This is a genomic window from Sulfitobacter marinus (assembly GCF_900116285.1).
In the GTDB taxonomy this organism is placed as follows: Bacteria; Pseudomonadota; Alphaproteobacteria; order Rhodobacterales; family Rhodobacteraceae; genus Sulfitobacter; species Sulfitobacter marinus.
The window spans coordinates 56223-111499 of sequence record NZ_FPAJ01000005.1 but is presented as its reverse complement, the minus strand read 5'-3'; the positions used below and the strand labels follow the sequence as shown (position 1 = coordinate 111499).

The 55277-nt window shown below is 57.2% G+C and carries 62 protein-coding genes (2 of these 62 cut by a window edge); 40 read left to right on the top strand and 22 right to left on the bottom strand.

Annotated features, from left to right (window positions below):
• From BM347_RS14465 to BM347_RS14430, 8 genes are all read left to right on the top strand, one after another.
• Positions 1–158, top strand: the final stretch of a protein-coding gene (locus tag BM347_RS14465; protein ID WP_093917209.1) for a winged helix-turn-helix domain-containing protein. Its footprint begins 1063 nt before the window's first position; the window shows 158 of its 1221 coding nt (coding positions 1064–1221); its start codon lies off the left edge, out of view; the stop codon is at positions 156–158.
• Positions 159–311: 153 nt separating this feature from the next.
• The gene (locus BM347_RS14460; protein WP_093917208.1) at positions 312–1556 is read left to right on the top strand and encodes an NAD(P)/FAD-dependent oxidoreductase; all 1245 of its coding nucleotides are present in this window, start codon (positions 312–314) and stop codon (positions 1554–1556) included.
• Positions 1557–1586: 30 nt separating this feature from the next.
• Entirely contained in the window at positions 1587–2576 is a 990-nt protein-coding gene (locus BM347_RS14455) for a TRAP transporter substrate-binding protein (RefSeq protein WP_093917207.1), read from the top strand.
• 61 nt (positions 2577–2637) lie between these two features.
• Positions 2638–3162 carry a TRAP transporter small permease gene (locus BM347_RS14450; protein WP_093917206.1) on the top strand — a complete coding sequence of 175 codons (525 nt, stop codon included), beginning with the start codon at positions 2638–2640 and terminating at the stop codon, positions 3160–3162.
• A 4-nt stretch (positions 3163–3166) separates the two neighbouring features.
• Positions 3167–4477 carry a TRAP transporter large permease gene (locus BM347_RS14445; protein WP_093917205.1) on the top strand — a complete coding sequence of 437 codons (1311 nt, stop codon included), beginning with the start codon at positions 3167–3169 and terminating at the stop codon, positions 4475–4477.
• Positions 4474–5211 (top strand): 5-oxoprolinase subunit B family protein, encoded by a 738-nt coding sequence (locus BM347_RS14440; protein ID WP_093917204.1) that lies wholly within the window; start codon positions 4474–4476, stop codon positions 5209–5211. Before BM347_RS14445 ends, BM347_RS14440 begins: the two co-directional genes overlap by 4 nt.
• Entirely contained in the window at positions 5208–6236 is a 1029-nt protein-coding gene (locus BM347_RS14435) for a 5-oxoprolinase subunit C family protein (RefSeq protein WP_093917203.1), read from the top strand. The genes BM347_RS14440 and BM347_RS14435 overlap by 4 nt, the downstream gene beginning before the upstream one ends.
• Before the next feature lies 1 nt (position 6237).
• Positions 6238–7011, top strand: coding sequence for a LamB/YcsF family protein (locus tag BM347_RS14430; RefSeq protein ID WP_093917202.1), 774 nt, complete (start codon positions 6238–6240; stop codon positions 7009–7011).
• 25 nt (positions 7012–7036) lie between these two features.
• Here the strand turns inward: BM347_RS14430 and BM347_RS14425 are convergent, their stop codons facing one another.
• A complete protein-coding gene (locus tag BM347_RS14425) occupies positions 7037–7759 on the bottom strand; it encodes an FkbM family methyltransferase (RefSeq protein WP_093917330.1) in 723 nt (240 codons plus the stop codon).
• 171 nt (positions 7760–7930) lie between these two features.
• Here BM347_RS14425 and BM347_RS14420 point away from each other — a divergent pair, with 171 nt between their 5' ends.
• Entirely contained in the window at positions 7931–9127 is a 1197-nt protein-coding gene (locus BM347_RS14420) for a glycosyltransferase family 61 protein (protein WP_175498589.1), read from the top strand.
• Between the two features lie 6 nt (positions 9128–9133).
• Here BM347_RS14420 and BM347_RS14415 read toward each other — a convergent pair whose 3' ends face one another.
• The 10 genes from BM347_RS14415 to BM347_RS17780 form a co-directional block, all read right to left on the bottom strand.
• Entirely contained in the window at positions 9134–10225 is a 1092-nt protein-coding gene (locus BM347_RS14415) for a cupin domain-containing protein (RefSeq protein ID WP_093917200.1), read from the bottom strand.
• 36 nt (positions 10226–10261) lie between these two features.
• Complete coding sequence (locus BM347_RS14410) at positions 10262–11272, bottom strand: DMT family transporter (protein WP_093917199.1); 1011 nt, start codon at positions 11270–11272, stop codon at positions 10262–10264.
• Between the two features lie 64 nt (positions 11273–11336).
• Positions 11337–12443 carry a 3-isopropylmalate dehydrogenase gene (gene leuB, locus BM347_RS14405; protein WP_093917198.1) on the bottom strand — a complete coding sequence of 369 codons (1107 nt, stop codon included), beginning with the start codon at positions 12441–12443 and terminating at the stop codon, positions 11337–11339.
• A gap of 65 nt (positions 12444–12508) precedes the next feature.
• Entirely contained in the window at positions 12509–13474 is a 966-nt protein-coding gene (locus tag BM347_RS14400) for an endonuclease/exonuclease/phosphatase family protein (RefSeq protein ID WP_425442469.1), read from the bottom strand.
• Positions 13475–13485: 11 nt separating this feature from the next.
• Positions 13486–14346 carry a hypothetical protein gene (locus BM347_RS14395; protein WP_093917196.1) on the bottom strand — a complete coding sequence of 287 codons (861 nt, stop codon included), beginning with the start codon at positions 14344–14346 and terminating at the stop codon, positions 13486–13488.
• Between the two features lie 294 nt (positions 14347–14640).
• Positions 14641–15246 (bottom strand): 3-isopropylmalate dehydratase small subunit, encoded by a 606-nt coding sequence (leuD, locus tag BM347_RS14390; protein WP_093917195.1) that lies wholly within the window; start codon positions 15244–15246, stop codon positions 14641–14643.
• A complete protein-coding gene (locus tag BM347_RS14385; protein ID WP_139226493.1) occupies positions 15243–15653 on the bottom strand; it encodes a hypothetical protein in 411 nt (136 codons plus the stop codon). Before BM347_RS14385 ends, leuD begins: the two co-directional genes overlap by 4 nt.
• Positions 15654–15699: 46 nt before the next feature.
• Positions 15700–17106, bottom strand: coding sequence for a 3-isopropylmalate dehydratase large subunit (leuC, locus tag BM347_RS14380; protein WP_093917193.1), 1407 nt, complete (start codon positions 17104–17106; stop codon positions 15700–15702).
• A gap of 69 nt (positions 17107–17175) precedes the next feature.
• A complete protein-coding gene (locus BM347_RS14375; protein ID WP_093917192.1) occupies positions 17176–17274 on the bottom strand; it encodes an isopropylmalate isomerase in 99 nt (32 codons plus the stop codon).
• Between the two features lie 26 nt (positions 17275–17300).
• Positions 17301–17432, bottom strand: a complete 132-nt coding sequence (locus BM347_RS17780; RefSeq protein WP_281247862.1) for a hypothetical protein — start codon at positions 17430–17432, stop codon at positions 17301–17303.
• Positions 17433–17454: 22 nt separating this feature from the next.
• Between BM347_RS17780 and BM347_RS14370 the strand changes: the two genes are divergently transcribed.
• From BM347_RS14370 to rlmH, 4 genes are all read left to right on the top strand, one after another.
• Positions 17455–18780: a mechanosensitive ion channel family protein gene (locus BM347_RS14370; protein WP_093917191.1), complete on the top strand. Its 1326-nt coding sequence runs from the start codon at positions 17455–17457 to the stop codon at positions 18778–18780.
• A gap of 63 nt (positions 18781–18843) precedes the next feature.
• Positions 18844–19578 carry a hypothetical protein gene (locus BM347_RS14365; RefSeq protein ID WP_093917190.1) on the top strand — a complete coding sequence of 245 codons (735 nt, stop codon included), beginning with the start codon at positions 18844–18846 and terminating at the stop codon, positions 19576–19578.
• 486 nt (positions 19579–20064) lie between these two features.
• Entirely contained in the window at positions 20065–20442 is a 378-nt protein-coding gene (rsfS, locus tag BM347_RS14360) for a ribosome silencing factor (RefSeq protein WP_093917329.1), read from the top strand.
• 18 nt (positions 20443–20460) lie between these two features.
• Complete coding sequence (rlmH, locus tag BM347_RS14355) at positions 20461–20931, top strand: 23S rRNA (pseudouridine(1915)-N(3))-methyltransferase RlmH (RefSeq protein WP_093917189.1); 471 nt, start codon at positions 20461–20463, stop codon at positions 20929–20931.
• Between the two features lie 2 nt (positions 20932–20933).
• Here the strand turns inward: rlmH and BM347_RS14350 are convergent, their stop codons facing one another.
• Together BM347_RS14350 and BM347_RS14345 are read right to left on the bottom strand one after the other, a co-directional pair.
• Positions 20934–21290 (bottom strand): hypothetical protein, encoded by a 357-nt coding sequence (locus BM347_RS14350; RefSeq protein ID WP_093917188.1) that lies wholly within the window; start codon positions 21288–21290, stop codon positions 20934–20936.
• A 43-nt stretch (positions 21291–21333) separates the two neighbouring features.
• Complete coding sequence (locus BM347_RS14345; RefSeq protein ID WP_093917328.1) at positions 21334–22026, bottom strand: DUF599 domain-containing protein; 693 nt, start codon at positions 22024–22026, stop codon at positions 21334–21336.
• 82 nt (positions 22027–22108) lie between these two features.
• Between BM347_RS14345 and BM347_RS14340 the strand changes: the two genes are divergently transcribed.
• From BM347_RS14340 to BM347_RS14315, 7 genes are all read left to right on the top strand, one after another.
• Positions 22109–23557, top strand: coding sequence for an FAD-linked oxidase C-terminal domain-containing protein (locus BM347_RS14340; RefSeq protein ID WP_093917187.1), 1449 nt, complete (start codon positions 22109–22111; stop codon positions 23555–23557).
• 64 nt (positions 23558–23621) lie between these two features.
• Positions 23622–24740 (top strand): FAD-binding protein, encoded by a 1119-nt coding sequence (locus tag BM347_RS14335; RefSeq protein ID WP_093917186.1) that lies wholly within the window; start codon positions 23622–23624, stop codon positions 24738–24740.
• The gene (locus BM347_RS17620; RefSeq protein WP_175498588.1) at positions 24737–24874 is read left to right on the top strand and encodes a hypothetical protein; all 138 of its coding nucleotides are present in this window, start codon (positions 24737–24739) and stop codon (positions 24872–24874) included. The genes BM347_RS14335 and BM347_RS17620 overlap by 4 nt, the downstream gene beginning before the upstream one ends.
• Before the next feature lie 54 nt (positions 24875–24928).
• Positions 24929–26320: a glycolate oxidase subunit GlcF gene (gene glcF, locus BM347_RS14330; protein WP_093917185.1), complete on the top strand. Its 1392-nt coding sequence runs from the start codon at positions 24929–24931 to the stop codon at positions 26318–26320.
• Positions 26321–26401: 81 nt separating this feature from the next.
• A complete protein-coding gene (locus BM347_RS14325) occupies positions 26402–27217 on the top strand; it encodes a trypsin-like serine peptidase (RefSeq protein WP_093917184.1) in 816 nt (271 codons plus the stop codon).
• 167 nt (positions 27218–27384) lie between these two features.
• Entirely contained in the window at positions 27385–27858 is a 474-nt protein-coding gene (locus BM347_RS14320) for an Hsp20 family protein (RefSeq protein WP_093917183.1), read from the top strand.
• Between the two features lie 149 nt (positions 27859–28007).
• Positions 28008–29228 (top strand): aminotransferase-like domain-containing protein, encoded by a 1221-nt coding sequence (locus BM347_RS14315; RefSeq protein WP_093917182.1) that lies wholly within the window; start codon positions 28008–28010, stop codon positions 29226–29228.
• 52 nt (positions 29229–29280) lie between these two features.
• On the opposite strand, the gene BM347_RS14310 is transcribed toward BM347_RS14315, so the two are convergent.
• Entirely contained in the window at positions 29281–30753 is a 1473-nt protein-coding gene (locus tag BM347_RS14310) for an NAD-dependent succinate-semialdehyde dehydrogenase (protein WP_093917181.1), read from the bottom strand.
• 93 nt (positions 30754–30846) lie between these two features.
• Between BM347_RS14310 and BM347_RS14305 the strand changes: the two genes are divergently transcribed.
• The 4 genes from BM347_RS14305 to BM347_RS14290 all read left to right on the top strand — a co-directional run bounded on the left by BM347_RS14305 (position 30847) and on the right by BM347_RS14290 (position 33989).
• A complete protein-coding gene (locus BM347_RS14305) occupies positions 30847–31638 on the top strand; it encodes an alpha/beta hydrolase (RefSeq protein ID WP_093917180.1) in 792 nt (263 codons plus the stop codon).
• Positions 31639–31757: 119 nt separating this feature from the next.
• The gene (locus BM347_RS14300) at positions 31758–32981 is read left to right on the top strand and encodes an aminopeptidase P family protein (RefSeq protein ID WP_093917179.1); all 1224 of its coding nucleotides are present in this window, start codon (positions 31758–31760) and stop codon (positions 32979–32981) included.
• Positions 32982–33078: 97 nt separating this feature from the next.
• Positions 33079–33345, top strand: a complete 267-nt coding sequence (locus BM347_RS14295) for a hypothetical protein (RefSeq protein ID WP_093917178.1) — start codon at positions 33079–33081, stop codon at positions 33343–33345.
• 14 nt (positions 33346–33359) lie between these two features.
• Complete coding sequence (locus BM347_RS14290; protein ID WP_093917177.1) at positions 33360–33989, top strand: DUF1523 family protein; 630 nt, start codon at positions 33360–33362, stop codon at positions 33987–33989.
• Positions 33990–34070: 81 nt separating this feature from the next.
• On the opposite strand, the gene BM347_RS14285 is transcribed toward BM347_RS14290, so the two are convergent.
• Positions 34071–34451, bottom strand: a complete 381-nt coding sequence (locus BM347_RS14285; protein ID WP_093917176.1) for a histidine triad nucleotide-binding protein — start codon at positions 34449–34451, stop codon at positions 34071–34073.
• A gap of 9 nt (positions 34452–34460) precedes the next feature.
• Complete coding sequence (locus tag BM347_RS14280; RefSeq protein WP_093917175.1) at positions 34461–36038, bottom strand: DUF5928 domain-containing protein; 1578 nt, start codon at positions 36036–36038, stop codon at positions 34461–34463.
• Positions 36039–36193: 155 nt separating this feature from the next.
• Here BM347_RS14280 and BM347_RS14275 point away from each other — a divergent pair, with 155 nt between their 5' ends.
• Positions 36194–37012: a sulfotransferase family protein gene (locus BM347_RS14275; protein ID WP_093917327.1), complete on the top strand. Its 819-nt coding sequence runs from the start codon at positions 36194–36196 to the stop codon at positions 37010–37012.
• A 48-nt stretch (positions 37013–37060) separates the two neighbouring features.
• On the opposite strand, the gene BM347_RS14270 is transcribed toward BM347_RS14275, so the two are convergent.
• The gene (locus BM347_RS14270) at positions 37061–37744 is read right to left on the bottom strand and encodes an SGNH/GDSL hydrolase family protein (protein ID WP_093917174.1); all 684 of its coding nucleotides are present in this window, start codon (positions 37742–37744) and stop codon (positions 37061–37063) included.
• Between the two features lie 156 nt (positions 37745–37900).
• Here BM347_RS14270 and smpB point away from each other — a divergent pair, with 156 nt between their 5' ends.
• The 4 genes from smpB (at position 37901) to BM347_RS14250 (ending at position 41140) form a co-directional block, all read left to right on the top strand.
• Positions 37901–38389 carry an SsrA-binding protein SmpB gene (gene smpB, locus BM347_RS14265; protein ID WP_093917326.1) on the top strand — a complete coding sequence of 163 codons (489 nt, stop codon included), beginning with the start codon at positions 37901–37903 and terminating at the stop codon, positions 38387–38389.
• A complete protein-coding gene (locus BM347_RS14260; RefSeq protein WP_093917173.1) occupies positions 38382–39026 on the top strand; it encodes a glutathione S-transferase family protein in 645 nt (214 codons plus the stop codon). Before smpB ends, BM347_RS14260 begins: the two co-directional genes overlap by 8 nt.
• A 75-nt stretch (positions 39027–39101) precedes the next feature.
• Positions 39102–39956: a 3-mercaptopyruvate sulfurtransferase gene (sseA, locus tag BM347_RS14255; RefSeq protein WP_093917172.1), complete on the top strand. Its 855-nt coding sequence runs from the start codon at positions 39102–39104 to the stop codon at positions 39954–39956.
• Complete coding sequence (locus tag BM347_RS14250) at positions 39956–41140, top strand: amino acid aminotransferase (protein WP_093917171.1); 1185 nt, start codon at positions 39956–39958, stop codon at positions 41138–41140. The genes sseA and BM347_RS14250 overlap by 1 nt, the downstream gene beginning before the upstream one ends.
• A 150-nt stretch (positions 41141–41290) precedes the next feature.
• Here the strand turns inward: BM347_RS14250 and BM347_RS14245 are convergent, their stop codons facing one another.
• A complete protein-coding gene (locus tag BM347_RS14245; protein ID WP_093917170.1) occupies positions 41291–42592 on the bottom strand; it encodes an ammonium transporter in 1302 nt (433 codons plus the stop codon).
• Between the two features lie 26 nt (positions 42593–42618).
• Positions 42619–42957, bottom strand: coding sequence for a P-II family nitrogen regulator (locus BM347_RS14240; protein WP_093917169.1), 339 nt, complete (start codon positions 42955–42957; stop codon positions 42619–42621).
• A 254-nt stretch (positions 42958–43211) separates the two neighbouring features.
• Between BM347_RS14240 and BM347_RS14235 the strand changes: the two genes are divergently transcribed.
• The 5 genes from BM347_RS14235 to BM347_RS14215 all read left to right on the top strand — a co-directional run bounded on the left by BM347_RS14235 (position 43212) and on the right by BM347_RS14215 (position 48305).
• Positions 43212–45377, top strand: a complete 2166-nt coding sequence (locus BM347_RS14235; protein ID WP_175498587.1) for a transglycosylase domain-containing protein — start codon at positions 43212–43214, stop codon at positions 45375–45377.
• 174 nt (positions 45378–45551) lie between these two features.
• Positions 45552–46010 carry a RidA family protein gene (locus tag BM347_RS14230; RefSeq protein ID WP_093917167.1) on the top strand — a complete coding sequence of 153 codons (459 nt, stop codon included), beginning with the start codon at positions 45552–45554 and terminating at the stop codon, positions 46008–46010.
• Positions 46007–46768, top strand: a complete 762-nt coding sequence (locus tag BM347_RS14225) for a glycerophosphodiester phosphodiesterase family protein (RefSeq protein WP_093917166.1) — start codon at positions 46007–46009, stop codon at positions 46766–46768. The genes BM347_RS14230 and BM347_RS14225 overlap by 4 nt, the downstream gene beginning before the upstream one ends.
• Before the next feature lie 50 nt (positions 46769–46818).
• A complete protein-coding gene (locus BM347_RS14220) occupies positions 46819–48006 on the top strand; it encodes a GNAT family N-acetyltransferase (protein ID WP_093917325.1) in 1188 nt (395 codons plus the stop codon).
• On the top strand, positions 48003–48305 hold the full coding sequence (locus tag BM347_RS14215; protein ID WP_093917165.1) for a 4a-hydroxytetrahydrobiopterin dehydratase: 303 nt from the start codon (positions 48003–48005) through the stop codon (positions 48303–48305). Before BM347_RS14220 ends, BM347_RS14215 begins: the two co-directional genes overlap by 4 nt.
• A gap of 83 nt (positions 48306–48388) precedes the next feature.
• On the opposite strand, the gene BM347_RS14210 is transcribed toward BM347_RS14215, so the two are convergent.
• Entirely contained in the window at positions 48389–48877 is a 489-nt protein-coding gene (locus BM347_RS14210; RefSeq protein WP_093917164.1) for a peroxiredoxin, read from the bottom strand.
• A 93-nt stretch (positions 48878–48970) separates the two neighbouring features.
• Here BM347_RS14210 and BM347_RS14205 point away from each other — a divergent pair, with 93 nt between their 5' ends.
• The 4 genes from BM347_RS14205 to pssA all read left to right on the top strand — a co-directional run bounded on the left by BM347_RS14205 (position 48971) and on the right by pssA (position 52234).
• Positions 48971–50179, top strand: coding sequence for an NAD(P)/FAD-dependent oxidoreductase (locus BM347_RS14205; RefSeq protein ID WP_093917163.1), 1209 nt, complete (start codon positions 48971–48973; stop codon positions 50177–50179).
• Positions 50176–50727 (top strand): 16S rRNA (guanine(966)-N(2))-methyltransferase RsmD, encoded by a 552-nt coding sequence (gene rsmD / locus BM347_RS14200; protein ID WP_093917162.1) that lies wholly within the window; start codon positions 50176–50178, stop codon positions 50725–50727. The genes BM347_RS14205 and rsmD overlap by 4 nt, the downstream gene beginning before the upstream one ends.
• A 79-nt stretch (positions 50728–50806) precedes the next feature.
• Positions 50807–51472 (top strand): phosphatidylserine decarboxylase, encoded by a 666-nt coding sequence (locus BM347_RS14195; RefSeq protein WP_093917161.1) that lies wholly within the window; start codon positions 50807–50809, stop codon positions 51470–51472.
• Positions 51473–52234 (top strand): CDP-diacylglycerol--serine O-phosphatidyltransferase, encoded by a 762-nt coding sequence (pssA, locus tag BM347_RS14190; RefSeq protein WP_093917160.1) that lies wholly within the window; start codon positions 51473–51475, stop codon positions 52232–52234.
• Here pssA and map read toward each other — a convergent pair.
• Together map and sfsA are read right to left on the bottom strand one after the other, a co-directional pair.
• Complete coding sequence (gene map, locus BM347_RS14185) at positions 52231–53046, bottom strand: type I methionyl aminopeptidase (protein WP_093917159.1); 816 nt, start codon at positions 53044–53046, stop codon at positions 52231–52233. The two genes, pssA and map, sit on opposite strands and share 4 nt — an antisense overlap.
• A gap of 60 nt (positions 53047–53106) precedes the next feature.
• Positions 53107–53811: a DNA/RNA nuclease SfsA gene (gene sfsA / locus BM347_RS14180; protein ID WP_093917158.1), complete on the bottom strand. Its 705-nt coding sequence runs from the start codon at positions 53809–53811 to the stop codon at positions 53107–53109.
• Between the two features lie 48 nt (positions 53812–53859).
• On the opposite strand from sfsA, the gene BM347_RS14175 reads away from it, so the two are divergent.
• Together BM347_RS14175 and BM347_RS14170 are read left to right on the top strand one after the other, a co-directional pair.
• Entirely contained in the window at positions 53860–54576 is a 717-nt protein-coding gene (locus tag BM347_RS14175) for a competence/damage-inducible protein A (RefSeq protein WP_093917157.1), read from the top strand.
• Positions 54573–55277 carry the 5' portion of a GNAT family N-acetyltransferase gene (locus tag BM347_RS14170; RefSeq protein WP_175498586.1) on the top strand. It continues 12 nt past the right edge of the window, so the window shows 705 of its 717 coding nt (coding positions 1–705); the start codon lies at positions 54573–54575; its stop codon lies beyond the right edge, outside the window. The genes BM347_RS14175 and BM347_RS14170 overlap by 4 nt, the downstream gene beginning before the upstream one ends.

Here is a 55277-nt window from a genome sequence, read left to right as displayed (position 1 = left end):
CACTGGTGGTGCGGGCGCTTTGGCCGGAACCGGGAACGCGGTGGGGCAAGGGTAAACAAAGCGCGTTCGAGGCCGAACTGGCGCGGCTGACCAAGCTGGCGGGGGTGTCACAGATCAGCTTTGACGACGGTTGGCTCCGCGCGCCGAAATCGAAATAATCAGCACGGTTTATGGGCACTAGTTCTGTCCGTTTTGCACTACGATGGCATTTTATCAACATTTTGTTGACGTATTGCATTTCTCTGCCAGAGTACTTTCAAAGGAATCATGACCATGCGTAAGCTTAAACCCTCTCAGCGGGGACACTTTTGATGACCCGCCATGTGGCCGTCATTGGTGCGGGCATTGTGGGTGTTTCTGCGGCCATCTGGTTGCAGCGTTCCGGCGTGAATGTGACGATTATTGATCGCGCTGGGCCGGGTGCTGGGACGTCTCATGGCAATGCTGGCGTGCTGGCCGCAAGCGGTGTTGCACCGGTTACTGGGCCGGGATTGTTGCGCAAGGCACCGTTCATGCTGCTGGACCGCGACGTGCCGCTGTATTTGCGCCTATCCTATCTGCCGCGTTTGCTGCCGTGGTTGGTGAAATATATGGGCTATGCCAATGACGCTGATACGCGGCGCATTTCCGCAGCGCTTGCCCCGATTGTCAGCGATAGTGTCGAACAACACAAAAGCCTGACCGCCGATCTGGGTCTGTCCGATTGGGTGACTGACAGCGATTATGTCTTTGCCTATCGCAGTCGTGCCGACTTTGACGCCGAGGCCTATACTTGGGCATTACGTGCGCAGGCTGGTTTTACCCCTGAATTGATCGAAGGGGCGGCAGTGCTTGACTATGAGCCCGCGTTAGGGCCTGAAATCACCTGTTTGGCCACGCTCAAGGATCACGGGTTTATCCGCGATCCGGGGGGGTATGTCGCTGTTTTGGCGCGGGCATTTGAACAGGCTGGCGGCACGATCATGCAGGCCGAGGTCAAAGATGTCGATCTGACCAGCGGCACCGTAACTGCCGTGCAGACGACGCAGGGCACTGTGACCTGCGATGATATCCTGCTGGCGACGGGGGTTTGGTCAAAGCCTTTGATGGCCAAGCTGGGGCTGAACGTCCCATTGGAATCCGAACGCGGCTATCATGTGATCTTCGAAGGCGCGACAGGCGGGCCATCGCGCCCCGTTATGATCGCCAGTGGTAAATTCGTGGCCACCCCGATGACCCAAGGTGTGCGCTGCGCGGGTATCCTTGAGTTCGGCGGGCTTGAGGCTGGCCCGTCCAAGGCACCACTTGCTTTGCTGCGTCGTCAGGCCAGGGCCGCGTTTCCGAACCTGAAAGCCAGCAATGAAATCGAATGGCTGGGGCATAGGCCTGCCCCCAGCGACAGTCTGCCCCTGATCGGGCAGATTGGCACAAGCCGGGTCTACACCGCATTTGGCCACCATCATATCGGGCTGACTGGCGGGCCTAAAACCGGTCGTCTGATTGCGGGCATGATCCTGGATCAGCCGACCAATACCGATATGAAACCCTATCACCCACAACGGTTCAGCAACGTCTGAATTCCCAAAATCACCAACAAGGAGAGTACCATGAAACTGACCAATAAACTGATGACCTGCGTGGCGACTGCTGCGATCGCCATGACAAGCGCGCTGCCCGCACTGGCTGCTGAAAAGTGGGACATGCCGATGGCCTATTCCGCGTCCAACTTCCATTCTGAAAACGGGATGGCATTTGCGAAATGCGTGACCGATGGCACGTCTGGCGATATCGAGATCACCGTTCACCCCGGCGGGTCGCTGATTGCCGGCGCAGACATTAAACGCGCCATCCAGACCGGCCAAGTGCAACTGGGCGAACGCCTGTTGTCCGGCCACCAGAACGAAAACGCGATGTTTGGTTTCGATTCAATCCCGTTCCTTGCGCCGTCCTTTGACGATTCCGCAGCACTTTGGAAAGCGGCCAAACCCAAGATCGAAGAGTTGCTGGCCGAGCAGAACCTGACGCTGCTTTATAACGTGCCATGGCCGCCCCAAGGTCTGTACTTCAAGAAAGACGTGAACAGCGTCGAAGACATGAAAGGCGTCAAGTTCCGGTCGTATAACAACGCCACCAGCCGTCTGGCTGAACTAACCGGCATGTTGCCCGTCACCATCGAAGCGGCGGAGCTTAGCCAAGCCTTTGCCACTGGCGTTGCTGAATCGATGATCTCAAGCGGTGCGACAGGCTATGACCAGAAAGTATGGGAAAGCCTGACGAACTTCTACGAAGTCGACGCATGGTTGCCGCGCAACTATATCATGGTGAACAGCGATATTTGGTCTGACGTGTCTGATGCAAACAAGGGCGTCATCACCACCTGCGCAACCGAGGCCGAAGCACGCGGTTTGCAAGCGTCCAAGGACTATACCCAGTTCACCTATGACGGTCTTCGCGACGGCGGCATGAAAGTCGAAGCCGCCAGCGAAGAGCTGATGACGGGCCTGCGCGCTGTCGGGGATACCATGACGTCTGAATGGCTGGAATCAGCTGGCGATGACGGCAAGGCCATCGTCGATAGTTATAAGTCGATGCAATAAGCATCCCTTTGGCGGCTCGTGATCACGGGCCGCCATTCTTCCGCCGACCGGAGAGACACCTATGAAAGCCCTGCGCAAATCGCTTGATGCCCTTTATCTAATCTCAGGGGCTTTGGCTGCCATGTGTCTAGTTGCGATCTTGTTGTTGATCGTTGTGCAAATGGTTGCACGCTGGACCGGCGAAGTGTTCCCCGGTGCCGCAAGCTATGCCGGTTATGCCATGGCGGGGGCCAGCTTTCTCGCCTTTGCCAATGCGCTGAACCGCGGCTCGCATATCCGGGTGTCGATCCTGCTGAATGCTTTGCCCGATGGCCCTAAACGCCTGCTCGATATCTGGTGCTTTGGGTTGGCTGCGGCGATTGCATGGTATTTCACCTATTACGCCTATTGGTTTGTCTACTGGTCATGGAAGTTTAACGAGGTAAGTCAGGCCCAAGATGCCACGGCCCTTTGGATCCCGCAATCGGTGATGGTGGTTGGCGGCGCGATCCTTGCTATCGCCCTGACGGATAATCTGCTCACTCTGATCGTGAAGGGCGAGCATCGCCTGACCCGCGATATTGTCGATCAAAGCTTTGGGGAGTGACGCGATGACTGAACTTTACGCAATCGTCCTCTTCCTCGTCGTTCTGTTTTTCCTGCTGGGCACCGGCGTCTGGGTCGGCCTTGCCCTCATGGGGGTTGCCTGGGTCGGGATAGAGCTGTTCACGACCCGCCCCGTTGGCGACGCGATGGTCACCACGATATGGGCCAGTTCCAGTTCTTGGACCCTGACCGCGCTGCCGCTGTTCATCTGGATGGGCGAGATATTATTTCGCACCCGCCTGTCCGAGGATATGTTCAAAGGTCTGTCGCCGTGGCTGGCCAAGCTACCCGGCGGGCTGGTGCATACAAATATCGTCGGCTGCACGGTGTTCGCCGCTGTGTCAGGATCATCCGCTGCGACGCTGACCACGGTGGGCAAGATGTCGATCCCCGAACTGCGCGCGCGCAATTACCCCGAAAAGATGATCATCGGTACGCTGGCCGGTGCCGCCACCCTTGGCCTGATGATCCCGCCGTCGCTGGCGCTGATCGTCTATGGCGTGACCGTCAATGAAAGCATCACCAAACTGTTCTTTGCAGGTGTGTTACCCGGCTTGTTTCTGGCGCTGATGTTCATGGCCTATGTGGCGTTCGTCTCGCTCACCTCCAAAAACTGGAACCCCACGGTTGAACGAAACATGAGCTTTGCCGACAAGCTGCGCAATTCGCGGTTTCTCTTGCCGGTGTTTGCGCTGATCTCGGTTGTGATCGGGTCAATGTATCTGGGTTTTGCCACCGCGACCGAAGCCGCCGCAATTGGTGTGATTGGTGCGTTGGTGCTGGCGCTTCTGCAAGGGTCGCTGAACTGGGGCAGCTTTCAACAAAGCCTGATGGGCGCGATGCGCACCTCGGCGATGATTGCGCTGATCCTCGCGGGGGCGGCGTTCCTAAAGCTGTCGATGGGGTTCACCGGTTTGCCCCGCGCATTGGCCGATGGCATCGCAGGTATGGAACTGTCGCGCTTTGAACTGCTGATGGCGCTGCTGGTGTTCTATATTGTGCTTGGCATGTTTCTGGACGGGATTTCATCTGTGGTGCTGACCATGGCGGTGGTCGAACCCATGGTGCGCGACGCCAGCATTGATCTGATCTGGTTTGGTATCTTTGTCGTCGTGGTTGTCGAGATGGCACAAATCACCCCGCCGATTGGGTTTAACCTGTTTGTGCTGCAAGGCATGACGGATCACGAAATGGGATACATTACCAAGGCCGCATTGCCGATGTTCGCGATCATGGTGGTCATGGTGTTCGTGTTGATCTTCTTTCCGGACATTGCCACATGGTTGCCAGACAACCTTAGACAGGGGCCATCATGAGCGCGTTTCCGAAAATACAAACGGTTGGCCTGACCGGTATTCTGATCAGCTTTGCCGATACCATGTCCGAACCGGCTAATCGCGCGGCCTTGTCGTTTCGCGCAGCCGTTGATTCGGCGGATTGGGCGCAAGTGTCCGAGACCAGCACGTCGCTGGTGTCGACCTTTCTGCAGGTCGATCTGGTCACGCAACCGCTGAACGATATGCTGACTCGGCTGAATGATCTGCTGGCGACGCAAGACTGGTACACCGCGCCTTTGCCCTCTGGCCGCACGCTCTGGCATATCCCGACTGTCTATGGCACCGATCTGGCCCCCCAGCTTGAGGAAGCTGCCGAACTGGCAGGCCTTGATCCTGATGCCGCGATTGCGGAGCTGTCGCGGGCCCGTGTGCGCGTGTTGACCATCGGTTTTGCCCCCGGACAGCCCTATATGGGCGAGCTGCCAAAGAACTGGGATATCCCGCGCCAACAGGCGTTGACGAAATCGGTGCCCGCCGGTGCCTTGATCGTTGCGATCCGGCAGTTGATCATCTTTACCAACGCGTCGCCTACGGGGTGGCGACATATCGGGCAGACCGCTTTCAAAACGTTTCGCCCGCTCAGCGATCGCCCGTTTTCGCTCTCTCCGGGGGATGAGCTTTGCTTTCCGTCCATTTCGCGAAGCGAATACGACACCATTCTTGCGACTGATGAAAGCGGCGCTGGCGGCGCAGAGACCGAGGTGCTGTCATGACCACAACCCTCACCATTGTGCAGGCCGGTCCGGCACTCACGATCCAAGACCGTGGTCGCGCCGGATGGTTGGCCCAAGGGCTGACGAAAAGTGGCGCGGCCGATCTGGTTGCCGTCCACGAGGGTGCCGCATTACTGGGCCAATCCCCCGATTTGGCCGTGATCGAGATGACCGGTACCGGCGGCACTTTTACCGCAGATGCCGATATCCGCATCGCCCTGACCGGGGCTAGCATGACCGCGACTATTGACGGTGAAACCATCGTCGGCAATGCCAGCCACCTGCTGCCCCCAGGGGCCAAGCTGACCATCGGCGGCGCGACCTCTGGCACCTATGGTTATCTGCATATCGGTGGCGGTATTGCGACTGAATCGGTCTTGGGTGCCCGCGCCAGCCACCTAAGCGCCGGTCTGGGCACCGCGTTGAAATCTGGTGATCGCTTGCCGGTGGCCCCTGACAAGGGCCGCGCGACGGGCATGCAACTGCCCCGCGATACCCGTTTTGACGGAGGCACTGTCCGTGTGGTCGCCAGCATGCAAACCGATCGTTTCACCGCGGATGAACGCGACCGCTTTACCAGCACGCAATTCGCCCGCGACCCCCGGGCCAACCGCATGGGCGTGCGCATGGATCATGACGGTGCGGGGTTCTATGCCGAGGGTGGGCTGACCATCCTGTCCGAAGTCATCGTGCCGGGTGATATCCAGATCACCGGGGATGGCGCGCCCTTTGTGCTTATGGGGGAATCGCAAACCACAGGTGGCTATCCCCGTATTGGCACCGTGATCCCGCGCGATCTGCCGCGCGTCGCACAGGCCCCGGCTGGCACAAAGATCACCTTTGAATTCGTCACGCTTGATCAGGCTATTCAGCTTGAGACTCAACACCGCCGCGACATCAAGGAGCTGCCGGGCCAGATCACCGCCTTGGTGCGTGATCCGGCAAGCATCAATAACCTGCTTTCCTACCAATTGGTGGGGGGCGTGATCTCGGCCACCGATAACCCGTTTGAAAAGGATACCTGACATGATCACCGTCGATCTGAACGCCGATATGGGCGAAAGCTTTGGCCCGTGGAAAATGGGCGATGACGCGGCTTTGCTGAAAATCATCAGCTCGGCCAATATCGCCTGTGGCGGGCATGCGGGCGACGCCGATGTGATGGCGGCGACGATGAAGATGGCGCATGAAAACGGCGTCGGCATAGGCGCGCATCCGGGGTTCATGGATATCGCCGGCTTTGGCCGCAACCGCATGTCCGTGCCGCGCAGCACGTTGCAAAATCAGGTCCGCTACCAAGTCGCCGCAAGCGTCGGCATGGCGCGCAGCATCGGGGCGCAGGTACGCCACCTGAAACTGCACGGTGCGTTGGCCAATATGGCGTCCGAGGATGAAACCCTTGCGCGTGATCTATACGAGGCCGCGCTAAGCGTGGCCCCTGATCTGATCGTCATGGTGCTATCCGCGACGGCGCAACAGGACGCAGCGCAATCGCTGGGCTGTAAATGGGCCGGAGAGATATTTGCGGATCGCGCCTATAACGACAACGCGACGCTGGTGGACCGGTCCCAGCCCGGTGCCGTGATCCATGATGCAGCCCTTGCCGGGCAGCGGATGGTCAAAATGGTTCAGGCGGGCGCGATCATCACAGAAAGCGGCAAGGAAATTCCCGCCGCGATCGACACGATATGCCTGCACGGTGACACGCCAGAGGCGGTCGATATCGCACGGTCGGTCAAAGCCGCACTGCAAGAGGCTGGCATCGCATTGAAGTGTTTCGAGGGGCGCACAGAGGCATAACGCGGCCCCCTTGAAGGGTCGAAGCCTATGCAGCGTCGATCCGGTTTTGCTTTTTATAGGTGAACACGCTGCGCTTTGAATTGGCCGCGTCCAAGATGAACCCTTGGCTGGCAAAAGCGCGTTTGCATTCCTGCATGCCGGGGCGGTGATATACTTTGCGGTGCAATTCGATAATCACAAGATCCACGTCCGACAAATCTGCAGCGCGTAGGAAATCCAGTTCGGCCCCCTCAATGTCCAACATCAAAACATTATGGGGGAACTCTTTGCGCAATGTCTCGTATTGGACGGTTTCGACCTGAACCATCTGGGTTTCCGGTTCGTTATTCTCTGCAAATACCCGTGACCCAAGGAAGTTTTTCCGGACATAAAAATTGATCGTTTCAGGGGCGTCCTCGCCAGCAACCACTGCGTTATTTCGTACGGTATTGCGGTCGCTTAACCCGTTGTGTTCGTAAAGCGCGTTGATCGCGGGCAGTAGGTTCGGGTTCGCTTCGAAGGACAGGATCTGAACTTCCGATATGTTCTTGGTCAGGATCGCACCCACAGTGCCCGATCCTGCACCCATTTCAATAACCCTGTCGCCCGGCTTGATGCAGGCTAGACCCGCGTCAATTTCGGGTTTTTCGAATGACCCGTCGATCATGGTTTCAATAATGCGCCGCTTAAGATGCCTGCCGCCCAAAACCTCGACGTTATGAAGGGTGGCGCGCACGTCGGCCGCCGGTTCAGGTGTGGTGCCCGCCATGATCGTTCCCCTGCTGTATTTTGCACTGCCTTACGTATTATCATGCGACAAGGCGGGACAATTTCGCAAGTGCCGTCTGCACTGCGTTCAATTGACGCGCGGCCCTATTTGAATTGTACATCAGCTGCTAAGATCACCCAACAAAGCGGCCCAAAAGGGGAGGATGGCAAAATGAATATATCTCCCTCAGCGCCGCCGGCGTCTTTTGCAATCGACCCTCGGGTGCCGTTGGTGGATGGCATCATAACTGTTAACGACGCCGTCCTTGCGCATCGCCCCAGAACCCAAGGGTGGCGGATCAAAGCCAGCGTTTACGATGCGCACCAATGCGAAGTGCCCCAAGCGATTTGCTGGCATTCCCAAGGGCAACCCGCCACGGTAGAGGCTGGACACCCAAGGCCGGGTCGCATCACGTCTTTGCCGGGGACATGGCTGTTTGGCGGCGTGTATAATCCGCAATTTGGCCACTTCTTCAGCGAGACATTGGCCCGCGTTTGGGCCTTGGATCACATAGACGAAAAGATCGAAGGCGTTTTGTTCTTTCCAGTCTACAACACCTACCAAGACACGGCAAAGGCCAGCTTTGACGAACTGTTTTCCATTCTGGATGCGCCTTTCAGCTGGAAGATCGTGGATCAGTTCTATCAGGTGGATAGGTTGATTATCCCGCCCCAAGGCAGCGGCATCAAAAGCGACATGATGTCTTCGCCCGAATACCGCGCCTACCTTCGCGGGCATATCCGGGACGATCTGTCGCCGACCGGGCACGAGAAAATCTATATCTCGCGCTCCAAGTTCACTGAGAAACGCCGCAGCATTTTAGGGGAGGGCGCGCTAGAGGATTTGTTGCGCGCTGAGGGCTATCTGATCTTTCATCCGCAGGACCACAGCTTTGCCGATCAGATCAGGCACTATCGGTCGGCGCGCCATATCATCGGGCCGGACGGGTCGCCCTTTCATCTGGTGAATTATGTTTGCGGTGCTGACACAAGCATCGCAATCATCAAGCGGCGCAAATCGAATGAGTATCAATACATGCTGGATCAAACCCGCTGGTTTGAGGCGGGCACCGGGATCGGGCTGGATCACTGCATATCCTACTGGGCCCCGGCTGGCGTGCGCCGTGCGGCCCTGATGATGTCAGCCGAGGTTGATTTTGCCGCGATGGGACAGACGCTGTTGAAATACGGAATGATCGACAATGCGGAGCCATGGCATCGGCTGGATAAAGCAGCGCTTGAGGCTCACCTGAAGCGTTTTGGGGCCTCCATGGGCTGTGATATGCATCAGGTCCGCGGGGACGGGCAGTCACTGGCGGATGTGCCGCTGCTCGCGAATGGCGAAAGCCCGCAGGTGTTCTGGCGATAACCTCACCTAGTCCAGAAGGGTAGTGGCACAGTCACCGCGCAGGGCGGCTTCCAAAAGCTCAAGATCGGGCGAGCAGTTGGTGTATTGGGCCACCATTCCCGGTGGGATGACAAAGGCATCGCCGGGTTGCAAGTCGCGCGGGTCTTGGCCCTCGGCGGTCAGGGTCATCGTCCCCTCCATGACAAAGGTGAAGTGAATGTCTGCGTCATGCTTGCTGGGCGGCGGGGTGTGTCCATCGGTGCGGACCACTTGGATACCGGCCACCCCTTTGGTGCCGTCGCTGATCCCCGTATCGCGCGCCGTAAAGCCGGGGATGCGGAACGGTTGCCAGACAGCACCGTCTTTCAGGTGATGCACGAAACGCTGGCCGTCCCATTCACGCATTGGATCACCCTTGCCATTGGGCAGGGTCATCTCGTGATCGATGGTGGTGACATGTTCGGCCGGCACGCCAATCTCGATGACTTCGATATTGGCAGATGCTTCGACGACGCGGTGGCGGATGCCGGGCGGCTGAGTAACGCAATCGCCCGCGTGCAGGCGGATCAGGTCGCCTTGATCCTCGTACAGGACATCGACCCAGCCGCGATAGCAAAAGATCAGCTGAAACCCGACCGTGTGGTAATGAACCATATCCGGTACAGGGCCGCCATCGGGAATGCGGATGTGGCTGGCGATTATCGACCCGCCAAGGCGCGAGGGGATCAGATCACGGTAATGCATGCCCGCCCGGCCAATGACCCAAGGGGCCTCGTCGCGCAGGCGGCGCACGGCGAATTCGTGCTGGGTTTGCGGTTGATCAACAGTTGGCGATAGCGGCGCGATTTCGATTTGGGTGCCGTTGGGTGCCACCAACGCACGCGCGCCATCCGCAAAGCCATCAGGATCATCGGTCAGGATGCGGATTTTTCCAGGCGGAACATCCGCGCCCTTTTCGATGCGGATGCGCAACCCGTGGCCCGAGAAGCTGGCCACCGACGGATCATCCGCAGGAAAGATACTGTCTAGCCGCAGGCCAAGCGTTCTGGTGTAGAACGGCAGATCATCGCGCAGTTCTTGGGTGGGCAGCAATACTTCTGCTTGGATAGGTGTGGTCATGTGGGTCTTCCGGCTGGGATCAGCGCGACACTGGCACTAATCGCGGGCATCCTCAACGGTCTGCTGAATTTCGGGATTGGCAAGGCTGATGCGGGGCAGACCGCCCATTTCGGGGCGGCGGCTTAGGGCGCGCAGCACCGGCTTGTTCAGCGATGCGGAGCCACTGGTTTCGCGCACAACAATATAAATGCCGCTGGTGATAATCACCCCCGCCCCGACAAAGGTCATCACATCGGTTGTTTCATGGAAAAAAAGCCAGCCGAACAGCGCGGCCCAGATGATCTGGCTGTATTGCATCGGGGCGACCAGCGCCGCATCGGCAAGGGTATAGGCGCGGATCATCAAGCTCATCGCCAGAACCGCCAGCACGGATACTGCCAGTACCAGACCCAGATCGGCCATCGGCATTGGCACATAGACGAGCGGCAACAGGCACAACATCACCACGAAATTCGCCAACAGCGGATAAAGCAGCAGCACCTCGCGGCGTTCGCCGCCGCCAATCTTGCGCATGACGACGGCTGTCAGCGCGGTGCAAAAAGCCGATACGAATCCGGCCAGATGGCCAAGCCCCAGATCAGCAGTACCGGGACGCAAGACGATTAATACGCCCAGCATCCCAAGGACGACAGCAACCCAACGATGTGCGCGCACGACCTCGCCCAGAATTGGAACAGAAAGGATTGTGATCAGGATCGGGGCGGCGAAAAGAATGGCATAGGTTTCGGCCAAGGGCAGGACAGAGAATGCATAAAAGGCGCAGAACCCACCAACCACAACGGCGACGGTCCGCACCATGATCAAGAAAGGGGATCGTGGTCGCAAGTTTGCAGCGGTCTTGTCGCTGATCAGCATGAGGGTGACGACAGGAAAGCTGAGCAGGACAACAAAGAACACGATCTGTACGGGGGAGTATTTTTCGCCCAGCTGTTTGATCGCGGCGTCATGTGTGGCGTAGACGGCGAACGCAGTTAGCCCCAGCAGCATCCCGCGTAGGGTTGTGTTTCGGGGGGCAGACGGTCCAGGAATTTCTTTTGTGTCGTCCATACCGTATGCCCCTTGTCTTGTGTGCGGCCCCCCGAACGGTTCTCAATTCGGGGGTGTGCAAAGCTTAGAGGCTGGCGTCTAGCGCCTCAAGGATGGCGTCGCCCATCTGAGTTGTGGAAATCGGTGTGCCACCTTCGGGGCCCATCAGGTCGGCCGTACGCGCGCCATCGGCCAGCACCTTTTCAATCGCGCTTTCCAGACGTGTGGCTTCGTCGCCTTGGTCAAAGGAATAGCGCAGCGCCATCGCAAAGCTCAGGATACAGGCGATGGGGTTCGCCTTGCCTTGGCCTGCGATGTCAGGGGCAGAACCGTGCACGGGTTCGTACATAGCTTTGGGGTGGCCATTGGCGTTCGGCGCACCCAAAGACGCGGATGGCAGCATGCCCAGCGATCCGGTCAGCATCGCGGCACAGTCAGACAGGATATCGCCGAACAGGTTGTCGGTTACGATCACGTCAAACTGCTTGGGCGAGCGGACCAACTGCATCGCGCCGTTATCTGCGTACATATGCGACAGCTCAACGTCTGGGTAATCTTCGTCGTGGACCTTTTGCACAACTTCGCGCCACAGGATGCCGGATTCCATCACGTTGGCTTTTTCCATGGAACAAACCTTGTTGCCACGGCGACGGGCCAGCTCAAATGCTGACCGGGCAACGCGGTCAATCTCGGATTCCGTGTAGCGCTGTGTGTTGATGCCAACGCGTTCGTTGCCTTCTTCGAAGATGCCGCGGGGTTCGCCGAAATAGACGCCGGACGTCAATTCGCGCACGATCATGATATCAAGACCGGCAACCAGCTCTTTCTTGAGCGACGAGAAATCCGCCAGAGCGTCAAAGCATTGTGCAGGGCGCAGGTTGGAGAACAGATCCATTTCCTTGCGCAGACGCAGCAGACCGCGTTCGGGCTTTACGCTGAAATCCAGATCATCGTATTTCGGGCCACCAACGGCCCCCAGCAGGACGGCGTCGGCCTCCAGCGCCTTGGCCATCGTGTCGTCATGCAGCGGCGTGCCATGCTTGTCATAGGCGGCACCTCCGACCAGATCATGTTCAACGTCAAAGGCTAGGTCGCGTTTGTCGCCATACCAGTCAATTATGCGGACAACTTGGTCCATGACCTCGGGTCCGATGCCGTCACCGGCGAGGATAAGCAATGTTGGGTTGGCCATGGGGGAACTCCTGCAAAATATGTTGCAAGCGGCGTAGCGCGAGCAGCTTGGGGCGTCAAGAACGGCTAACCATCCAGATCGACCCAGATCAGGCTGTGGCGGCTGGCAGTGGGGTTTCTGACAACACCCGAGGCAATGACGCGCCAGTCACTTGAGGGCAACAGATAATCCACGCGCATCTCGCCCAACCTGCCAAACAGGGCGGTTGGCCGGCCTTCTAGCGGGTCTTGAAGTTGGGGATGATCCAGCAATCGGTAGATAGCGGGTTTCAACCCTTCGCCCTTGTCCGGATCGTTGTTCAGATCGCCAAGCAGTATGAATTTCTCGGACGGAGGCACGGCAAAAGCACCGCCCATGTAGTGATCCCAGAACAGGATCTCGTCTTGGTTGCGCAATCCATTGCGGTCCTCGGCACCATCAAAGACCGGCGGCGTCGCGTGCGAGGTCATCAGTGTGACCGCGCCAACTGTGGGCGTTTTGATAGGAACGACCCAATGCCCGTGCGAAGACAAACGCTGTTCTTGCTGTGCCGCGACGGATGGAAACGGCCCCGCATCTGTTTGGGGTAAGGCCGCACCGGGCAGATCGCGCCACAGCAGGGTGGAATAATCCTGAACTTGGTCCGGCACGATAGGATAGCGCGACAAGATCGCCATCGCACCGTCGCCGAAAAACCGGCCATAGCCCTGCGCATCGCGCGGCCCACCGGTTTTGCCATCGCCATCCATGTCTAACGTTGTCTGCAAGCCTGCGTTGGGCGGCAGTGCAAATCGGGTGGGGTAAGCGGCCCCATCATCTGCCAATAGATCAGCAAAGGCGGATAGGGCCGCGCCACCCAAATCGAAATCGAAGCCCTGGATGACCAAAATATCGGGGGATACTTGCGCAATGGTTTGCACCACCGCGTCAATCTGCGGGTCAGCGCCTCTCACGATGTCGCGCAGCAATAGGCCGGGGCCATCGCGTGACAGTTCGGTGTTAAAGGTGGCAATGCGGAGAGGGTCGGCCCATAGGGGGGCTGGCAGAACCAGCAGGCAGATGGCTAGGCGGGTTGCATGGTTTTTTTGTCGCCGTCTTTTCCTGCCTTCTTGTCGGCAGCATAGGCCCGGCGGCGCTTTTCCCCGATCATGTCGGCGATCTTGCTCAGCGCGATGCCACGTATAATCATGCTGGCAGGAAGAAACGCCCATGCGGCAACAGTCCAAATCTGGGTTTGCGGATTTTGCAATGTGATCGGGTCTATCAGATCAGAGGCTGCCTTGACCACTGCGGGGATCACGAAGGGCAGCAAGAAGCCCACAACGATGTTGATCCGGGCATCACGGCGAAGACGGTATATCACATCACCGCCCGCTGTCGGATCAAACAAAGGCATGTTGACCCAGACGTTAAACGCGCCCTTGCGAGTCGGCCAGTTCATCACACGTACCAACACAAGGAAGGCCGCCATCGAGAGGAGCGAGATCAGGTAAGCCATACCGGCAGAGACCCGAACGGATTCCACCCGCGCAAAACTGGTGTTCTCCGGCAACATGAGGACAATCATACGCACCGGGGAGAAAGGGAAATCCATCGCGTTGCCAAGGATTGTGCCGATTGAGGTCAACGCCTGCGACATCTCGGACGGGTCGACCTTGTGTTTTAATATCAATGTCAGCACGATCACGATTGCGAACAGGGATGCAAAGCGCAGCCGATTGAACGGCGGTGCGTCACGGAATTCGACGATGCTGGGGTATTTCGAATTATACTCTACGAAAGTCAGAAAAGACGCCAAGAGCGCGATCAGCATGGTGATTTGGTCGGCATCATGAACGCTGTTTGGCAGCATCAAAGCTGGCGTGGTGACTAACAATGCCACAAGGATGCCACGCGCTCCCGCGCCTGCTATGCGTGCAATCACAAAACTACCCTTCCAAGACTGGCCAGCCACGATTCAATGCCGCGTGCTTGTTCCAACTTGTTGCCCTCTGACGAAGAAGGCCTGCCTCATTATTGCCCAATTGATGCCTTCTTTTGCCGGAGTTCTCAAGACTGTTGTTAACAAAGACATAATCTATGGGGCATTTTGAGGGAGCAGGTGGTGCGATAATGCACCATTGGTGGGTCAAAATTAAGGCAGGCACCATATGTAGTGGGCCATATTAAGTGGCCCACTATAGAAGCGAAATTCAGGTCGCCAATTCCAGAAATTAATTTAGACCCAAGGGCGGGCCTGCGACGCACTGGCCTCAAAGCTATCGATCGCTGCGGCCTTTTCCATGGTCAGACCGATGTCATCCAACCCGTTCATCAGACAATGCTTCTTGAATGGGTCGACCTCGAAGGTGAAAACCTCGCCGTCAGAGCTGGTGATTGTTTGTGCCTCAAGGTCGATTTCGATGCGGGCGTTCGCCCCTTTTTCGGCATCTTTCATCAAAATATCCACCTGCTCTTGCGGCAATGCGATAGGCAGAATGCCGTTCTTAAAGCAGTTGTTATAGAAAATATCGGCATAGCTGGGGGCAATCACACATGTGATACCGAAGTCCGCAATCGCCCATGGCGCGTGTTCGCGCGACGATCCGCAGCCAAAGTTATCGCCCGCAACAAGGATTTGCGCCTCGCGGTACTGTGGCTTGTTCAAAACGAAATCGGGGATCTCGTTGCGGTCGTCATCATAGCGCATTTCGTCAAACAGATTCACGCCAAGGCCGGACCGTTTGATGGTTTTCAGGAACTGCTTGGGAATGATCATATCGGTGTCGATGTTGATCAAGGGCAGGGGGGCGGCGATGCCGCTGAGCGTGGTAAACTTGTTCATGGCTGAACTCCAGTTTGTGAACCGTCAGGTTGTGTTTCTGCGGTTTGTTCAATGGGTGCGTCACAAGCGCTGTCAGTGATCTGACGAAGCGCTTTGCGCACATAAGGTTTAGCTGTGATGCGGTTTTGGGACAGAGTGACCGCGCCGGAAGCGCCGCGGGTTAAAACGCCAGAGGCTGACATCTCACCCATCATGGCACGTGCCTGCGCCGGGTTGACCCGAAGCTTGGCGATCAGGTCAGCGGCGTTCAATTCAATGCGTGTACGGGCGTGGAATACCGCCAGCCCGTATTGGTAGCGGTTATAGCCGCTCGCCATTGCTGCCGCTGGCGCGGATGCACCGACGGTTGGCAATAGTGGCGTCAAGCTGGCCGCGCCGATCATGGATAGAAAGCTGCGTCTTTGCATGCTGTGTCCCTACTGTCCGGCAAGGGTCGAAACCCCTGCCAACAATTTACATCATCTCGCGTACATCGGTCAGATGGCCGGTAATCGCCGCTGCTGCAGCCATTGCGGGTGACACCAGATGGGTGCGCCCACCCCGGCCCTGACGGCCCTCAAAGTTGCGGTTCGACGTTGCCGCACAGCGTTCGCCCGGTGCCAGTTGGTCGGGGTTCATTGCCAGACACATCGAACATCCCGCCAGACGCCATTCAAAACCGGCCTCCTTAAAGATATCGGCAAGGCCTTCTTCCTCGGCCTGCGCACGCACAAGGCCAGAGCCCGGAACGATCATGGCGCGCATGCCTTCCTTGACTTTTTTGCCCTTCAGGATCGCGGCCGCTGCGCGCAAATCCTCAATCCGGCCGTTGGTGCAGGACCCGATAAAGACCGTGTCGATTGTGATGTCAGTCAGCGGCATGCCTTCGGTCAGGCCCATATATTCGATGGACCGTTTGGCGGCGTCGATCTTGCCGCCTTGGAAATCAGAAGCCATAGGAACTTTGGCTGTGATCGGCAGTACGTCTTCGGGCGATGTGCCCCATGTGACCGCTGGCGCGATGTCTTCGGCCTTGATGGTGATGACCTTGTCCCAATGGGCGTCGTCATCGGAATAAAGCGTCTTCCACCAGGCAAGGGCGGCTTCCCATTGTGCGCCTTTGGGCGCATGGGGGCGACCCATGCAATATTCGAATGTCTTCTCATCCGGCGCGATCAGGCCAGCGCGTGCGCCGCCTTCGATGGCCATGTTACAGACGGTCATGCGCCCTTCCATCGACAGCTCGCGGATCGCTTCGCCGCAATATTCGATGACATAGCCGGTGCCGCCGGCGGTGCCGGTTTCGCCGATAACAGTCATGGTGATGTCTTTGGCGGTCACACCTGTTGGCAGCTTGCCGGTGATCTCGACCTTCATGTTTTTCGATTTTTTCTGGATCAGCGTTTGCGTCGCCAGAACATGTTCAACCTCGGACGTGCCGATGCCATGGGCCAGTGACCCGAATGCACCATGGGTCGCCGTGTGGCTGTCACCGCACACAACGGTCATGCCGGGCAGGGTCCAGCCTTGCTCGGGGCCGACGATGTGCACGATGCCCTGACGGACGTCGGACACAGGGTAATAATGCAGGCCGAATTCCTTGGCGTTGGTATCAAGCGCGGCGACTTGAACGCGGCTGTCTTCGGTCATCGTGGCCGCATTGGCGCGGTCCAACGTGGTGGGAACGTTGTGATCCGGCACCGCGATCGTCTGGTCCGGGCGGCGCACGGTGCGACCGGTCATGCGCAAACCTTCAAAGGCCTGCGGGCTGGTTACTTCGTGAACCAAGTGGCGGTCGATATAAAGCAAGCAGGTGCCATCATCGGCTTCATCCGCAACATGGGCATCCCAGATTTTATCATAGAGCGTTTTGGGGGACATGTGGTCCTCTCCCGTAAATAAGTGTGATTGGTGGTCGTCAGACGGAATGCGCCGAGGCGCGCGCAGGCTTTATAGTCGTGCCAGCACAGTGTGGGTCGCCCCGAAAAAGCGTTCGCGCAGGCGTGCGCGGTCGCAGATGTTGAACAGGTTGTCTGAAACATGTGTCATAAAGCGCTAAGTAGACCCTTTCAGCCCTACAGGCAAGGTATCTGACAGCCCATCGGGGCCAGTATTATATGGCCCGCGCTTGGCAGAACACGGGGGCGCAGGATCACCGCTTGCTCAATCGTGCTGATTGTCACACCATCACAGGATGAATTATTCACCCTGCGCCCGAGGTTTTTGCCAATGAGCCCTGATCCCTTTGCCACATTCATGGAAAGTATTCAGGCGTTGATTACGGGTGGTTTCGGCATGGGCGAAAGCCTGCTGCAACCCGGATGGCGGCAATATCAGATTTTGATCCTGATTGCCGTGGCGCTGATTTCATGGGCGCTGCACCATCTGTCAGGAAACTGGATACAGGCTTGGGTGCGCCGCCGTGATGGTTGGTCCAAATGGCAACTGCGTATGATCGTGCAGATCAAACGGCGGCTTGGGCTGATCTGGTTTGCTGCGATTACGAGCATGATTTATCTGGTCATGCAGAACATCACCTGGCCGTCGCGGTCCTATCTGATCGGTATCTTTGCAACGTTGGTGTCGGTCTGGGTCTGCATTGCCTTTGCCACCCGGCTGGTGCGCAACCGCCCGATGCGCCGCTTGGTCACCTGGGGGCTCTGGATTTATGCGACGCTTTATTTCCTGAATGTGGTCGACAGCGTTTCGGTATTTCTAGACTCACTGGCCTTGCATGTCGGAGATTTCAGGTTGTCTGTCCTCACGGTGATTACGGCGCTTGTGGTGATCGGCCTGCTTTTTGCAGTCGCGCGGATTTTCAGCCAAACCACCGCCGCGACCATTCGCAAAAACCAAGACATCAGCCCGTCGATGCAGGTGCTGGCGGTCAAGGGCATTCAGCTGACGTTCTACGGGATCGCGTTCTTTATGGGGGTCAAGGCCGTTGGCATCGACCTGACCGGGCTTGCGGTCCTGTCAGGTGCGATCGGTGTCGGCCTTGGTTTTGGCCTGCAAAAAGTCGTGTCCAACCTTGTGTCCGGCATCATCATCCTGATTGATAAGTCGATAAAACCGGGGGATGTGATCAGCCTTGGCGACACCTTTGGCTGGATTCAGACTTTGGGTGCGCGTTACGCGTCTGTTGTGACCCGCGATGGCAAGGAATACCTGATCCCGAACGAAGACCTGATCACCGGCCAAGTGGTGAACTGGTCGCATTCCAACGATTTTGTGCGTCTCGATATCTATTTCGGCACGGCCTACGGCGACGATCCGCATGTGGTGCGCAAATTGGCGATTGAGGCCGCCCAAGGTGTTGACCGCGTGTTGTCCTTCAAAGCGCCGGTTTGCCATATCGTTGGGTTTGGCGATAGCAGCGTGGACTACATCCTGCGGTTCTGGATCAAGGATCCGACCGGGGGTCTGACGAATATTCGCGGCAATGTTTATCTGGCGCTTTGGGATACGTTCAAAGAGCATGACATCTCGATCCCGTTCCCGCAGCGCGAGGTCAGAATGCTTGAGGCTGACCTGCCCGCTGGGGTTGAAAAATAGCTTGTTGCCGGGCTTGCATCTTCTATCATCTTGGCACCGCGCAATAGAAAAGTGGCACAGCCCATGACTGGCGAACAAAAAGTAGTGTTGATATTGGGCAGCGGCCCGAATGTGACGGCCAGCCAAAACTGGCCTGCCGCATGGTTTGACCACATCGTCGCTATGAATAACGCGTGGCGTGTGCGCCCCGATTGGACCGCACTGGTCTATCCCGAGGATTTCCCGGCAGACCGCATGCCGGATCGCGTTTCCTCGGACCAATGTTTGATCGGGGCAAGGGCTTTTGTGCCAGCGCAGAACGGTTTCGGCGGGTTTGTCTATGCGGGCGGGACCATGGCCTTTACCACGGGGTATTGGGCGCTTTCGGCTTTGCGGCCCACGGTTCTGGCCTTTATGGGCTGCGACATGGTGTACCCTAAATCGGGGGACACACATTTTTACGGCACAGGGACGGCTGATCCGCTGCGCGACGATATCACGCTGCGCGATCTGGGGGCGAAATCTGCACGTCTGGCCTTGGTCGCGGCGCGGCAGGGGTGCTCTTGCGTGAACCTTTCTCAAGATCCGTCGGCGTTGCTTTTCCCTCGGGCAAAGCCAGAGAGCCTGCGCAACCGCCGGGTCAGCCTTGATCTGGACCGTGCCCGTTATGCAGCGCTGCGCGCGAAAGAGGACGCGCTGGGCTATCATACGCCAACGGGACGGTACTGGGAGGATATGCGCCATGTCGATCCAAATGCCGTGGCGGTCTTGGATCAGGGTTGGCGCGATTTGTTTGTACGTCACGCAGCACAGATGTGAGCGCGGCGGTAGCCCCAGTTTACACGCAGCGATTCTCGGCCCGCGACAATTATGGGCCAGGCGCGCCGGGATCGGCGGGAAAAGGCTGTATTTTACGCAAACGCCACATCGGCACAGGCGAGCGCGGTATTATTTTTGGGAGCGCGGATTTATGGCCGCAGAAATAGTGGAAAAGCGACCCTAATAAGAGCTTTGTAAAGAAGAGCTTATACGCTGTTTCAGCCATCGCACAGCACTCGCGATACAGGCGCTTTGCCAGCTGCCGGTTGCATTGCATGGAAACCGCTATGCGCGCAAATATACCGGATTGTTTCAAAAGGCCGCTGGTCAAGGACTGTTCGCCTTGCTTGTCATTGAAATTTCACCCATGTGGGCATATCGTAAAGTATCCCCAGCGCCGGGGGACTGTCGGCGCGCCTAAAGGAGGACAATGTCCTGTCTACTCTCTCAAACGCAGCACCCGCTGCGGATCCGCAGGCAGCAATGATGACTGCCGACACAAATGTAACAACAAGCGACGCACTTCTCGCTTCGATCCTATCCCAACTAGACGACGACAAGGCCGAAGATATCGTGCAGATTGATCTGCGCGGCAAAACGGCCATCGGCGACTATATGGTCGTGTGCTCTGGCCGGTCTTCGCGTCAGGTATCATCGATTGCCGAAAAACTGGCGCAGATGGTCAAGGATGAATACAAACGCACGCCGCGTGTCGAAGGCAAAGACACAGGCGACTGGGTTTTGATCGATACAGGTGATGTGATCGTTCACGTATTCCGCCCCGAAGTGCGCGAATTCTACCAGCTGGAAAAGATGTGGATGCCGACCGACACACCTGAACCACCAGCCGTCATGCCGCACTAAGCTCGCAAGGCTTTTGGTATGCGTGTTCATATCTGCGTGGTCGGGCGTTTGCGCGCCGGACCAGAAAAAGACCTGATTGATGATTACCTGAAAAGGTTTGACCGAACAGGTCGCGGGCTGGGCCTTGGCCCGGCGCAAATCCTCGAAGTTGAAGATAAGAAAAACGGCGGAATGGCAGCCGAGGCTGTTTTGCTGCGCCGTGCGATCCCGGACGGATCGTTGATCTGCGTGCTGGACGAGCGCGGGCGGATTGAAACGTCACCCGAGTTTGCCGACCGGCTAGGCGGTTGGCGCGATCAGGGGCGTGGGGACGTCGCGTTTGTGATTGGGGGTGCTGATGGCATTGCCAAGGAATTGCGCAAGGATGCAGACCACGCGCTATCGTTTGGCAAGATGGTCTGGCCGCATATGTTGGTGCGCGTCATGTTGACCGAACAGCTGTACCGCGCTGCATCAATCTTGTCCGGCGGGCCGTATCATCGGGTCTGAGCTTACTTCAGTTTTACTTTTTTGATGTCTTGGCCCCATCCAGCAATGGTATCGCGGGCCTGAACACCGACTTCTGTCACGCCTGGCGGAATTGCGACGCCGGATAGCGACCGCGTCAGTGGCTGTTCATCGACATGCGGGTGAATAAGTTCGCGGATCGCGATCTGGTTGCCAGAGCCATCCAGAATACGCCACGCATCGGCAAAATGGCCCCACCCTTCGTCGCCATGGCTGATGGTTACGTCAAACGTCCACAAGCCATCCGTTTGCACGGCGCGAACGTTTTCAATCACCGCATTATCTGCAGCGGCGTATTGCGCGCTTAAGACAAGTGCGGTTGCGAATGCGGTCTTGAACATAATTTCACCAAAGGAATTGAAGAATACATATAGGCCGTCGCCGTCAGCTTTCCAAGAGTATGCGCCGGGACTCTGATTTAAATTCACGCCGTCCGACAATAATAAAAGTTACAACTGAAGCAAGTATCAGGGGGATGGGGCCGATCAGCCATGGCAGGCTGGCCAGTGCGAAGTAAAGCGACCGCAGACCTCTGTTGAAACTGCGCGCGGCTGTGATGTTAAGCTCTGCTGCTTTTGCAGCCATTTGGGTCGCGCGGGGATCATCAACGTCATTCGGGACAGCGGCCATTAAGACTGAGCAATAGCCAAACAAGCGGTTTGACCAGACGAATTTCAGAAAGCCGTTGGCTAAAAAGAACAGCGGCAACAGCATCTTTAGCTCCCAAACGACTGTGGGTAGATCGGTCAGGGATAGATCCTCGACCACGGTTGCCATCTGTTCTGAATTGCCCAAAAGCGCCAAGGTCCCGCCCAGGGCGATGACACTTGTAGAGGCGAAAAATGCAGTGCTTTGGCGTAATGTTCCCAGAATATGTGCATCAAAAATCCGCGGCTGGCGCGTAATCATTTGAACCATCCATTCGCGCCGGTGCGCCGCCATCAACTGTGACATCGATGGGCGTTTCGGACCTGCGTTTTCGGTCAGCCAACCAATACAGAGCCATAGAACAAAAATGCAGGCGAGTGCTGTGTAATCAAGCGGCCCAAAAAGGGCGAGGCGATCCATCCAAGTCATGCCATGATGCATACGCCGGACGGTTCCAGCTTGCCAATGGTTTAAATTGGTAATATTATTTTACCAAAATATGAGGTGCGCCATGGAAATGCCTATTCCCAACCCCGACATCGTTGCCCGCAAGGCGCGCGTGGTTGAGCGGTTGCAAGGCGTTTTGCCGCCCGATGCGGTCATTCATGACGAACGTGAAACCCGCGCTTATGAATGCGATGCCCTAACCGCCTATAAATGCCCGCCCATGGTGGCTGTGCTGCCGTCATCCACACAGGAAGTGTCGGATGTGCTGCGCATCTGCCACGAGGAAGGCGTGCCGGTCGTACCGCGCGGGTCGGGCACATCCCTTGCGGGTGGCGCGCTGCCAACGGCGGATTGCGTGATCTTGGGCGTGGCCCGGATGAACGATGTGATCGAGACAGATTACGGAAACCGCATCATTCGCGTACAGACCGGGCGCACGAACCTCAGCGTGACCGGCGCGGTCGAGGAACACGGGTTTTTCTATGCGCCTGATCCGTCCAGCCAGCTGGCCTGTGCCATTGCGGGCAATATCGCGATGAATTCGGGCGGGGCGCATTGTTTGAAATACGGTGTGACCACGAACAATCTGATGGGCGTCAAAATGGTGCTGATGGATGGTGAAATCATCGACATCGGCGGCGCACATCTGGATGCAGGGGGGCTTGATCTGCTGGGCTTGGTCTGCGGGTCCGAAGGGCAGCTTGGCGTTGTCACCGAAGCAACCCTGCGCATCTTGCACAAACCCGAAGGCGCACGGCCCGTTCTAATCGGCTTTGACGATAATGAGGTCGCGGGCACCTGTGTGTCCGACATTATCAAGGCCGGTGTTTTGCCTGTCGCAATCGAATTCATGGACCGGCCCTGTATCGAGGCAACCGAGGCTTTTGCCAAAGCGGGCTATCCAATGTGCGAGGCCCTGTTGATCGTCGAGGTCGAGGGATCGGACGCCGAGATTGACCACCAGCTTGAGCTGATTTCGGCCATTGCGCGGCGGCATAACCCGGTCGAGCTGCGCCAATCCAAGTCTGCCGAGGAAAGCGCCAAGATTTGGCTGGGCCGCAAATCCGCCTTTGGGGCGATGGGCCAGATTAATGATTACATGTGTCTTGATGGCACGATCCCTGTGTCGTCCTTGCCGCATGTGTTGAAACGCATTGGCGAGATGAGCGACCATTTCGGCCTGAAGGTCGGAAATGTTTTCCATGCAGGCGATGGCAATATGCATCCGTTGATCCTGTTTGATGCAAACAAACCCGGTGATCTGGAATTGTGTGAAGAGTTCGGTGCCGAGGTGCTGAAGCTCTGCGTCGAGGTGGGCGGTTGCCTGACGGGCGAGCATGGCGTCGGCATCGAAAAGCGTGATCTGATGCATGTTCAATACGCCGCGGCCGATCTGAACGCCCAAATGGCGGTGAAGGACGTGTTTGATCCCGCATGGTTGTTGAACCCGGCCAAAGTGTTTCCGCTTGATGCATCCGAAACTCGTCGTGCGGTGAAGATCGCCGCAGAGTAGGCTGACAACAGGCCGCCCGTGCGCGGTTTAGGGTGGGATTTGGATATTTAGGAGCCAGAGAAGAATGGACATCACTTCAGAACAGGCGCTTGTGGACGCGGTTAAGGGCGCAGATGGTCCATTGGCGGTTCGGGGCGGCGGCACGCGCGGCGTTCCGGTTCGCGGGGCAGTGATGTCTGTTGCGGGGCTGAGTGGCATTTCCCTGTACGAGCCGGGTGCCATGACTGTGGTGGCCAAGGCAGGCACGCCGGTGGTTGAAATCGAAGCGGCGCTGGCCGGCGAAAACCAGCGGTTGGCGTTCGAGCCGATGGATCATCGGGCGCTGCTGGGCACAAAAGGCACACCAACGATTGGTGGGGCGATGGCTGCGAATGTGAGCGGCCCGCGCCGTATTTCTGTGGGGGCCGCGCGGGATTTCCTGTTGGGCGTTCGCTATGTCGACGGCACTGGCGCTGTCATCAAGAATGGCGGGCGGGTGATGAAAAACGTCACGGGCTATGATCTGGTAAAGCTGATGGCGGGGTCTTACGGCACGCTTGGTGTGCTGAGTGAGGTATCGCTGAAGGTGCTGCCCCGGCCTGAAACCCATGCAACACTGGTTTTGAATGGTTTGGATGATGCGGGCGCTGTGGCTGCCATGGCACAGGCGCTTGGCAGTCCGTTTGAGGTCACAGGTGCGGCGCATGACCCGTCCCGTCAGGAGACCAATTTACGGGTCGAGGGGTTTGAGGCCTCGGTCGCGTATCGATTGGAAAAGCTTCGCGCGTTGTTGTCGGCGACCGGTGCGCAGATCGATGTTCGGGATGTCGCAGCATCTGATGCGATTTGGGCTGATATCCGCGATGTGGCAGCGTTTCACGGCAAGGAAGGCGATGTCTGGCGGGTGTCGTGCAAACCCTCTGACGGTCCGGCCATTGCGGCGCGGTCGGGTGCGCAGACGTGGTTTTATGACTGGGCGGGTGGGCTGATTTGGCTGCTTACGATCCCCGGCCATGATCTGCGCCAAGCCGTTGGTGCGTTTGATGGGCATGCGACCTTGGTCCGGGCAGATGCCGCAAACAAAGCGCGGCTGGGTATGTTCCATCCGGAGCCTGCCGGCCTGGCGCGGCTGACATCAAAGTTGCGCGCACAGTTTGACCCCAAGGGCATTTTCAACGCCGGTCTGATGGATCCTGCAGCATGACGTTGATCGTTCTCTTTGTGTTGGGTTTTGCCAGGCTGGGGCTGCGCTATGCCTGTCCGGATCAGAAGGTCCGGCGCTGGACGGCTGTTATTGGTGCAATCGGTGTCACCACCCCTTGCTTCGGGCTATCCTAGCCCCCTGATTTTTAATGGTTCACGGGGCCGTGAGCTGACATCGCTGGAGTATTCATGCAGACGACATTCACCCCAGAGCAATTGAAAAACCCTGCAATCAGGCGCAGCAACGAGATATTGCGCGCCTGCGTGCACTGCGGGTTTTGCACGGCCACATGCCCGACCTATCAAGTGTTGGGGGATGAGTTGGACAGCCCGCGGGGGCGTATCTACCTGATCAAGGACATGCTGGAAAACGATCGTGACCCGGATGTCAAAACGGTCAAGCATATTGACCGCTGCCTGTCCTGCCTTGCCTGCATGACGACCTGCCCGTCGGGTGTGCATTACATGCATTTGGTGGACCACGCGCGTGACTATATCGAACAGCGCTACAAACGCCCCTTTAGCGATCGGGCGTTGCGTTGGGTTTTAGCGCGGATCCTGCCATATCCGACGCGGTTTCGGTTGGCGTTGTTGGGTGCCAAGATCGGGCGGCCCTTTGCGCGGCTGATGCCGGACGCGCGGCTTAAGGCGATGCTTGAGATGGCCCCCAAGACCATCCCGCCGGTCAGCCGCAACGACGATCCTCAAAGCTTTGCCCCGCAAGGTGCGCGCAAGAAGCGTGTGGCATTGATGACAGGCTGCGCGCAAAAGGCGCTGAACACGGACATCAATGACGCCACGATCCGTCTGCTGACGCGGTTGGGGTGCGAGGTTGTGGTGGCGGAAGGGGCCGGATGTTGCGGGGCATTGACCCACCACATGGGCAAGACCCGCGAAAGCCACGCAACAGCGGCCAAAAACATCAAAGCATGGTGCGCCGAAATTGACGGGCAGGGATTGGATGCCATTGTCATCAACACCTCTGGCTGTGGCACCACCGTCAAGGATTACGGGCATATGTTCCGTAATGAACCGCTTGCGGCGGATGCGGCACGGGTGTCGGCCATTGCGCAGGATGTGTCTGAGGTATTGATCGCTCTGAAACAGGCCGAGGATACCAGCCCGGCACCGCGGCCCGCCAAAGACAATATCGCTGGAACAGATGCCACCCTGCCGCATGCGCCCGTAGATCACGGGATGGTCGTCGCCTATCACGCGGCCTGTTCCTTGCAGCATGGTCAGCAGATCAAGACCTACCCCAAAGATCTGCTAAGGCAGGCGGGTTTTACCGTCGTCGAACCGGCTGACCCCCATCTATGTTGTGGATCGGCTGGCACGTATAATCTGATGCAGCCCGAGATTTCAAAGCAGCTAAAAGATCGCAAAATCAAAACCCTGAAGGCCAAGAACCCCGACGTGATTGCCGCGGGGAATATTGGATGCATGATGCAAATCGGGTCGGCTGCGGGGATACCTGTGGTTCACACGGTCGAACTGCTGGATTGGGCCAGTGGCGGGCCGAAACCGCCTGCGCTGACCGGCACACATGACCCCAAGGGCGAGATTCCCAAACTGCGCTGAGGTATTGCCCTATTTATGCCTTATCTAGCCATTAGCGGTTTTCTAAATCTTGAGCGAACTCCAAAGAAAGGGAGCCGTGCCATGCGCCGCTGGGTCGCCCTTTCGTTTGCCTTGCTGACCGTTGCCACATCCGCCCTGTCACAAGATGCGTATCTGCGCAGCTTGGAGACTGGCGTCGACGCGCGTGCGTGGGAGGCTGTTGGCCGCCTCGACATTGCCGGGGCAGGGTTTTGCACCGGCGCATTGATTGCGCCGCGTCTTGTATTGACGGCGGCACATTGTCTGTTCGACCGCAAAACCAAGCAACGTATCGATCACAAATCGGTCAAGTTTCGCGCAGGCTGGCGCAACGGGCGTGCCGGGGCGTATCGCAATATCCGCCGCGCTGTCGTGCATCCTGATTATGTCTATGACGGGGCGGTGTCGCCCCAGCGGGTGCGTTATGATCTGGCCCTGCTCGAACTTGATCGCGCAATCCAAAATACCACGATTGTTCCGTTTGACACGGCACCGCGCCCACGCCGCGGTGACGAATTGGGTGTGGTCAGCTATGCCAAAGACCGCGCCGAGGCACCATCATTGCAAGAGACGTGCAGCGTGCTGGCCCGCCAGGAGGGCGTGTTGGTCACCACGTGTTCTGTCGACTTCGGATCGAGTGGCGCGCCGATTTTCACCTTTTCAAATGGTGTGCCGCAGATCGTGTCGGTGGTGTCCGCCAAGGCGCAGGTCGAGGGGAATGAAGTCTCATTGGGTACCGCATTGGGAACACCTCTTGCGTTGTTGCAGGCTGAACTGGTGGCCGGAAAAGGTGTTTATCAAGCGCCGGGTATCAAGCGAAAAACGATATCGGCATCGGATCGTCGCCGCACAACCGGTGCAAAATTCATAAAACCTTAGGTTAGATCGCGGGGTCTATTGCGTGACTGACCCTCTTGAAACTGTATTTGTTCATCCCCACATCATTCTCACCAAGACGCCTAATTAGGGTTTTGGATCATGAAACATGGGCCTGTCCGCAGTGGAAGGTCCAGCTCTGTAAATCGCTCAAACGAGGATGAACACCTATGCGTAATTTTGATTTTGCACCCCTATATCGTTCCACCGTTGGCTTTGACCAAATCGCCAACCTGATGGATCGCGTCGCGACCAATGATGTCGCGCAAAACAGCTACCCGCCCTACAATATCGAAAAGCTTGACGATGAATCCTATCGTATTTCGATTGCGGTTGCGGGCTTTTCCGACGCGGATCTAAGCGTCGAAGTGCGTGAAAAATCCCTGATCGTTTCGGCCCGCAAGGCGGATGACGCAAACGAAAAAACCTATCTGCATCGCGGTATTGCCACACGGGCGTTCGAGCGTCGGTTCCACCTTGCCGACCATGTGCAGGTGACGGGTGCCACCCATGTTGATGGGATGCTGAACATCGATCTGGAACGCCAGGTGCCCGAAGCACTAAAGCCGCGCCAGATTCAGATCGCAAGCGCATCAGCAGGCGCGATTGAAAAAGATGTCGTTGATGCGAAGTCTGTGAACTAAGCTATTTTCAACACATGTGAATTGGACCCGGGGCAGTGCCTCGGGTCTTTTTGTTTCTGGCGTGTCTGCGTGCGGAGGATTAGGTCAAAAGTATTGACTTAAATGTGGTCACGCGCCAATCTGCGGCAAATCATTGGGGAGGGGGCACCATGTCCTTGCAAGAAATCTTTGCGACACGCGCCACACGTATGAAGGCGTCGGAAATCCGCGAGCTGCTAAAGCTGTTGGATCAACCTGATATCATATCCTTTGCAGGTGGCATTCCCGACCCTGATCTGTTTCCAAAGCAAATATTCCAAGAGGCGTTCAATGCTGCATTAAGCGGCCCACTTGCGACGCATGGCCTGCAGTATTCGTCCAGCGAGGGACACAAACCGTTGCGGGTTTGGATTGCTGGCCAAATGCAGAAAATCGGTATCCCTGCCACGCCCGACAACATCCTGATCACGTCCGGATCGCAGCAAGCGTTGGATTATCTGGGTAAGCTGTTCCTGTCGCCCGGCGACACCGTCTTGGTCGGGTGGCCGACTTATCTGGGCGCATTAGGGGCGTTCAACGCCTACGAACCGCGTTATGATAAACTGGACCCGCTGAGCAACCGTTCAGCCGCCGATTATACGGCAGAGGCCGAGGCCGCAGGTGGTAAGGCCAAGTTTGCCTATCTGTCCGTTGATTTTGCAAACCCCACCGGGGCCACCGTTAGCCGCGCAGCGCGGGAGCGGGTCATTGATCTGGCCGACGAGATGGATATCGCGGTGATCGAAGACGCGGCTTATCAATCGCTGCGCTTTGACGGGGAGGTGATCCCGCCAATTCTGGCGCTTGAGGCCGCGCGCAAGGGCGGGGATATCGAAGCCTGCCGGACGATCTATTGCGGGAGCTTTTCCAAGACACTGTCGCCGGGCCTGCGTGTCGGTTGGGTCTGCGCCGCGATGCCAGTGATCAACCAGCTTGTGTTGATGAAGCAGGCGGCAGATTTGCATAGTGCGACACTAAACCAGATCGCTATTGCCGACGTCGCGGAGCATCATTTTGACAGCCATGTTGAAGTGATCCGCGCGGCCTATCGCGGACGGCGCGATGCGATGCTGAACGCGCTTGAGGAACACATGCCGGACGGTGTCAGCTGGACAAAACCCGAAGGTGGGATGTTCATTTGGGTGACGCTGCCCGAGACATTGGACGGGGCCAACTTGCTGGCCGAGTCGCTTAAAACCGAACGGGTCGCCTTTGTGCCGGGGCATGCATTCTTTGCCGATGGATCAGGGCGCAATACGCTGCGTCTTAGTTATGCCACATCAGACGAGGCCAAGATCGCCGAGGGGATCAAGCGGCTGGGCAATCTGATCACCAGGGCGCTGGCTGCTTAAACGAAAACGGGCGGCAGGATCATCTCGCCGCCCGCAAAGCGCATATCAGATATCAGACCGACATGCAGATGTATTTCATCTCAAGGTAATCCTCGATCCCGTGGTGGCTGCCTTCGCGGCCCAGACCGGATTGTTTGACGCCGCCAAACGGTGCCACCTCGGTCGAGATCAGGCCGGTGTTTACGCCCACAATGCCGTATTCCAGCGCTTCGGCGACTTTATAAACGCGGCTTAAGTCCTTGGCATAAAAGTACGACGCCAGACCAAAGATCGTGTCGTTCGCCATCGCGATCACGTCATCGACGCTGTCGAATTTGAACAGCGGTGCCAGCGGGCCAAAGGTTTCTTCGGTCGCAACCATCATGTCTTGGGTCACGTCGGTCATGATCGTGGGCGGCAGGAAGTTTCCGTCCATCTCGCCAGCATCGCCCAAGATCACGTTAGCACCCTTGGATTTTGCATCCTCGATATGCTCTTTGACCTTTTCACCCGCGGCGGGGTTGATCAGCGGGCCAAGCGCCACGCCGTCTTCAAAGCCGTCACCAACCTTGAGTTTCTCGACCGCGACCTTCAGCTTTTCGGCAAAGGCGTCATAGACACCGGCCTGCACATAGATGCGGTTGGCGCAAACGCAGGTCTGGCCGTTGTTGCGGAATTTGCACAGGATCGCGCCTTCGACAGCAGCATCCAGATCGGCATCATCAAACACGATGAACGGTGCATTGCCGCCCAGCTCCATCGAACATTTCATGACCTGATCGGCGGCTTGCTTCATCAGGATACGGCCAACTTCGGTCGATCCGGTAAATGTCAGCTTGCGCACGGCAGGGTTTTCGCAGAATTCCTTACCCACGGCAGAGGACGATGACGATGGCACCACATTGAACACGCCCGCCGGAATGCCCGCACGTTCAGCCAACACGCCCATGACGATGGCAGATAGCGGCGTTTCGGCTGCAGGGCGCGCAACAAATGCACAGCCAGCGGCCAGCGCAGGTGCTGCCTTGCGGGTGATCATTGCGTTGGGAAAGTTCCACGGCGTAATCGATGCTGCAACGCCGATGGGTTGCTTGATCACGGTGATGCGTTTGTCGCGCTGGTGGCCGGGAATGGTTTCGCCGTACACGCGCTTGGCCTGTTCGCCCATGAATTCGATAAACGACGCACCATAGGCGATTTCGCCTTTGGCCTCGGCCAGCGGTTTGCCTTGTTCCGCGGTCAGGATGGCCCCCAGATCGTCCTGGTTCGCCATCATCAGATCGAACCATTTGCGCAGCACGGCGGCACGTTCTTTGCCGGTCCAGGATGCCCATTCTTTCTGGGCCTTTTCGGCTTGGGCGATGGCACCGGCGACTTGGGCACGGCTAAGGTCGGCCACTTTGGCAATCACATCACCACGCGCAGGGTTGGTCACATCAAAGGTACCGTCGTCGCCATCTACCCATTCGCCGCCAATATAGGCACGGGTTTCCAGTAGGCTGGGGTCTTTGAGCATAGATTTCAGGTCGGTGTTTGCGTCAGTCATTTTGATCTCTCCGCTTTTGTTTGTGGAACCCAAAGCAACATTCGCTATGATTGTCTAGTTCGAGTTTGTTTTGGCGTGTTAAGGGAGACCCAAATGCAGTTAGATGATGCTTATGCCAATGCCGCTTATATCGAGGGTGCCGAGGACTATCCGCCCCGCTGGCAAAAGGCAGCAGCAGCGTTCCGCAAGAAGCTGGGGTTTCGCGCGCAAAAGAACATTTCCTATGGTGCGTCAGACCGCGAGCTGTATGACTTCTTCGAACCTGAAGGGGTTTCCCGGGGTACTGTCGTTTTCATCCATGGTGGGTATTGGAAGGCTTTTGCGCCGTCTGATTGGTCCCATTTGGCGGCAGGTGCGCTGGCGCGTGGGTATGCGGTTGCGATGATCGGCTATGATCTGTGCCCCGATGTGCGCATCAGCCAGATTACCAGCCAGGTGGCCAAAGGGCTGGCAGATGTCGCCAAGCGGACCCAAGGGTCGATTTCACTGGCCGGACATTCCGCTGGGGGCCAGTTGGTCGCCCGCATGACCGACCCGCTGATCCTGCCCGGTGATGTGCGCGAACGGATTTCCAATATCGTGACGATTTCCCCCGTGGCCGATCTGGAACCGCTGCTACAAACCACCATGAACGAGGTTTTGCAGTTGGACGAAGCAGAGGTCGCAGCCGAAAGCCCCGTCAACATGACCCCGCCGCATGGGGTGAATGTCACGATCTGGGTCGGCGCGGATGAACGCCCCGCCTTTATCGAACAGGCAGAACAGTTGTCGCGCGTTTGGGGGGCCAAGATGACCGCAGTCGAAGGGCGGCATCACTTTGATATCATCGATTTGCTGGAAGACCCCGACAGCGACATGATGAAAGCATTGCTTGGCATCAAGTGACCCCTTGATCGGTGCGCTGAAATAGGAGAAAGGTTGCATGGGCTAGGGCGATGGCGTCGTCCTGAACTTAGGCCCTTGCGTCCTGCACGCCGGGACCTTTCTGAAAAGGAGGGTCTGATATGACCAATCCATCCAAAGTTTTGCGCCCCGATATGTACCGCTTTCACAATGGTGAGAAATCGCCGTTGCCTTTTGATGCGACCGAATACGAGGCGCGTTTGGAAGAGCTGCGCGAACGCATGGAAAGCGCGGGGGCGACCGCTGCCGTTTTCACCTCAATGCACAATATCGCCTATTATTCGGGGTTTTTGTACTGTGCCTTTGGCCGGCCCTATGGGTTGGTTGTGACGGACACCGATTGCGTGACCATTTCCGCAGGCATCGACGCGGGCCAGCCGTGGCGGCGCAGCTTTGCCGACAACATCACCTATACTGATTGGCAACGCGATAACTACTGGCGGGCCATTGCGTCCGTTACGGGTAAAGGGGCGGTCATCGGCTATGAGGGCGACCACCTGACCCTGATGCAGCGCGACAAGCTTGAAGATTTTCTAGAGCCTGCCGTGATGGTGGATCTGTTCGAAACCACGATGCGTCAGCGGATGCACAAGTCAGAGGCCGAGATCGCCCTGATTCGCCAAGGCGCGCAGGTCGCCGATGTCGGTGGTTACGCCATTCGCGACGCGGTCAAAATCGGCGCACGCGAGATCGACATCGCTATGGCGGGCCGTGACGCGATGGAGCTTGAGATCGCCAAACGCTTTCCCGATGCCGAATACCGCGACACCTGGGTGTGGTTCCAGTCTGGGCTGAACACCGACGGCGCACATAACCCCGTAACCGCACGCCAGTTGGAATGCGGTGATATCCTGTCGCTGAACACCTTCCCGATGATATCGGCATATTACACCGCGCTTGAGCGTACGATGTTCGCAGGCGAAGTCGATGCGGCCAGCCTCAAGATTTGGGAGGCCAACGTCGCCGCCCATGAATACGGGATGAGCCTGTTGAAACCGGGGGCTAGCTGCGCCGAGATCACCCATAAGATCAACGATTTCTTTGCTGAGCGTGATTTGCTGCAACACCGCACCTTTGGGTACGGGCATTCATTCGGGGTGCTGTCGCATTACTATGGCCGCGAGGCCGGGCTGGAACTGCGCGAAGACGTCGACACCGTGCTTGAACCCGGCATGGTCATTTCGATGGAGCCGATGCTGACGGTTGCGGCGGATAAACCGGGTGCCGGCGGATACCGCGAGCATGATATTTTGGTGATCACGGATGACGGCAACGACAATATCACCGGCTATCCTTATGGGCCCGAGTTTAACGTGGTAGGGTAATCCCTAGGCCCTTGGGCCCGATCGGCGTTTGGCTAAGGTCAGCACCTATCGGGCCGCGTGGGGCGAAACGCGTGTCAGGACACAAGGACATCTAACCATGGTGGCATTTCTTCAACTGATTGTGGTCGGTTTTGTTGTCTTAACCATCATCTTTGTTGGCCTGTCGATGTATTCCCGCCGTATCCGCCGTGGCAAATTGCACGAGAAATGGCGCAATGGTCCACGGCTTGTGGATTTGGACAGTTTCGTGCAACGAGGGCTAAAGAGATATGACAGCTCGATCCGTCGCAAATTGATCTGGGGTGTCTATATTGTACCGGTGGGGCTGATCATCCTGATCATTTACCTCACCAACTTTAGCTAGGGGGAGCCGGCGCTATGAATGTCATTAAATGGGTGTTCTGGATCACGATCTGGACGATTGTCGTCGGGTTCTTTCACTATACGCTGCCGCAGGTCGATATCGTGCGGATCACCGACACCTATGAGAAACGTGTCGATTTTGGTGACAACTCAATCTTTTGGTCCAATGCGGATGTGGGAAACAACAACAGCTTGGGCAACCGCGATGTGTTCTTTATCCAGACCCGCCGCGCCAAGGGCGATGTGATGGTGTACCGCAACGAAGACACGGGCTGGGGATGGCCGCCCTATTTCAAATTCGACACGACCAACTTGCAGGCCGAAGCCTCGGATTTACGCTCGGCCTCGGGCGCGCCGCAATATGTGGCGCTAAAGCATTACGGTTGGCGGAATGAATTCCTGTCGATCTTTCCCAATGCGATTTCTGTGCGCCCCGTTGCGGGGCCGGATGTTTCAAAAGGCATTCCGTTTTTGAACATCATTATCCTGACGCTGTTTGCCGCGCTGATCTATGCGATCTGGGTGCGCTGGCGCAGGTTCAGAGAGAAACGGATTGATCCAACTCTAGAGCGGATCGAAGATGACTTTGCCGAAAAACAGGGCCGCTTTTCCCGCTGGATCACGAGCTGGAAAAAGCAACCTTAGCCGCGCACGGCGGACGGGAGAGGGGGCCAGCCCCCGCCCTTCGGGCACCCCCGGGATATTTTTAAGCCAGAGAAGCGAGGGTCAGTTGAGGCGGGCAACCATGCGGCCCATGGGGCGACCGCCCAAGATATGAACGTGCAAATGCGGAACCTCTTGAACGCCATCAGCACCTGCGTTTGAGATCATCCGGAAGCCGTCGCCGTCCTCAAGCGTGACCCCTTCGGCCTTGCAGACTTCGGAAATTGCGCGGATGTATCCGACGATCTCGGCGTCCGAGGCGTGGGCGGCAAAGTGATCAAAGCTGACATAGGGGCCTTTGGGAATCACCAGCACATGGGTCGGGGCCTGCGGTTGGATATCGCGAAACGCCAGCGCGTGTTCGGATTCATAAACGGTGTCGTTGGGGATTTCACCGCGCAGGATTTTGGCAAAGATATTCTGGTCGTCGTAGGCGTAGGCCATGGGGTGTCCTTAGTCTGAAAAGAGATAATGCATTTTGGCGATATCTAACGCTTTTTCCGGGGGTATCTGCAGAAAATCAGACAAGACATCAGCATTTTCCTGGGGGGATGCGTTTTCCCGCATCCGCGCGTAATTTTTGAACTGCGCGTCGCGAATACGGTCGCATTCGAATGTCATATCGTTGCGGATTGTCGGCAAAATCCGGCCCAGCGTTTCCGCCGACGTACGTTCGCCCGCAAGGCCGACCCGCACGGCATGGCCAGCCAGATATTCGTCAGAGAACTGGCATTCGATTTCGAGGATGCGCGTTGTCGACCGGTCAGAGGCGAAATCATGCAGCAGTTCGATATTGCCCGGGTCCATGCACACAATCAGCCGGTCCGTTTCGTAGTAATCAAACAGCATGCGCATCAAGGCGCGCCGGTGCCGTGTGCGTTTTTCCAACGTATTCTGAATGCCGCCAAGATCGGGCAGAGGTGTGCTTTCTTCGTTGAACAGATATTCAATAGTCGGCAGATTCGTTGTTTTGCGAATACGTTCAAGAACGCGTTTTGCGACGTGCCATTTTTTGCACACAACGATCAAGAGTTCACGCTCGCGACCCAGAGTGCTTTCGGTTTCCCAAAAACGGGTGGCAAAACGGCGGCCGATCCGGCCCCGCCCGCTGAGGAAATTGAACAGACTGCGGCCTTCGTTGCTGATCTGGAATTCGACACCTTGTGCGGTATAGAGCAAGCCAAGCCGGCGCTTTAGGTCTGTCGCTTCACTGCTGATTTTGCGCGCAAACAGGTAATCCTGGGCCACAAGCAGGTCGTAGTGGTCATTATAGAATGTCAGCGGCATACCGTAATCACTGAACATCAAGAACGTCAGGGTGCGGGTGCGGATTTCATCTTCGGCAATGAGATGGCGCACGATGGTTTGGAAAAAGGTTTCATCCGGAATCCAAGTGGTGCGAAAGAACCGCATGACGTCTTTGCGACGTTTGGTGAATTCCAGAACTTTTTCAATGGTTTGACGCCGCAGGCACCACCACTGACTGCCGATCTGCACCTGTATATCCTCAGGGATTTCGCGCGTTAGACCCAGACGTTTTTGCAGCCCGAACATCCAGTAAAAGCGTTTCTTTTGGGTACGTTCATTGAACCAATGCCGATAGATCAGCCGCTCTTCCTGCCAGCCTGTCTTGATCCAGTCGCTTTCGAAATAGTCAAAGCTTTCGATGAAATCGAAGTCATTATCGTCCAGATAATTATGGGTGTATTCGGCTGATTTGATCGCCATGCAATCGCCAGACAGCATATAGAAATGCGTCGCCCGGGGAAATGCCTTAACCGCGCTTTCCACGGCGTTCAAAGTGGCCTGAACCAGCGACCATTCCCCCCAGCCGCAGCGAATGCGCTGGCGTGTGAAAACCACATTCGGGTTGCTGCAAAGCGCCTTGGTTATCTGTGCAAAATCGGCTGCGCTGGCAGAGGCGTCAAAGTGAATGGACATATAGTCACCTGACGACGTCAACCGTTCCGCCTGCTTGATGATCGCAGTCGGGTCCTTGTGACAGAGTAAGATGTAGGCGATTCTGGCCATGAATGACGAAGCTGCCCTTTCGTATCGCTCAGACGGCAGGTTAAAGATGATCTGCAATTGAATAAACCGCGAATATTTGCTTTTCTCTAACTCAAGCCATTCTCTTGCCCTAAACTGCGGTAATTGTGGCCAAAAATAAGGGGGCCGGGCAGAAAATGGGTTTTCCAGGGACTTGGATGACGGAAAGTGAAAGCGTTGTGTACCGTGTGGTGCCCAAATGCGCCTGCTCGACCATTGGGCAGATCATGTATTATTCGGATCATGGTCAGTTTTTCGATGGCGATATTCATGATGCCAAATCCGGGATGCACAAATGGGCGATGGATGAATCCCAAGAGCCGATCACCAGAAATGTGCAGGGTCATGGATCTTATGCATTCACCTGCGTGCGAAACCCGTACACGCGCATTCTAAGTTCATTCTTTGACAAGATCTGCGGCATTCAGCGCAATGGCAAGCGGTATCGCGGCAATCTGGTGCCGCTGTTGGTGCAGAAATACGGTATCGAAGTCGGCGGCATCGACGGCAAGCAAGAGTTCGACCAAATTGCCAGCTTCCGCCGGTTTTTGCTGTTTGCGCGCGACACCATCCGCTGGCGCCGGCCGATGGATCCTGACATTCACTGGTCCGCTCAAGCCGGGCATGTCAGCACGTTTATTGTAAACGGCGGCACCTACGACAAGATCATCTGGACCGAGAGTTTTAACGACGGGATGCAAGACGTGCTGGACGCAATCGAGACACCGCACCCGGTTGTGTTGGCCGATATTCCGCGGTTTAACGAATCCGAAGGGCACGGGCCCAAACGGGCGCACCCGGTTGAGGATTATTTTGACGATCTGTCGATGCATCTGGTGCGAGAAATCTACAAACGTGATTTTGAGCTGTTCAGATACGATATGGACAATCCAGCCAATAAAATGCCCATTTGCGAGATCGACCTGAAAGAAGTTCACGCGAAACTGGGTGAGTAAGGCCTTGGTGGCAGAGCTCTTGTGACCTGTTCTAAGCTTACCGGCGGTTTAGTGACGTTTCAAAACCTGCGCGATGCGGTCTGCGGCGGCGCGGGTGCCTTTGACGGAGGGGTGGATCATATCGGCGGCATGAAATGACTTGTCCCCCGTCGGCACCAGGTCGGCCAGCGATATAAAGATCACCCCGTGGTCACGCTGTGCCATAGCCGCGATCCGCGCCTCCAGCGTGTCGCCCTCGTCTTTGCAATGCTCAATCGGGGACCACGTGCCGGGGCTGCGCAAATAGCCGACATAGGCAACTTTGGCCCCTGAACGCCGGGCTTTGGCCACCAGCGTCGGAATATCCCCGCCCGTGCCGTCTGCGCTAATCAGCTTGTCCATCCGGCGGGCGCATTTCGTGCAGCCGCACCCCATCCACATGTCATTTCCGCCGCCATTGATGATCACCCAATCCCAAGGGCCTTCGCGGTATTGCTTTGAGATATTAAGCCCTAGCGCGCCTGTGATGGGCAGAAAGTACCGGTATCGCGCACCGGTAATCGCGCGATTTTTGACGTATGCGCCAAATGCTTTTTCCAGATGATGTGCGACGGATTGCTTGGCTTGAGAGTGAGAGGTCATGAAAGAATCCCCCAATATCAGAATGCGCAGGGGGTCCTTTGCATGGCTGGCCGTGACTGTGCACAACACCAACAGAACGGCAGCGATGATCTGGGCGGTGTAATGGCGCATTTCGAATTCCTATCTTCGCTCCTGCCAGTCATTGGGCAACCTGACATCGGATCGGGCGCACGCGGCACCCTTAGCAGCGCGGCGGATTTGATGCATCGTCTCAAACGATGCGCAGCCCATCTTGCGCCGCCCGTCGCTGCGCCCTACATCAACAACATGTCACAGGTAAAATCATCCTCCAAATCCGACCCCAATTACAAGGTCATTGCCGAAAACCGCCGCGCGCGGTTCGACTATGCCATCGATGATGACGTTGAATGCGGCATTATGCTTGAGGGGTCCGAGGTGAAATCCCTGCGCAATGGCGGGGCGAATATCGCCGAAAGCTATGCAGCGGTTGAGGATGGCGAACTTTGGTTGGTGAACTCGTATATCGCGCCCTACAGTCAGGCCAAAACATTCAGCCACGAAGAACGCCGCCGCCGCAAGCTGCTGGTGTCGAAAAAGCAGCTGTCGAACCTGTGGAACGAAACGCAGCGCAAGGGCATGACCCTTGTGCCGATGGTGATGTATTTCAATCATCGCGGTATGGCCAAGATCAAGATTGGCATCGCCAAGGGTAAAAAGCTGCACGACAAACGCGAGACAGAGGCAAAGCGCGATTGGTCGCGCCAAAAGCAGCGCTTGCTGAAAGACCATGGCTGAGGGGCTTACCCTCATCGGTTACAGATACAGCGTTTACACCCGCATTGTGCGCGTCGCCTTGATCGAGATGGGTTTGGAAGCGACCTATCACGAACTAAACCCGTTCTCCTCAGCGCCCAACCCCAAGCTGTTGGAATATACGCCATTTGGCCGGGTGCCCGTATTGCAGCATGACGGGTTCACGCTCACCGAAACCAGCGCCATATTGCGATACCTTGATGCGGTCGGGCCGGGCCTTTCCTTGGTCCCGACGGTCCCGCATCAGATGGCACGGATGGCGCAGGTCATCGCGATCACCGATTTCTATGGCTATGTCCCCTTGGTGCGGCAGGTTTTTGCAAATGCCGTCTTTGCGCCAATGATGGAGGAGCCTGCCGATCCGATCGCCGTTTCAGATGGGCTAAAGGCCGCCCTGCCCGTGTTGCAAAGCCTTGATATGATCGCAGCCGAAGGCCATCAATTAAACGGGATTGATATCAGTCTTGCAGACCTGCATCTGGCACCGATGATTTCCTATTTCGCTATGGCACGGCAGGGTGCCGCGATGCTGGATGGTTTTCCGGCGCTTCAACGATGGTGGCAAGGTGTCGCAGATCGCCCCAGTCTGCTGCAAACCGACCCTTTTACAGGCCCCTAGGCCCGCCGCACCCTTGCCTGCTCCTGCCAGCGCGGTTAGGCATAGCAAAACCTGTTCTCAAAGGGGGGCTGACCGATGTCCGACGATCCCAAAACACTTGTTTCAACCGACTGGCTGGCACAGCATATCAAAGATCCCGACCTGCGTTTGCTGGATGCGTCATGGTATCTGCCGGACATGGGCCGCGATCCAAAGGCCGAGTATGACGCGGCCCATATTCCCGGCGCGCGTTTCTTTGACATAGACGAGATTTCCGACGCGCGATCTGACTTGCCCCACATGGTACCTCCGGCAGAAAAATTCATGTCGCGCATGCGGGCGATGGGCGTCGGCGATGGCCATCAGGTTGTTGTCTATGACGGCGCGGGCCTGATGTCTGCGGCCCGGGTCTGGTGGCTGTTCAAGCTGATGGGTCAGGACAACGTTGCAGTTTTGGATGGCGGCATGCCCAAATGGGTTGCCGAGGGGCGCAAGACCGAAGATATGCCCCCGATACCGCGTGACCGTCACATGACTGTTCGCTTTCAAAACCAGCTGGTACGCGACGTGACACAGGTGGCCCAAGCCTCCAAGCTTAAGGATCCGCAGATCGTTGACGCCCGCGCGGCGGGCCGGTTCCGTGGCGATGATCCCGAGCCGCGCGAAGGGTTGCGTGCAGGCCATATCCCTGGCTCGCGGAATCTGCCCTATACCGATTTGCTGAACGCAGACAAAACCATGAAATCCGTCGACGCGATGAAGGCCGCCTTCGAGGCGGCTGGCATTGATTTGTCGCGCCCGGTTATCACCAGCTGCGGCTCGGGCATTACAGCGGCGGTTCTGGGGTTGGCGCTGGAACGGATGGGCCACAAAAGCTGGTCTTTATATGATGGATCTTGGGCCGAATGGGGGATGTTCCCCACAGTGCCCGTTGCGACCGGAGACGCATAATGCTCGAAAACCTTCAGGCGCAGCCCGCCGATAAAATCCTTGCTCTCATGCAGATGTACAAGGACGACCCCCGCGAGACCAAGATCGACCTTGGCGTGGGCGTCTACAAAGATGCGACAGGGCTGACCCCGGTCATGCGGGCCGTTAAATCTGCCGAACACCAGATCTGGGAAAACCAAGACAGCAAAAGCTATACCGGTCTGGCCGGCGATCCTGCCTTTGGCGACGCGATGGTCAAATTGGTGTTGGGCGGTGCGGTGCCCCGCGCCAATGTTGGGGCCGCTGCTACCCCCGGTGGCACAGGTGCCATTCGTCAAGCGTTTGAACTGATCCAGATGGCACGCCCCGACGCGCGTGTCTTCGTGTCAAACCCGACCTGGCCAAACCACCTGTCGATCCTGAAATACCTTGGCATGGCGACCGTGCCCTATCGTTATTTTGATGATGAAACCCGTGGCGTTGATTTCGACGGTATGTTGGCCGACCTCAAGACCGCCAAAAAGGGCGATGTGATCTTGCTGCACGGCTGCTGCCACAATCCCACCGGCGCAAACCTTAACCCTGCGCAGTGGGACGAGGTGATCAAGGTCTTGCAAGACACCGGCGCAACCCCGATGATCGACATCGCCTACCAAGGTTTCGGTGACGGTCTCGATGCAGATGCCGCAGCAACCCGCAAGGTCGCAGCGGCGGTGCCCGAATGCCTGATCGCAGCCAGCTGCTCCAAAAATTTTGGCATCTACCGCGAACGCACCGGCATCTTGATGGCCGTTTCCTCGGATGCCTCCGCGCAGAACCTGAACCAGGCGACGCTGGCTTTCTTGAACCGCCAGAATTTCAGCTTCCCGCCCGACCACGGCGCGCGGATTGTGGCGACGATCCTGAACGACGATGCCCTGCGCACCGACTGGATGGCCGAGCTTGAGGATATCCGTAACACCATGCTGGGCCTGCGCAGCCAGCTTGCCAGTGAATTGCAGCGGCTCTCGGGCTCTGACCGCTTTGGTTTTCTTGCTGAACATCGCGGCATGTTCTCGCGCCTCGGCACCTCGCCCGAAATGGTCGAAAAGCTGCGCGTTGACCATGGCATCTATATGGTCGGTGACAGCCGCATGAACATTGCAGGGCTGAATACCCAAACGGTTCCTATCCTCGCCAAGGCAATCATCGACGTGGGCATCTAAGCCGACCTGTCGCTTCACCCTTTCTTAAATATTCAATAGCGCCGCGCTGTCCCCCAGCGCGGCGCTATTTTTTTGCCCGTCCGCCCTGCGGCAAACGAAAAAACCCGGACGCGAACGCCCGGGTTTCTAAGTTTCTTAATGTCAGATATCTTAGCTCTTCGAGAACTCAGGATATGCTTCCATACCCAGCTCCGACACGTCGAGGCCTGTAATCTCGGCTTCTTCGCTGACGCGGATGCCCATGGTGGCCTTCAGGATCAGCCAGACAACCAGCGACACGATAAAGACGAATGCACCGATGGACGCAAAGCCGATGATCTGTGTCACAAAGGACGTACCGTCGGTGTAGACTGGAACAACCAACGTGCCCCAGAAACCGGCGATCAAGTGTACTGGGATCGCACCGACGACGTCATCGATTTTCAGCTTGTCCAGGAATGGAACCGCGAAGACAACGATCACACCGCCAACTGCACCAATCCAAAGCGCGCCAAACAATGTCGGGTCAAGCGGACCCGCAGTGATGGACACCAGACCCGCCAGCGCACCGTTCAGCAGCATGGTAAGGTCGATCTTTTTGTACAGGATCTGCGTCAGGATCATCGCCGCAACAGCACCGGCAGCCGCCGCCATGTTGGTGTTGGCAAAGATTTGCGCAACAGCGTCAGCGTCGATCATCGAACCCATAGCAAGCTGCGAACCACCGTTAAAGCCGAACCAACCCAACCACAGGATGAACGTACCCAGCGTGGCGAGCGGCAGGTTCGAACCCTGCATTGGGATCACACGGCCGTCTTTGTACTTACCGATACGTGGCCCAAGGATGATGGCACCTGCAAGGGCTGCGAAACCACCAGCTGCGTGAACCAATGTGGAACCAGCAAAGTCAGAGAAACCTGCGTCAGACAACCAGCCTGCGCCCCACTGCCAGCTTGCTTCGATCGGGTAGATAAAGCCGGTCAGAACGATCGTGAAGATCAGGAAGGGCCACAGTTTGATACGTTCGGCCAAGGTACCGGAAACGATGGACGCCGTTGTCGCGCAGAACATCAACTGAAAGAAGAAGTCGGACGCGTTGGAATAGCCGCCTGCGTCGATCGCTGTCTTGATGTCTTTGGTGCCAAAGGTGCCGAACACGCCTTGCATGATCCAGGCGTCGCCCGGGTACATGATGTTATAGCCAACCAGCCAATACATGATGGCGGCCAGCGAAAACAGCGCTATGTTCTTTGTCAGCTGTGTAGTCACGTTCTTGGAACGGACAAGGCCCGCTTCGAGCATGGCAAAGCCAGCGGCCATCCAGAAGACCAGGAAGCCACCGATCAAGAATAGCAATGTGTTGAAGATGAATGCAGTCTCGGACGCGCTTGCAAACTCGGCGTCCTGTGCAAAGCCCAATGTCGGCAACAGCGCGGCTGTGGCGGCCATGGGAAGGAGAATTCGTAATTTCATTTCGTCATTTCCTCAAGCGTTAAGGGTCAAATGGCGTCTTCGCCGGTTTCACCGGTGCGCACACGCACGGCCTGCTCGACATCGAGCACAAAGATTTTGCCGTCACCGATTTTGCCGGTGTGGGCGGTGCGAGTGATGGTTTCGACCATCTGATCGGCCAACGCGTCCGCGACGACCAATTCAAGTTTTACCTTGGGCACAAAGTTCACGACGTATTCAGCGCCGCGATAGATTTCTGTGTGGCCAGACTGGGCGCCAAAGCCCTTGATTTCTGTTACCATCAACCCACGTACGCCTGCGTCGGTCAGCGCTTCGCGGACCTCTTCAAGCTTGAAAGGCTTAATTGTTGCTATGATGAGTTTCACCTAAAGTCCCTCTTCTAGAATGCAGGTTCTTCCTGCGTGATGCCTGAGAAGAGAAGCGGGACTTTGGATTGATAAGATAGGTTAAAGGGCGCGTGACGGCCTCATCACTAGGCACATTTGCACATTAATTGTGCTAAAAGGTAAAAATGATTAAATATTGTGCAAAAAATAGACGCGCGCCAACAGCCTCAGCGCTAAACAATCGATAGCATGCAGGGTAGAGTGGCGAAAAAGAACGGTCGAGCGAGCAGTAAATGAGTGATTCATCCAAGCGGAAGCGGCCTATGGTCGCCGACAAGCGATATAGCAGCAAGGCGGCAGTCTCGGCCAAAAAGAAGCCTGCCAAAAAGACACCTGCAAAACGCAAGCCGGTCAAACGCCGTGGCGGTATCCTTGGGTTTTTCAGCGCTGTGATCCGTTGGATATTGAACCTGATTTGGAAGATCGTCTCGCGGGTAACGCTGGTGATCGTGCTGTTGCTGGCCTGTGCGGTAGGGTATTTCTATACGACGCTGCCGCCGCTTGATGCGCTGCTTGACGGTCGCGCGCGCGGGTCGGTCACCTTGCTGGATCGCAATGGCGACGTATTCGCGTGGCGCGGGGACCAGTTCGGCGGTGTTGTGAACGCGTCAAACGTATCACCACATCTAAAGAACGCGGTCATCGCGACAGAAGACAAACGGTTCTACCGTCATTTTGGTGTGTCCCCGCGCGGGATCGCCTCTGCCGTGCGCATCAATCTGTCCGAAGGGCGTGGACCGCTGTCGGGTCATGGGGGCTCGACCATCACACAGCAGGTCGCAAAACTGCTGTGTCTGGGAGAACCTTACGATCCATCCTCGGGTCAAACAGAACGCGAGTACGAGGCCGACTGCCGCCGTTCTTCGCTAAGTCGCAAAGCCAAGGAAGCGTTGTATTCCATGGCGATGGAGGTGAAGTATTCCAAGGATGATATCCTGTCGATCTATCTGAACCGCGCCTATATGGGCGGCGGCGCATTCGGGGCCGAGGCCGCCGCGCAACGTTTTTTCGGCAAGCCAGCAACCGCTCTGCGCCCTGCCGAAGGCGCAATGTTGGCAGGGTTGCTGACGGCCCCCACCACATTGTCGCCCACGAACAATCTTGACCGCTCGCAAAGCCGTGCGGCCACGGTTGTGCGTCTGATGGAAGAGCAGGGGTATCTAACCCAAGCCGAGGCAGAGGATGCGATTGCACATCCGGCGGAGCTGTCAGAGGCCGCCGAAGCCGAAGCAGGCGGGTACTTTGCGGATTGGGTTATGTCGTCGGGGCCTGAATTCTTTACCCGCAACACGACCGAAGACGTCATTATCAAGACGACGCTGGATCAACGCATCCAAAAGGCCGCCGAGGCCGGGTTAAGCTGGGTGTTTGAGAACAAGGTGCGCGAAGGGTCCAAGGCGCAAGCTGCTGTTGTGGTGATGTCTGCCGATGGTGCCGTGCGCGCGATGGTCGGGGGGCGCAAGACCAAGGTGGCTGGTGCGTTCAATCGCGCGACCCAAGCAATGCGCCAGACGGGTTCGTCGTTCAAGCCGTTCATCTATGCTGCGGCGCTTGATCTGGGGTACTCCCCCAATGATCTGATCGAAGATGCGCCCTATTGCCTAAACATTCCCGGATCGGGTCAATGGTGCCCGAAGAACTATACCAAAGAGTTCAAAGGCGAGGTGTCGCTGACCACCGCGTTAAAGGATTCGCTTAATATTCCGGCGGTCAAAGTTTCGGAAAGCGTGGGCCGCGATGTGGTCAGCCAAGTTGCAACACAGTTCGGCATCCAAAGCGACCTGGCCGTCGGTCCGGCGCTGGCGCTTGGCGTATCCGAAAGCACCCTGCTTGAGATGACGGGTGCTTATGCGGGGATATTGAACGGCGGGTCTTCGGTGAAGCCCTACGGTTTGATTGATCTAAAGCTGCTTGGTGATAGTGAGCCTTTGATGGGCACGGGCGGCGGTATTGGCGAACGGGTGATCCAAGAAGATGCCGCTCTGCAACTGGTCTATATGATGGAGAAAGTCGTGTCGGAAGGCACCGGCGGGCGGGCGCAGTTTGGCGGGCGCGAACTGGCAGGCAAGACAGGCACCACACAAGCCAACCGCGATGCGTGGTTCATCGGGTTCTCGGCTGAATATGTAGCTGGCGTCTGGATGGGCTACGACGATAACACGCCCCTGACAGGTGTATCGGGCGGCGGATTGCCGACGGAAATCTGGAAAGAGGTGATGGAGCGGGTCCACGAGGGGCTGCCTGTGCGGCCCTTGCCGATGATCATACCGGCCCCCGCCGTGACCGAAGTTCCGGTCCCCGCACCGCAGCCGCAAAACCCGCTGAGCCTGATTGATCAGGTCCTGCGCGATATCTTTGGCGGCGGATCAAGCAGCGGCGGGCAAGACGGCGACCGGTAGGGCGGGTTGGTCTGTTTCTTAATCACTGCAAAGCGCCTGTAGTGGTACCAAGGGTGTATCGGGTGCCGCCGTTGTCAGAACCTGCGATTTTCTTGCGTTGATGCCCCCTTTCCGTTTTGCCGTTGCAGGGTTAACCTGTCGCTCGAAAATACCTGATTTCAAAGGAAGAACCCCATGAGCTTTACCAAACGTCTCAGCGATCTAGGCGTCACCTTGCCAGACGCACCTGCCCCTGCGGCCAACTATGTGCCTTTCGTAAAGACCGGGAACACGGTCTATGTCTCTGGTCAGATTTCGAACGGACCAGACGGTCTGATCCAAGGCAAGCTTGGTGATACGATGGATGTTGATGCCGGTGCGGCTGCCGCCAAAACCTGCGCGATCAGCCTGTTGGCGCAAGTCAAAGCGGCCTGTGGTGGCGATATCGAACGTCTGGTGCGTGTGGTGAAACTGACCGGTTTTGTGAACTCTACCGCCGATTTTACCGATCAGCCCAAGGTGATCAACGGCGCGTCTGACTTTCTGGTCGAGGCCCTAGGCGATGCAGGGCGGCATGCACGTTCTGCGGTATCTGCTGCATCCTTGCCCTTGGGTGTCGCCGTCGAAATCGAAGGCATTTTCGAGATCGCATGAGCTTTCCCAAATCTCTTGTAAAAGCACCTTTTACGCATCGGGGCTTTCATGATCTGAACGCGGGACGGCCTGAAAACAGCCCGACCGCGTTTAGCGCTGCGATTGACCGCGGCTATGGCATCGAACTGGATGTGCAACTGAGCGCCGACGGACAAGCGATGGTGTTTCATGACTATGCGCTGGATCGTCTGACGGCTGAGACAGGACCGATCCAGCAACGCACCGCGGCCGAGCTGGCACAGATCACGCTGAAGGGCGGTACCGATACGATACGGACATTGCCAGAAATCCTGACGCTCATTGGCGGGCGTGTGCCGTTGCTGGTCGAGGTCAAGGATCAAGACGGGGCCATGGGCAACAATATTGGTCCTCTGGAAAAGATGACCGCCCAAGCGTTGCAGGGCTATGACGGCGACGTTGCAGTTATGTCGTTCAATCCGAATTCGGTCGCCTTAATGGCGCAGCTTGCACCAAACCTGCCGCGCGGGATCGTCACCAGCGCCTATCGTTATGCCGATTGGCCGCTGTCCAAGGCGACCTGCGACCGACTTCGCGAGATACCCGATTACGACCGGTCCGCCGCCTGTTATATCAGCCACGAGGTCGATGACCTGTCGCGGCCCCGCGTGGCCGACCTGCGCAAGGCGGGCGCGATGGTGTGTTGTTGGACCGTCCGCAGTGCCGAAATCGAAGCGACGGCGCGGCAATATGCCGACAATATCACGTTCGAGGGCTACGACGCTTTGCCAGCCGCTTGAACCGGCGCACTTTGACCACAGATAGAACCCATGGCAACCGGGACACCCGCATGAGCGCGCAAGAAATCGAAATTCGAATATTTCCGAAGATTGCCGATATTGGTCAGGCCGAATGGGATGCCTGCGCCTGCCCCGAGACCGCATCAGGCGGGCGGCCAAATGATCCGTTCACCACCTATCGTTTCCTATCCGCGATGGAGGACAGCGGCAGCGTTGGCCCAGGTACAGGCTGGCAGCCGCAGTATCTGGCGGCGTCAATCGGCGGGCAGATCATCGGGGTCGCGCCGATGTATGCGAAATCCCACAGTCAGGGCGAATATATCTTTGACCACAACTGGGCCCACGCGTTGGAACGTGCAGGCGGGCGGTACTACCCCAAACTGCAAATTGCCGTGCCCCATACTCCCGCCACAGGCCGCCGCTTCCTGACCCGTCCGGGATTTGAAGACGCAGCCATGGCCGCGTTGATCCAAGGGGCTGTACAACTGACGGACAACAACGGGCTGTCGTCACTACACATCACCTTTTGCACTGAGGCCGAGGCGATGGCGGCCGAAGAATTGGGATTGATGGCGCGCAAAAGCCAGCAGTTTCATTGGCAGAACCACGACTATGCTGATTTCGATGATTTCCTTGCGACGCTCAGTTCGCGCAAGCGCAAGAACATCCGCAAAGAGCGTCTGCAAGCGCAGGATTTTGGCGGCACGATTGAAACCTTTACCGGTGACCAGATCGAGCCTGAACATTGGGATGCGTTCTGGGAGTTTTACCAAGACACCGGCGCGCGCAAATGGGGCACGCCTTATCTGACGCGCCAGTTCTTTGATATTGCTCAGGAAACCCTGCGCGATGACATAGTATTAGTGTTGGCAAGGCGGAATGGGCGATGGATTGCCGGTGCGCTGAACTTTGTCGGGGCTGACGTGTTATATGGACGGTACTGGGGGTGCAACGAGCACCATCCGTTCCTACATTTCGAATTGTGCTATTATCGCGCAATCGACATTGCGATCGACATGAAACTGGCAAGCGTAGAGGCAGGAGCCCAAGGCGAACACAAATTGGCGCGCGGCTATCTGCCCACCGCAACATGGTCGCTGCACTGGATGCGAGATCAGGGATTTGCCCGCGCGGTGGGGGATTATCTGCAGCAAGAACGTGCCGCCGTAGATCACGAAATCGACATACTGACAGATTATGGCCCGTTTAAGCGGGTAAATATTGAGGAACAACAATGAGCGAAAAATTAAGCGAAGAGACCCGGAAAACCGTGCTCGCCCCCTTGTTTGCAACAGGCTGGGCGATGGTCGATGGGCGTGACGCGATCGTGAAGACGTTCAAGTTTAACGATTTCTCGGACGCGTTTGGCTGGATGACCCGCGCGGCCATCTGGGCGGAAAAATGGAACCATCATCCGGAGTGGGAAAATGTGTATAGCAAGGTGATCGTGACGCTAACGACCCATGATTGTGACGGGCTAAGCGCGCTGGACGCCAAGCTGGCGCGCAAGATGGATGGCTTGTTCGGCACGGCCTGACAGGGGCATCGACCCGCAAAAATCAAAAACGCCGCCCATATCGGGGCGGCGTTTTGTGTTTTAAACCTTAGGCGTGAGCCGGATCACATATTGTCCAGCAGTGCCTCGCCACCGGAGGTTTCGCAAACGCCGGGGCTTTCTTCGGCTTGGAACAGGGTGACTTTGCCGTCCTCAACCAGCATCGCATAGCGCTTGGACCGCGCCATCAGGCCAACAGGTTCAGCGGTGAAGTCCATGCCAATCGCCTTGGTAAAGGCGCTGTTGCCATCGGCCAGCATGGTGATGCCGGCAGCCGAGGCACCTGTCGCATCGCCCCATGCCTGCATCACGAAGGGGTCATTGACGGAAATGCAGATGATCTCGTCCACGCCTTTGGCGTCGAACTGGTCTTTGGTGCGGATAAAGCTGGGCACATGCGCAGAATGGCAAGTCGGTGTAAACGCGCCCGGCACCGCGAAAACCACAACTTTGCGGCCTTTTACCTTGTCGGCCATTTGCACGGGCGCGGGGCCGTCGGCACCCATTTGCATCAACGTAGCGTCGGGGAGCGTATCACCTTGAGAAATCGTCATATGTCTGACCTTCCATGTCATTGCGTTTGTCTTGTGCTTAGATATAGGTTTTGGGCGCAGGCGGGAAACCGATTTTTTAAGTAGGGGTGCAGCATGGGACATGTCGTTGTTATCGGGGCAGGTCAGGCGGGGTCGTCATGTGTGGTCAAGCTGCGAAATTCCGGCTTTGAGGGGAAGGTAACGCTGATTGGGGCCGAGACCGTGCCGCCTTATCAACGTCCACCCCTGTCCAAGGCGTATCTGCTGGGCGACATGACGCTTGAGCGCCTGTTTCTGCGTCCCGAAAGCTTCTATAGCGATTATGATATCGATCTGATGCTGGGCACCCATGTCGACAGCATTGATACCGCTGCCCAAACGATCCGCGTGAACGGCGATGATATGGCCTATGACAGCTTGGTGCTGACCACAGGATCGGTGCCGCGCCGTTTGCCTGCCAGCGTTGGCGGCGCGCTGGAGGGCGTGCATGTGGTACGCGATCTCGTCGATGTCGATACGATGGGTTCGCGTTTTACGAAAGGCGCGCGCGTCTTGATTGTGGGTGGCGGATATATCGGCCTTGAGGCGGCATCGGTAGCATCCAAACTTGGGTTGCACGTGACCTTGGTTGAAATGGGCGGCCGTATCTTGCAGCGCGTCGCAGCCCCGCAAACCTCGGATTTTTTCCGCGATCTGCACCGGTCCCACGGCGTCGACATCCGCGAGGGTGTGGGCCTTGAGCGGTTGATCGGCGACACTCATGTTACAGCGGCACATCTGTCCGACGGATCCGAGCTGCCGGTTGACTTTGTGATCGTCGGGGTCGGTATTGGCCCAGCGACAGAGCTGGCCGAGGCGGCAGGGATCGAGATTGATAACGGGATCAAAACCGACAGCCATGGGCATACATCCGCGTCGAATGTCTGGGCTGCGGGTGATTGCACATCTTTTCCCTATCATGGCACGCGCATCCGGTTGGAATCGGTACCAAACGCCATTGATCAGGCGGAATGCGTCGCCGAAAATATCATGGGCGCGGATAAGGAATACGTCGCAAAGCCTTGGTTCTGGTCAGATCAATACGATGTGAAATTGCAGATTGCAGGCCTGAACACGGGGTATGACCGTGTGATTACCCGACGGACGGATGAGGATTCAGTTGCTTTTTGGTATTACAAAGGGGCCGAATTGCTGGCCGTGGATGCCATGAATGACCCGCGCGGCTTTATGATCGGGCGACGGCTGATCGAGGCGGGTAAATCCCCCGCGCCCGAGCTGATCGAAAATCCTGAAACTGACCTGAAAGCATTGCTGAAAGCATGAGGATCATCGCCGGAAAATCGCGTGGCACGCAACTGGCCGAGGTCGGCAAAGGCGATGCAGAGGCGCATTTGCGACCCACGTCAGACCGCGTGCGAGAAAGCTTGTTTTCGATGCTGATCTCGCATAATGTGATCAACGGCGCGCATGTACTGGACCTGTTTGCAGGCACCGGCGCACTGGGCCTCGAGGCGCTGTCGCGTGGCGCGCGGGATGTGGTGTTTGTTGAAAACGGGCGTGTCGCGCAAAAACTGATTACCGAGAATATCAAGAAACTGCGCGCCGAAGGTGAAACAACGCTAATGCGGTCTGATGCCACGACGCTTGGCGGTTGGATCGCGGCCCCCTTTGATCTGGTGTTTCTTGACCCGCCTTATGGCAAAGCGATGGGGCAGGCGGCCCTTGCCAAGGCGCTGGCCGGTGGGTGGTTGGCCAAGGGCGCGATGATCGTGTGGGAAGAAAGCACGGCGATAGACCCGCCCGACGGATTTACCCGCATCGACAAAAGAAAATATGGCGACACCTGGATTACTCTTTTAAACGTGAGCTGATCGAAAATCTGTTCAGGCTTTGCATTCACCCCGCTTACGCTTATGAGCTAGTCAATTATTCCAATGGAAAGACGCCCCCATGAGCCTGAGCATGACCAGTACCTTTATCAAACCAATGCACCCAGAAGGGCGCAAGTTTGTGGCGATCTTTGCCGCAATTACTTTGGTTCTGTTTTTGCTGGCCGAGTTTCTGGGGTGGATCGGCGTCGGGGCAACAGTTTGGTGCTATTACTTCTTCCGTGATCCTGAGCGCGTGACGCCAAAGGGCGACAATCTGGTGATCAGCCCCGCAGACGGTATTATTTCGCTTATTGAACCCGCCGTTCCCCCGGCCGAGTTGGGGATGGCCGATACGCCGCTGACCCGTGTGAGCGTCTTCATGAACGTGTTTAATTGCCACGTGAACCGCGCACCGGTCGCGGGCGAGATCACCAACATTGCCTACCGTGCTGGCAAGTTCTTTAACGCGTCGCTGGACAAGGCGAGCAAGGACAACGAGCGCAACAGCCTGCGTATTAAAATGGACGATGGGCGTGACGTTGCCGTGGTGCAGATTGCGGGCCTCGTGGCGCGGCGCATTGTTTGCTTTACCAAGCCCGGGGCGCATACGCAGGCAGGCCAGCGTTTTGGTTTGATCCGTTTCGGATCGCGGGTGGATGTGTATTTGCCCGAAGGGGTCAATCCCAAGGTAAGCATTGGCCAGACGATGGTGGCTGGTGAAACCATATTGGCAGAGCTGTCATAAATGCCGGATAAAAATCTCGCCCCCAACGATAAAGCAAAGGTCGAGTTTTCGCTGTTTCAGCTGCTGCCGAACATGCTGACGATTGCCGCGATTTGTGCGGGTATCTCGGCGATCCGTTTTGCGGCCGAGGATAAATTTGCGCTGGCGGTGTTTCTGATCACGCTGGCCAGTATCCTGGACGGCATGGACGGACGCGCCGCGCGCTATCTGGGCAGCGATAGCAAAATCGGTGCTGAACTGGACAGCCTCGCGGATTTCGTCAACTTTGGGGTGGCACCGCCCTTGGTGGTGTATTTCTGGGGCTTGCAAGATTTCTATCGCGCGGGCTGGTTGGCAGTGCTGGTATTCGCCGTATGCTGCGTAATGCGGTTGGCGCGTTTCAACGTGGATTCGCGCACCAAAACACCATTGGATGATGGCGGGTATTTTACCGGCGTTCCATCGCCAGCGGGCGCAATGCTGGTGATGCTGCCGATCTATCTGCCTTGTGCGTTTGGCCCCGGCGCGGCGATGCCAGACTTGCTGGCCTGTCTTTACATCGTGTTTGTCGGGTGGGTTATGATCAGCCGCATCCCGACATGGTCGTTTAAATCCGTCAGCTTTTCGCGCAGCAACGTGACCTATTTCCTGATCGCTTTCACAAGCTTTATTGCCTGTCTGGTCAGTTTCCCTTGGGCCACACTTGTGATCTGCTGCTTTGCCTATGCAGGCAGCGTGCTTTGGGCTGTGATCGAGCTCAAGATGGCCAAGCGCAAAGCTTAGTCTTTGGAATAGGTCGGGTGGAACTTGCCGGCGGGCGACAGGGTGAAAATCTCGCACCCCGTTTCGGTCACGCCGATGGAATGTTCAAACTGCGCAGACAGCGATTTGTCGCGGGTTACCGCTGTCCAGTCGTCCGACAGCACCTTGGTTTCCGCGCGCCCCAGATTGACCATCGGTTCAATCGTAAAGAACATGCCCGGTTCCAGAACCGACCCCGTGCCGGGGCGACCATAATGTAAAACATTGGGCGGGGCGTGAAAAACGCGGCCCAAGCCATGCCCGCAGAAATCGGTCACGACGCTCATCCGGTGGCTTTCGACAAAGCTTTGGATCGCGTGGCCGATATCGCCAAAGGTATTGCCGGGTTTGACGGTTTCAATGCCGCGCATCAGGGCGTCATGGGTGACATTGATCAGGCGTTCGGCCTTGCGGGGCAATTTGCCCGCGACATACATCCGCGAGGTGTCGCCATACCAACCGTCGACAATCACGGTGACATCAATGTTCAGGATATCGCCGTCTTTCAGTTTCTTGTCGCCGGGGATGCCGTGGCAAACGACATGGTTGATCGAAATACAGCTGGCGTGTTGATAGCCCTTGTAGCCAATTGTCGCAGATTTTGCGCCTGCGTCTTCAACCATCTGGGTGATCAGGCCATCAATCGCTCCGGTTGTCTGACCCACGAAAACATGCGCGGCGATATCATCCAGAATCTGCGCGGCAAGTTTGCCAGCCGCATGCATACCTGCAAAATCGGATGGGTCGTAAATGCGAATACCGTCTTTTGTCTGGCGTCCTCGGTGTTCATTCATCACCGGTATCTCCGTAGGTCTGTATTGTTTCGTTCGGGATGGTCCAAGGGCCCGTGCAGGTCAACCCTTTAGGGCCAACTCTGTGCCCAAAGTCACCTGTTGAGGGCTGATATGGGTACCGATGACCAATGTTTCCAGCCCTACGGCCCGTGCTGCGGCAAATGCGGCGGCATATGTGGGGTCAATATCATGGGCGACGGAAAAGGCGGTGCAATCGGTTCGCTGCACCAGATACAGCAAAACGGCACGATGTCCTGCCCGCGCTATCTGCGCCAGTTCGGCCAAATGTTTTGCCCCCCGTGCTGTGACGCTGTCGGGGAATTCCACCAATCCGGGGGTCCGCGACAGGGTCGCTGATTTCACCTCGACATAGGCATCGGGCAGACCGGGTTGCGTCAGCAGGAAATCGATGCGCGAGTTCTCACCGTATTTCACCTCGGGCCGAACGGTTTCATACATTGCCAAGGCAGACACATCCCCTGCCATCAACGCGGCCTTGACGGCGCGGTTGGGCAGGGCCGTATCGACGCCGGTGAAATGCCCGTTTTCGTGATCAACCAAGCGCCAGCCATAGTTCAGCTTGCGTTTGGGGTCGTCATTGGGTTCCAGCCAGATCCGCATGCCGGGGTCGGCCAGCCCCATCATTGATCCGGGGTTGGCGCAATGGGCGGTCACTTCGCGGCCATCGTCCAATGTGCAATCGGCTAGAAACCGTTTGTAGCGGCGGATCAGACGGGCGGGGACAAGTTCAGTTTGAAAGCGCATAGGGTGTGACCTATACGTCAATCACAGCCCCCTCAAGGAGACAGGCCCATGCCAAACCCCACCGCAGCCATGATTGTGATCGGCGACGAAATTTTGTCGGGGCGCACGCGCGACAGCAACATGCACCATCTGGCGGGGCAACTGACCAGCGTGGGGATCGACCTGAAAGAGGTGCGCATGATCGGCGACGAACACGGCACGATTATTGCGGCGGTCCAGGCGATGTCAAAAGTCTATGATACTGTGTTCACCAGCGGCGGTATCGGGCCGACCCATGATGACATCACCGCCGATTGCATCGCGGCGGCCTTTGATAAACATATCGACGTGCGCGACGACGCTCGTGCGATTCTGGCAGCGCATTACGCGCGATCCGGTACCGAGCTGAACGAGGCGCGGTTGCGCATGGCTCGTATCCCCGATGATGCGACGTTGATTGATAATCCGGTTTCAGCGGCACCCGGCTTTACGCTTGAGAACGTGCATGTGATGGCAGGGGTCCCGTCTGTGTTCGAGGCGATGGTCGCCACCGTCCTGCCCACCCTGACCGGCGGCGCGCCGCTGCTAAGCGCCACGCTGCGCATCGACCGTGGCGAAGGCGATATTGCGGGGCCGCTGGGGCAGATTGCCAAGGATCATCCGGCCCTGTCGATTGGATCATACCCGTTTCAGAAAGATGGCAAATACGGTGCGCATATTGTGATCCGGGGGAGCAATCAGGCCGACATCGACGCGGCTGTGAAAAAACTGGAGGCGGCGTTTTGACCACGCTGACGATCCCACAACTGTATGAAGTGATTGATCAAACCTGGCCCGCAGCGCGGCGTTGGACAGAGAACGGCTGGACCCTGCGGGACGGGCAAGGTGGGGGCAAACGTGCCTCCGCCGCGACGCTGGCCACCCCGGGCGCGGATATCGGTGTTGCCGAGACCGCCATGCGCGCGATGCACCAAACGCCGCTTTTTATGATCCGGCAGGGCGATGATGCGCTGGATGCTGAACTGGCCGCGCGGGGATACGAGATTATCGATCCCGTGAACATCTATATCCTGCCCGTCGAAGGGTTGACCGACGTGCCGATCCCCCCTGTCACCGCGTTCGAGATTTGGGAACCGCTGGCCATCATGCTTGAGATTTGGGCCAAGGGTGGCATTGGCCCGGCCCGTATCGACGTGATGCGGCGCGCCGCGAAAAAGACAGCGATATTGTCGCGCTGGAAGGAAAAACCCGGTGGCGTGGCCTTTGCCGCGATCCATGATGGCGTGTGCATGGTACATGCGGTCGAGGTGCTGGAACACCAGCGTGGTATGGGCGTCGGCAAATGGATGATGCGCCGCGCGGCCACGTGGGCGCAGGCCCAAGGTGCTAGCCATGTGGCGGTTCTTTGCACAAAGGCGAATGTGCCCGCGAACCGGCTTTATCAAGGGCTGGGCTTTGCCCATGTGGGCGACTATCATTATCGCCAA

What these genes read in the sequence shown, in the direction of transcription:
- BM347_RS14460 (WP_093917208.1), top strand. Translation starts at nt 312, where the DNA reads ATGACCCGCCATGTGGCCGTCATTGGTGCGGGCATTGTGGGTGTTTCT.
- BM347_RS14455 (WP_093917207.1), top strand. Translation starts at nt 1,587, where the DNA reads ATGAAACTGACCAATAAACTGATGACCTGCGTGGCGACTGCTGCGATC.
- BM347_RS14450 (WP_093917206.1), top strand. Translation starts at nt 2,638, where the DNA reads ATGAAAGCCCTGCGCAAATCGCTTGATGCCCTTTATCTAATCTCAGGG.
- BM347_RS14445 (WP_093917205.1), top strand. Translation starts at nt 3,167, where the DNA reads ATGACTGAACTTTACGCAATCGTCCTCTTCCTCGTCGTTCTGTTTTTC.
- BM347_RS14440 (WP_093917204.1), top strand. Translation starts at nt 4,474, where the DNA reads ATGAGCGCGTTTCCGAAAATACAAACGGTTGGCCTGACCGGTATTCTG.
- BM347_RS14435 (WP_093917203.1), top strand. Translation starts at nt 5,208, where the DNA reads ATGACCACAACCCTCACCATTGTGCAGGCCGGTCCGGCACTCACGATC.
- BM347_RS14430 (WP_093917202.1), top strand. Translation starts at nt 6,238, where the DNA reads ATGATCACCGTCGATCTGAACGCCGATATGGGCGAAAGCTTTGGCCCG.
- BM347_RS14425 (WP_093917330.1), bottom strand. Translation starts at nt 7,759, where the DNA reads ATGGCGGGCACCACACCTGAACCGGCGGCCGACGTGCGCGCCACCCTT.
- BM347_RS14420 (WP_175498589.1), top strand. Translation starts at nt 7,931, where the DNA reads ATGAATATATCTCCCTCAGCGCCGCCGGCGTCTTTTGCAATCGACCCT.
- BM347_RS14415 (WP_093917200.1), bottom strand. Translation starts at nt 10,225, where the DNA reads ATGACCACACCTATCCAAGCAGAAGTATTGCTGCCCACCCAAGAACTG.
- BM347_RS14410 (WP_093917199.1), bottom strand. Translation starts at nt 11,272, where the DNA reads ATGGACGACACAAAAGAAATTCCTGGACCGTCTGCCCCCCGAAACACA.
- leuB (WP_093917198.1), bottom strand. Translation starts at nt 12,443, where the DNA reads ATGGCCAACCCAACATTGCTTATCCTCGCCGGTGACGGCATCGGACCC.
- leuD (WP_093917195.1), bottom strand. Translation starts at nt 15,246, where the DNA reads ATGAACAAGTTTACCACGCTCAGCGGCATCGCCGCCCCCCTGCCCTTG.
- BM347_RS14385 (WP_139226493.1), bottom strand. Translation starts at nt 15,653, where the DNA reads ATGCAAAGACGCAGCTTTCTATCCATGATCGGCGCGGCCAGCTTGACG.
- leuC (WP_093917193.1), bottom strand. Translation starts at nt 17,106, where the DNA reads ATGTCCCCCAAAACGCTCTATGATAAAATCTGGGATGCCCATGTTGCG.
- BM347_RS14375 (WP_093917192.1), bottom strand. Translation starts at nt 17,274, where the DNA reads ATGACACATGTTTCAGACAACCTGTTCAACATCTGCGACCGCGCACGC.
- BM347_RS14370 (WP_093917191.1), top strand. Translation starts at nt 17,455, where the DNA reads ATGAGCCCTGATCCCTTTGCCACATTCATGGAAAGTATTCAGGCGTTG.
- BM347_RS14365 (WP_093917190.1), top strand. Translation starts at nt 18,844, where the DNA reads ATGACTGGCGAACAAAAAGTAGTGTTGATATTGGGCAGCGGCCCGAAT.
- rsfS (WP_093917329.1), top strand. Translation starts at nt 20,065, where the DNA reads ATGACTGCCGACACAAATGTAACAACAAGCGACGCACTTCTCGCTTCG.
- rlmH (WP_093917189.1), top strand. Translation starts at nt 20,461, where the DNA reads ATGCGTGTTCATATCTGCGTGGTCGGGCGTTTGCGCGCCGGACCAGAA.
- BM347_RS14350 (WP_093917188.1), bottom strand. Translation starts at nt 21,290, where the DNA reads ATGTTCAAGACCGCATTCGCAACCGCACTTGTCTTAAGCGCGCAATAC.
- BM347_RS14345 (WP_093917328.1), bottom strand. Translation starts at nt 22,026, where the DNA reads ATGACTTGGATGGATCGCCTCGCCCTTTTTGGGCCGCTTGATTACACA.
- BM347_RS14340 (WP_093917187.1), top strand. Translation starts at nt 22,109, where the DNA reads ATGGAAATGCCTATTCCCAACCCCGACATCGTTGCCCGCAAGGCGCGC.
- BM347_RS14335 (WP_093917186.1), top strand. Translation starts at nt 23,622, where the DNA reads ATGGACATCACTTCAGAACAGGCGCTTGTGGACGCGGTTAAGGGCGCA.
- BM347_RS17620 (WP_175498588.1), top strand. Translation starts at nt 24,737, where the DNA reads ATGACGTTGATCGTTCTCTTTGTGTTGGGTTTTGCCAGGCTGGGGCTG.
- glcF (WP_093917185.1), top strand. Translation starts at nt 24,929, where the DNA reads ATGCAGACGACATTCACCCCAGAGCAATTGAAAAACCCTGCAATCAGG.
- BM347_RS14325 (WP_093917184.1), top strand. Translation starts at nt 26,402, where the DNA reads ATGCGCCGCTGGGTCGCCCTTTCGTTTGCCTTGCTGACCGTTGCCACA.
- BM347_RS14320 (WP_093917183.1), top strand. Translation starts at nt 27,385, where the DNA reads ATGCGTAATTTTGATTTTGCACCCCTATATCGTTCCACCGTTGGCTTT.
- BM347_RS14315 (WP_093917182.1), top strand. Translation starts at nt 28,008, where the DNA reads ATGTCCTTGCAAGAAATCTTTGCGACACGCGCCACACGTATGAAGGCG.
- BM347_RS14310 (WP_093917181.1), bottom strand. Translation starts at nt 30,753, where the DNA reads ATGACTGACGCAAACACCGACCTGAAATCTATGCTCAAAGACCCCAGC.
- BM347_RS14305 (WP_093917180.1), top strand. Translation starts at nt 30,847, where the DNA reads ATGCAGTTAGATGATGCTTATGCCAATGCCGCTTATATCGAGGGTGCC.
- BM347_RS14300 (WP_093917179.1), top strand. Translation starts at nt 31,758, where the DNA reads ATGACCAATCCATCCAAAGTTTTGCGCCCCGATATGTACCGCTTTCAC.
- BM347_RS14295 (WP_093917178.1), top strand. Translation starts at nt 33,079, where the DNA reads ATGGTGGCATTTCTTCAACTGATTGTGGTCGGTTTTGTTGTCTTAACC.
- BM347_RS14290 (WP_093917177.1), top strand. Translation starts at nt 33,360, where the DNA reads ATGAATGTCATTAAATGGGTGTTCTGGATCACGATCTGGACGATTGTC.
- BM347_RS14285 (WP_093917176.1), bottom strand. Translation starts at nt 34,451, where the DNA reads ATGGCCTACGCCTACGACGACCAGAATATCTTTGCCAAAATCCTGCGC.
- BM347_RS14280 (WP_093917175.1), bottom strand. Translation starts at nt 36,038, where the DNA reads ATGGCCAGAATCGCCTACATCTTACTCTGTCACAAGGACCCGACTGCG.
- BM347_RS14275 (WP_093917327.1), top strand. Translation starts at nt 36,194, where the DNA reads ATGGGTTTTCCAGGGACTTGGATGACGGAAAGTGAAAGCGTTGTGTAC.
- BM347_RS14270 (WP_093917174.1), bottom strand. Translation starts at nt 37,744, where the DNA reads ATGCGCCATTACACCGCCCAGATCATCGCTGCCGTTCTGTTGGTGTTG.
- smpB (WP_093917326.1), top strand. Translation starts at nt 37,901, where the DNA reads ATGTCACAGGTAAAATCATCCTCCAAATCCGACCCCAATTACAAGGTC.
- BM347_RS14260 (WP_093917173.1), top strand. Translation starts at nt 38,382, where the DNA reads ATGGCTGAGGGGCTTACCCTCATCGGTTACAGATACAGCGTTTACACC.
- sseA (WP_093917172.1), top strand. Translation starts at nt 39,102, where the DNA reads ATGTCCGACGATCCCAAAACACTTGTTTCAACCGACTGGCTGGCACAG.
- BM347_RS14250 (WP_093917171.1), top strand. Translation starts at nt 39,956, where the DNA reads ATGCTCGAAAACCTTCAGGCGCAGCCCGCCGATAAAATCCTTGCTCTC.
- BM347_RS14245 (WP_093917170.1), bottom strand. Translation starts at nt 42,592, where the DNA reads ATGAAATTACGAATTCTCCTTCCCATGGCCGCCACAGCCGCGCTGTTG.
- BM347_RS14235 (WP_175498587.1), top strand. Translation starts at nt 43,212, where the DNA reads ATGAGTGATTCATCCAAGCGGAAGCGGCCTATGGTCGCCGACAAGCGA.
- BM347_RS14230 (WP_093917167.1), top strand. Translation starts at nt 45,552, where the DNA reads ATGAGCTTTACCAAACGTCTCAGCGATCTAGGCGTCACCTTGCCAGAC.
- BM347_RS14225 (WP_093917166.1), top strand. Translation starts at nt 46,007, where the DNA reads ATGAGCTTTCCCAAATCTCTTGTAAAAGCACCTTTTACGCATCGGGGC.
- BM347_RS14220 (WP_093917325.1), top strand. Translation starts at nt 46,819, where the DNA reads ATGAGCGCGCAAGAAATCGAAATTCGAATATTTCCGAAGATTGCCGAT.
- BM347_RS14215 (WP_093917165.1), top strand. Translation starts at nt 48,003, where the DNA reads ATGAGCGAAAAATTAAGCGAAGAGACCCGGAAAACCGTGCTCGCCCCC.
- BM347_RS14210 (WP_093917164.1), bottom strand. Translation starts at nt 48,877, where the DNA reads ATGACGATTTCTCAAGGTGATACGCTCCCCGACGCTACGTTGATGCAA.
- BM347_RS14205 (WP_093917163.1), top strand. Translation starts at nt 48,971, where the DNA reads ATGGGACATGTCGTTGTTATCGGGGCAGGTCAGGCGGGGTCGTCATGT.
- rsmD (WP_093917162.1), top strand. Translation starts at nt 50,176, where the DNA reads ATGAGGATCATCGCCGGAAAATCGCGTGGCACGCAACTGGCCGAGGTC.
- BM347_RS14195 (WP_093917161.1), top strand. Translation starts at nt 50,807, where the DNA reads ATGAGCCTGAGCATGACCAGTACCTTTATCAAACCAATGCACCCAGAA.
- pssA (WP_093917160.1), top strand. Translation starts at nt 51,473, where the DNA reads ATGCCGGATAAAAATCTCGCCCCCAACGATAAAGCAAAGGTCGAGTTT.
- map (WP_093917159.1), bottom strand. Translation starts at nt 53,046, where the DNA reads ATGAATGAACACCGAGGACGCCAGACAAAAGACGGTATTCGCATTTAC.
- sfsA (WP_093917158.1), bottom strand. Translation starts at nt 53,811, where the DNA reads ATGCGCTTTCAAACTGAACTTGTCCCCGCCCGTCTGATCCGCCGCTAC.
- BM347_RS14175 (WP_093917157.1), top strand. Translation starts at nt 53,860, where the DNA reads ATGCCAAACCCCACCGCAGCCATGATTGTGATCGGCGACGAAATTTTG.